Annotated in this window: 48 protein-coding genes, 1 pseudogene and 1 riboswitch (2 of these 50 cut by a window edge); of the genes and pseudogenes, 17 read left to right on the top strand and 32 right to left on the bottom strand. The window is 49.2% G+C overall.

Features of this window, described 5'->3' with window-relative positions:
• On the bottom strand, nt 1-165 hold the 5' end (the start) of the coding sequence (locus tag BZG75_RS03090) for an EAL domain-containing protein (protein ID WP_077460848.1). 2,409 nt of this gene lie to the left of the window's left edge; 165 of the gene's 2,574 nt are visible here — the first part of the coding sequence; it begins with the start codon at nt 163-165; the stop codon falls past the left edge of the window.
• Nucleotides 166-511: 346 nt separating this feature from the next.
• On the opposite strand from BZG75_RS03090, the gene BZG75_RS03095 reads away from it, so the two are divergent.
• From BZG75_RS03095 to cspE (BZG75_RS03115), 5 genes are all read left to right on the top strand, one after another.
• Nucleotides 512-1,528: a sugar-binding transcriptional regulator gene (locus BZG75_RS03095; protein ID WP_077460847.1), complete on the top strand. Its 1,017-nt coding sequence runs from the start codon at nt 512-514 to the stop codon at nt 1,526-1,528.
• 180 nt (nt 1,529-1,708) lie between these two features.
• On the top strand, nt 1,709-2,659 hold the full coding sequence (tal, locus tag BZG75_RS03100) for a transaldolase (protein ID WP_077460846.1): 951 nt from the start codon (nt 1,709-1,711) through the stop codon (nt 2,657-2,659).
• A 98-nt stretch (nt 2,660-2,757) separates the two neighbouring features.
• The gene (tkt, locus tag BZG75_RS03105; protein ID WP_077576141.1) at nt 2,758-4,752 is read left to right on the top strand and encodes a transketolase; all 1,995 of its coding nucleotides are present in this window, start codon (nt 2,758-2,760) and stop codon (nt 4,750-4,752) included.
• A gap of 278 nt (nt 4,753-5,030) precedes the next feature.
• Nucleotides 5,031-5,243 carry a transcription antiterminator/RNA stability regulator CspE gene (gene cspE, locus BZG75_RS03110; RefSeq protein WP_077460844.1) on the top strand — a complete coding sequence of 71 codons (213 nt, stop codon included), beginning with the start codon at nt 5,031-5,033 and terminating at the stop codon, nt 5,241-5,243.
• Between the two features lie 337 nt (nt 5,244-5,580).
• Nucleotides 5,581-5,793, top strand: a complete 213-nt coding sequence (cspE, locus tag BZG75_RS03115) for a transcription antiterminator/RNA stability regulator CspE (RefSeq protein WP_021023787.1) — start codon at nt 5,581-5,583, stop codon at nt 5,791-5,793.
• A gap of 226 nt (nt 5,794-6,019) precedes the next feature.
• Here the strand turns inward: cspE (BZG75_RS03115) and BZG75_RS03120 are convergent, their stop codons facing one another.
• From BZG75_RS03120 to BZG75_RS03145, 6 genes are read right to left on the bottom strand one after another with little or no spacing between them, the layout of a single operon-like run.
• Nucleotides 6,020-7,192, bottom strand: a complete 1,173-nt coding sequence (locus BZG75_RS03120; RefSeq protein ID WP_077576143.1) for a tetratricopeptide repeat protein — start codon at nt 7,190-7,192, stop codon at nt 6,020-6,022.
• Nucleotides 7,192-7,818 (bottom strand): energy transducer TonB, encoded by a 627-nt coding sequence (locus BZG75_RS03125; protein WP_077576144.1) that lies wholly within the window; start codon nt 7,816-7,818, stop codon nt 7,192-7,194. Before BZG75_RS03125 ends, BZG75_RS03120 begins: the two co-directional genes overlap by 1 nt.
• A complete protein-coding gene (locus BZG75_RS03130) occupies nt 7,815-8,222 on the bottom strand; it encodes an ExbD/TolR family protein (protein ID WP_021023790.1) in 408 nt (135 codons plus the stop codon). Before BZG75_RS03130 ends, BZG75_RS03125 begins: the two co-directional genes overlap by 4 nt.
• Nucleotides 8,222-8,770 (bottom strand): MotA/TolQ/ExbB proton channel family protein, encoded by a 549-nt coding sequence (locus BZG75_RS03135; protein WP_021023791.1) that lies wholly within the window; start codon nt 8,768-8,770, stop codon nt 8,222-8,224. The genes BZG75_RS03130 and BZG75_RS03135 overlap by 1 nt, the downstream gene beginning before the upstream one ends.
• A complete protein-coding gene (locus BZG75_RS03140; protein ID WP_077576145.1) occupies nt 8,767-10,116 on the bottom strand; it encodes a MotA/TolQ/ExbB proton channel family protein in 1,350 nt (449 codons plus the stop codon). Before BZG75_RS03140 ends, BZG75_RS03135 begins: the two co-directional genes overlap by 4 nt.
• Nucleotides 10,113-10,889, bottom strand: coding sequence for a DUF3450 domain-containing protein (locus BZG75_RS03145; RefSeq protein WP_108742876.1), 777 nt, complete (start codon nt 10,887-10,889; stop codon nt 10,113-10,115). Before BZG75_RS03145 ends, BZG75_RS03140 begins: the two co-directional genes overlap by 4 nt.
• A gap of 224 nt (nt 10,890-11,113) precedes the next feature.
• Between BZG75_RS03145 and BZG75_RS03150 the strand changes: the two genes are divergently transcribed.
• Nucleotides 11,114-11,380, top strand: a complete 267-nt coding sequence (locus BZG75_RS03150) for a type II toxin-antitoxin system TacA family antitoxin (RefSeq protein ID WP_077576147.1) — start codon at nt 11,114-11,116, stop codon at nt 11,378-11,380.
• Nucleotides 11,371-11,877: a GNAT family N-acetyltransferase gene (locus BZG75_RS03155; protein WP_021023795.1), complete on the top strand. Its 507-nt coding sequence runs from the start codon at nt 11,371-11,373 to the stop codon at nt 11,875-11,877. Before BZG75_RS03150 ends, BZG75_RS03155 begins: the two co-directional genes overlap by 10 nt.
• A gap of 135 nt (nt 11,878-12,012) precedes the next feature.
• On the opposite strand, the gene BZG75_RS03160 is transcribed toward BZG75_RS03155, so the two are convergent.
• The 4 genes from BZG75_RS03160 to BZG75_RS03175 all read right to left on the bottom strand — a co-directional run bounded on the left by BZG75_RS03160 (nt 12,013) and on the right by BZG75_RS03175 (nt 13,643).
• The gene (locus BZG75_RS03160; RefSeq protein ID WP_199878837.1) at nt 12,013-12,438 is read right to left on the bottom strand and encodes a hypothetical protein; all 426 of its coding nucleotides are present in this window, start codon (nt 12,436-12,438) and stop codon (nt 12,013-12,015) included.
• A gap of 53 nt (nt 12,439-12,491) precedes the next feature.
• Complete coding sequence (locus BZG75_RS15365; protein WP_199878838.1) at nt 12,492-12,707, bottom strand: MarR family transcriptional regulator; 216 nt, start codon at nt 12,705-12,707, stop codon at nt 12,492-12,494.
• 109 nt (nt 12,708-12,816) lie between these two features.
• Nucleotides 12,817-13,086, bottom strand: coding sequence for a winged helix-turn-helix transcriptional regulator (locus BZG75_RS03170; protein WP_077460838.1), 270 nt, complete (start codon nt 13,084-13,086; stop codon nt 12,817-12,819).
• A gap of 26 nt (nt 13,087-13,112) precedes the next feature.
• Nucleotides 13,113-13,643, bottom strand: a complete 531-nt coding sequence (locus tag BZG75_RS03175) for an REP-associated tyrosine transposase (protein ID WP_077460837.1) — start codon at nt 13,641-13,643, stop codon at nt 13,113-13,115.
• A gap of 279 nt (nt 13,644-13,922) precedes the next feature.
• Between BZG75_RS03175 and BZG75_RS03180 the strand changes: the two genes are divergently transcribed.
• Nucleotides 13,923-14,888 (top strand): hypothetical protein, encoded by a 966-nt coding sequence (locus BZG75_RS03180; RefSeq protein WP_241824061.1) that lies wholly within the window; start codon nt 13,923-13,925, stop codon nt 14,886-14,888.
• A 682-nt stretch (nt 14,889-15,570) separates the two neighbouring features.
• On the opposite strand, the pseudogene BZG75_RS03190 reads toward BZG75_RS03180, so the two are convergent.
• The 8 genes and pseudogenes from BZG75_RS03190 to BZG75_RS15610 all read right to left on the bottom strand — a co-directional run bounded on the left by BZG75_RS03190 (nt 15,571) and on the right by BZG75_RS15610 (nt 26,866).
• A pseudogene (locus BZG75_RS03190) lies at nt 15,571-16,775 on the bottom strand (IS256 family transposase).
• Between the two features lie 151 nt (nt 16,776-16,926).
• Nucleotides 16,927-17,715, bottom strand: a complete 789-nt coding sequence (locus BZG75_RS03195) for a M48 family metallopeptidase (RefSeq protein ID WP_077460835.1) — start codon at nt 17,713-17,715, stop codon at nt 16,927-16,929.
• On the bottom strand, nt 17,715-20,996 hold the full coding sequence (locus tag BZG75_RS03200; protein ID WP_077460834.1) for a type I restriction endonuclease subunit R: 3,282 nt from the start codon (nt 20,994-20,996) through the stop codon (nt 17,715-17,717). The genes BZG75_RS03195 and BZG75_RS03200 overlap by 1 nt, the downstream gene beginning before the upstream one ends.
• On the bottom strand, nt 20,993-22,186 hold the full coding sequence (locus tag BZG75_RS03205; protein WP_077460833.1) for a restriction endonuclease subunit S: 1,194 nt from the start codon (nt 22,184-22,186) through the stop codon (nt 20,993-20,995). Before BZG75_RS03205 ends, BZG75_RS03200 begins: the two co-directional genes overlap by 4 nt.
• Nucleotides 22,176-23,690: a type I restriction-modification system subunit M gene (locus BZG75_RS03210; RefSeq protein WP_077460832.1), complete on the bottom strand. Its 1,515-nt coding sequence runs from the start codon at nt 23,688-23,690 to the stop codon at nt 22,176-22,178. The genes BZG75_RS03205 and BZG75_RS03210 overlap by 11 nt, the downstream gene beginning before the upstream one ends.
• Before the next feature lies 1 nt (nt 23,691).
• Nucleotides 23,692-24,315, bottom strand: coding sequence for a restriction endonuclease subunit S (locus BZG75_RS03215; RefSeq protein ID WP_077460831.1), 624 nt, complete (start codon nt 24,313-24,315; stop codon nt 23,692-23,694).
• 467 nt (nt 24,316-24,782) lie between these two features.
• On the bottom strand, nt 24,783-25,685 hold the full coding sequence (locus BZG75_RS03220; RefSeq protein ID WP_077460830.1) for a homocysteine S-methyltransferase family protein: 903 nt from the start codon (nt 25,683-25,685) through the stop codon (nt 24,783-24,785).
• 80 nt (nt 25,686-25,765) lie between these two features.
• Nucleotides 25,766-26,866, bottom strand: a complete 1,101-nt coding sequence (locus BZG75_RS15610) for a methyl-accepting chemotaxis protein (RefSeq protein ID WP_077460829.1) — start codon at nt 26,864-26,866, stop codon at nt 25,766-25,768.
• Nucleotides 26,867-27,040: 174 nt separating this feature from the next.
• Between BZG75_RS15610 and BZG75_RS03230 the strand changes: the two genes are divergently transcribed.
• Nucleotides 27,041-28,066, top strand: coding sequence for an ion channel (locus tag BZG75_RS03230; RefSeq protein ID WP_077460828.1), 1,026 nt, complete (start codon nt 27,041-27,043; stop codon nt 28,064-28,066).
• A 23-nt stretch (nt 28,067-28,089) separates the two neighbouring features.
• Here BZG75_RS03230 and thiD read toward each other — a convergent pair whose 3' ends face one another.
• The 5 genes from thiD to BZG75_RS03255 all read right to left on the bottom strand — a co-directional run bounded on the left by thiD (nt 28,090) and on the right by BZG75_RS03255 (nt 34,015).
• Entirely contained in the window at nt 28,090-28,959 is an 870-nt protein-coding gene (gene thiD / locus BZG75_RS03235) for a bifunctional hydroxymethylpyrimidine kinase/phosphomethylpyrimidine kinase (protein ID WP_077460827.1), read from the bottom strand.
• A 62-nt stretch (nt 28,960-29,021) separates the two neighbouring features.
• A riboswitch (TPP riboswitch) is annotated at nt 29,022-29,122 on the bottom strand.
• A gap of 54 nt (nt 29,123-29,176) precedes the next feature.
• Nucleotides 29,177-31,006: a putative bifunctional diguanylate cyclase/phosphodiesterase gene (locus BZG75_RS03240; RefSeq protein ID WP_077460826.1), complete on the bottom strand. Its 1,830-nt coding sequence runs from the start codon at nt 31,004-31,006 to the stop codon at nt 29,177-29,179.
• Nucleotides 31,003-32,874 carry a sensor histidine kinase gene (locus BZG75_RS03245; protein WP_198532311.1) on the bottom strand — a complete coding sequence of 624 codons (1,872 nt, stop codon included), beginning with the start codon at nt 32,872-32,874 and terminating at the stop codon, nt 31,003-31,005. The genes BZG75_RS03240 and BZG75_RS03245 overlap by 4 nt, the downstream gene beginning before the upstream one ends.
• Before the next feature lie 76 nt (nt 32,875-32,950).
• Nucleotides 32,951-33,214: a DUF3081 domain-containing protein gene (locus BZG75_RS03250; protein ID WP_025674936.1), complete on the bottom strand. Its 264-nt coding sequence runs from the start codon at nt 33,212-33,214 to the stop codon at nt 32,951-32,953.
• 18 nt (nt 33,215-33,232) lie between these two features.
• Entirely contained in the window at nt 33,233-34,015 is a 783-nt protein-coding gene (locus BZG75_RS03255; protein WP_077460824.1) for an HAD-IA family hydrolase, read from the bottom strand.
• 416 nt (nt 34,016-34,431) lie between these two features.
• On the opposite strand from BZG75_RS03255, the gene BZG75_RS03260 reads away from it, so the two are divergent.
• Nucleotides 34,432-36,738 carry a bifunctional diguanylate cyclase/phosphodiesterase gene (locus tag BZG75_RS03260; RefSeq protein ID WP_198532310.1) on the top strand — a complete coding sequence of 769 codons (2,307 nt, stop codon included), beginning with the start codon at nt 34,432-34,434 and terminating at the stop codon, nt 36,736-36,738.
• On the opposite strand, the gene BZG75_RS03265 is transcribed toward BZG75_RS03260, so the two are convergent.
• The 3 genes from BZG75_RS03265 to BZG75_RS03275 all read right to left on the bottom strand — a co-directional run bounded on the left by BZG75_RS03265 (nt 36,712) and on the right by BZG75_RS03275 (nt 40,691).
• Nucleotides 36,712-37,338, bottom strand: a complete 627-nt coding sequence (locus BZG75_RS03265) for a GNAT family N-acetyltransferase (RefSeq protein WP_077460822.1) — start codon at nt 37,336-37,338, stop codon at nt 36,712-36,714. The genes BZG75_RS03260 and BZG75_RS03265 overlap by 27 nt on opposite strands.
• Before the next feature lie 167 nt (nt 37,339-37,505).
• Nucleotides 37,506-38,384 (bottom strand): DMT family transporter, encoded by an 879-nt coding sequence (locus BZG75_RS03270; protein WP_077460821.1) that lies wholly within the window; start codon nt 38,382-38,384, stop codon nt 37,506-37,508.
• 327 nt (nt 38,385-38,711) lie between these two features.
• The gene (locus BZG75_RS03275) at nt 38,712-40,691 is read right to left on the bottom strand and encodes a replication initiator protein RctB domain-containing protein (protein ID WP_021024047.1); all 1,980 of its coding nucleotides are present in this window, start codon (nt 40,689-40,691) and stop codon (nt 38,712-38,714) included.
• A gap of 1,360 nt (nt 40,692-42,051) precedes the next feature.
• Between BZG75_RS03275 and BZG75_RS03280 the strand changes: the two genes are divergently transcribed.
• From BZG75_RS03280 to BZG75_RS03295, 4 genes are all read left to right on the top strand, one after another.
• Nucleotides 42,052-43,260 carry a ParA family protein gene (locus tag BZG75_RS03280; protein WP_077460967.1) on the top strand — a complete coding sequence of 403 codons (1,209 nt, stop codon included), beginning with the start codon at nt 42,052-42,054 and terminating at the stop codon, nt 43,258-43,260.
• 9 nt (nt 43,261-43,269) lie between these two features.
• Nucleotides 43,270-44,241 (top strand): ParB/RepB/Spo0J family partition protein, encoded by a 972-nt coding sequence (locus tag BZG75_RS03285; protein WP_077460820.1) that lies wholly within the window; start codon nt 43,270-43,272, stop codon nt 44,239-44,241.
• A 102-nt stretch (nt 44,242-44,343) separates the two neighbouring features.
• A complete protein-coding gene (locus BZG75_RS03290) occupies nt 44,344-46,383 on the top strand; it encodes a GNAT family N-acetyltransferase (RefSeq protein ID WP_077460819.1) in 2,040 nt (679 codons plus the stop codon).
• Nucleotides 46,384-46,923: 540 nt separating this feature from the next.
• Nucleotides 46,924-48,588: a DUF342 domain-containing protein gene (locus BZG75_RS03295; protein WP_077576148.1), complete on the top strand. Its 1,665-nt coding sequence runs from the start codon at nt 46,924-46,926 to the stop codon at nt 48,586-48,588.
• A 166-nt stretch (nt 48,589-48,754) separates the two neighbouring features.
• Here the strand turns inward: BZG75_RS03295 and BZG75_RS03300 are convergent, their stop codons facing one another.
• Together BZG75_RS03300 and BZG75_RS03305 are read right to left on the bottom strand one after the other, a co-directional pair.
• Nucleotides 48,755-50,686, bottom strand: a complete 1,932-nt coding sequence (locus tag BZG75_RS03300) for a bifunctional diguanylate cyclase/phosphodiesterase (protein WP_077576150.1) — start codon at nt 50,684-50,686, stop codon at nt 48,755-48,757.
• Nucleotides 50,687-50,692: 6 nt separating this feature from the next.
• Nucleotides 50,693-51,358 carry a transglutaminase-like cysteine peptidase gene (locus BZG75_RS03305; RefSeq protein ID WP_077460816.1) on the bottom strand — a complete coding sequence of 222 codons (666 nt, stop codon included), beginning with the start codon at nt 51,356-51,358 and terminating at the stop codon, nt 50,693-50,695.
• A gap of 388 nt (nt 51,359-51,746) precedes the next feature.
• On the opposite strand from BZG75_RS03305, the gene pdxH reads away from it, so the two are divergent.
• Complete coding sequence (pdxH, locus tag BZG75_RS03310; RefSeq protein WP_077576151.1) at nt 51,747-52,385, top strand: pyridoxamine 5'-phosphate oxidase; 639 nt, start codon at nt 51,747-51,749, stop codon at nt 52,383-52,385.
• A gap of 59 nt (nt 52,386-52,444) precedes the next feature.
• On the opposite strand, the gene BZG75_RS03315 is transcribed toward pdxH, so the two are convergent.
• From BZG75_RS03315 to BZG75_RS03325, 3 genes are all read right to left on the bottom strand, one after another.
• Nucleotides 52,445-53,161 (bottom strand): helix-turn-helix transcriptional regulator, encoded by a 717-nt coding sequence (locus BZG75_RS03315; RefSeq protein ID WP_077460814.1) that lies wholly within the window; start codon nt 53,159-53,161, stop codon nt 52,445-52,447.
• Nucleotides 53,162-53,659: 498 nt separating this feature from the next.
• Nucleotides 53,660-55,513: an SUMF1/EgtB/PvdO family nonheme iron enzyme gene (locus BZG75_RS03320; RefSeq protein WP_077576152.1), complete on the bottom strand. Its 1,854-nt coding sequence runs from the start codon at nt 55,511-55,513 to the stop codon at nt 53,660-53,662.
• A 164-nt stretch (nt 55,514-55,677) separates the two neighbouring features.
• Nucleotides 55,678-55,863: a hypothetical protein gene (locus BZG75_RS03325; RefSeq protein WP_077576154.1), complete on the bottom strand. Its 186-nt coding sequence runs from the start codon at nt 55,861-55,863 to the stop codon at nt 55,678-55,680.
• Nucleotides 55,864-56,169: 306 nt separating this feature from the next.
• Between BZG75_RS03325 and BZG75_RS03330 the strand changes: the two genes are divergently transcribed.
• Nucleotides 56,170-56,943, top strand: a complete 774-nt coding sequence (locus BZG75_RS03330) for an AraC family transcriptional regulator (protein WP_021024058.1) — start codon at nt 56,170-56,172, stop codon at nt 56,941-56,943.
• Nucleotides 56,944-57,184: 241 nt separating this feature from the next.
• A protein-coding gene (putA, locus tag BZG75_RS03335) for a bifunctional proline dehydrogenase/L-glutamate gamma-semialdehyde dehydrogenase PutA (protein WP_077576155.1) crosses the window boundary here: on the top strand, nt 57,185-57,671 show its 5' end (the start). The gene runs 2,636 nt beyond the window's last position; 487 of the gene's 3,123 nt are visible here — the first part of the coding sequence; it begins with the start codon at nt 57,185-57,187; its stop codon lies beyond the right edge, outside the window.

Below are 57,671 nucleotides of genomic sequence, written 5' to 3' on the forward strand. Positions count from 1 at the left end.
GTTCGTCTCGTCAACAAAGTAACTATAGTTTACGTCAAGAAGAGGCTGCTCTTCGGTCGTACCCTCACTGAGATCAGCAATCCACACCCCGAACGTACTCAAGGCGAGTAATGCGAGCAATGTCGCCCCCCAGATCAGGGGTTGTCGTGATTGTAGTGCGTGCATCAAGCCACACTCCCTTAGCCAAAGACAAGCTCGTCATCATGCTATTTTTCTACGTAGCCGCGAGTCTCTTCTACACAGCCGCTAGTAGTTTTGTTTGAACGAGCACTAATAAACTTAGATAGCAATGGCTACTTTTTCAAACAGAGCACACCACGCATTCTCGTTTGCTCGCGATTTCAACGATATTCTCGTCAATCGATAACCGAGCACCGTAACAGCTTATGAACATTGGTATCGCGACAGAACATTTGTTCGTTTTGTATAACAGGCGTATACTGGTAAGCATTGCATTCATCGTGCCTTTAAACGCAACCTAAGGTACCGTTCAGTCGCGAGACCATCGAGCATGAGCATATCAACGCCCCCTGATCACTATCACGAAGACACCGACTTATTAACTGAAATCGCCATTTTGTACTATCAACAAAGCGCGACTCAGGAAGAAATTGCTCGCAAATATAAAATCAGTCGCCCCAAAGTAAGCCGTCTTTTACGTAAAGCGCGTGAAGAAGGTATTGTAGAAATCACGGTCAAATTCCATCCCGTACACAGTGCCCAGCTCGAACAGCGATTGATGGCCAGGTTTAACCTTAAACGCGCCTTAATTTCACTCGACCAACCGAGCGCCGAAGAACAACGTACACAAGTCGCGACCTTGGTATCCTCTTATCTTGACGGTAACCTTAACGATGGCATGGTGGTTGCGGTGGGCCAAGGTCAAAATGTCGCAGCGGTCGCCGATCACCCGGGTGTTGTCTCGCATCGTCAAGCCCGGTTTGTTTGCGCAATAGGCGGCACACACCGCAGCGGTGACGCGTTTAATGCCGATCATATCTGTCGACGATTAGCCAAAAAGTTTGGGGGGAGCAGTGAAACCCTATACGCCCCAGCGTATGTGGATAATGAGTCGATTCAACAGGTGTTCGTGTCCCATCCGAATATCAGTGAAACCTTGAACCAGGCCAGAAAAGCAGAGTTTGCACTGGTCGGCATTGGCGATATGGATGAGAATAGTCATATGGTCAAATTGGGTTGCTTTACCGCACGCGAGTTTGTTGAAGCACGGGTGAATCATGGTATTGTCGGAGACATCGGCGGTTTTGATTTCTTCCGACTTGACGGACAACCCACGGATAACCTGATGCGTGGTCGTGTGGTTGGACTGGCGATGCCAGATTTGGCACGTATTCCGAGTGTTATTGCCATGGCGAGCGAGAGCCGCAAAGCCTTATCGATACTCGGTGCGCTGAGAACGGGCGTTATCGATGTACTCGCGACCAGTGCAAGCTGCGCAATGGCCCTGCTGAATATGTCGGAGCCTGCACCTGATGAAAGCGTGTTCACATTTCAACAGGATGAGTAAATTCGTGACAAAAGAGTGAGACGTAACTCTCTTTATATCGCAATACAATTGACAAGTGGCGTAAAAAACTCAAAGATCGTCACATCATTTGCTCAGACGCGTTGCATCTGTTCATATTCAGATCAAGCGTTAGCACGTAACTCGGCGTCTGGGCCTACCACGTAAAGAAGGTGAGTGAAGATGAGCAACAAACTGGACCAACTCCGAGCCCTAACCACCGTTGTCGCAGACACAGGCGATATCGAAGCGATTAAAAAGTACCAACCGCAAGACGCAACCACCAACCCTTCGCTGATCCTGAAAGCCGCGCAAATCAAAGAGTATGCGCCATTGATTGATGAAGCGATTGCGTATGCGAAATCACACAGCAGTGATGCCGACCAACAAATCGCCGATACCTGTGACCGCCTCGCAGTGAACATCGGTAAAGAAATTCTTAATGTCATTCCTGGTCGCATCTCCACAGAAGTCGATGCCCGTTTATCCTATGACACCGACGCAAGCGTTGCTAAAGCACGTAAGCTGATCAGCATGTACAACGAAGCGGGGATCAGCAACGATCGTATCCTGATCAAACTGGCTTCAACCTGGGAAGGCATTCGTGCCGCTGAAATCCTGGAAAAAGAAGGGATCAATTGTAACCTGACGCTATTATTCTCGTTCGCACAAGCACGTGCCTGCGCAGAAGCCGGCGCTTACCTGATTTCACCGTTTGTTGGCCGTATTATGGATTGGTACAAAGCCAAAGAAGGCCGTGATTTTGAGCCTGCAGAAGACCCAGGCGTGAAGTCCGTTACCACCATTTATAACTACTACAAAGCACACGGCTACGACACCGTTGTGATGGGCGCAAGCTTCCGCAATGCCGGTGAGATCCTAGAATTAGCCGGCTGTGACCGCCTCACGATCAGCCCACAATTGTTGCAAGAGCTAAGCGATGCTGAAGGCGATATTCCTGTGAAGCTAAAAGACACAGGCGCCACCGAGCAACGCCCAGCAGCAATGACCCATGCGGAATTCTTGTGGGAACACAACCAAGATCCGATGGCCATCGAAAAACTTGCTGAAGGCATCCGAAACTTCGCGGTCGATCAAGGTAAACTTGAAGACATGATTCGCGAACAACTGTGATCCAACCCAAAGCGTGATTTAACACAATAAAAGCGGTTTAGGCCGCTTTTATGATATCGTTTTCTCTTATTTCACCTGTTCAACCTGTAGGTAAACACATGGAACGCAAAATGTTAGCCAACGCCATCCGCGCCCTTGCGATGGACGGTGTTCAAAAAGCCAAATCTGGTCACCCAGGCGCCCCAATGGGCATGGCCGATATCGCCGAAGTATTGTGGCGTGACCACATGAATCATAACCCGCAAAACCCAGATTGGGCTAACCGTGATCGCTTTGTGCTCTCAAACGGCCACGGCTCAATGTTGATCTATTCATTGTTGCACCTGACTGGCTACGATCTTGCTATCGACGATCTGAAGCAGTTCCGTCAATTGCACTCGAATACCCCAGGCCACCCTGAATATGGCTATGCACCGGGTATTGAAACCACCACTGGCCCACTCGGCCAAGGGATTACCAACGCCGTCGGTATGGCCGTTGCTGAAAAAGCACTGGCAGCACAATTTAACCGTGACGGTCACAACATCGTCGATCACCACACCTACGCATTCTTGGGTGATGGCTGCTTGATGGAAGGCATCTCTCACGAATCGTGCTCACTGGCGGGCACGCTAGGTCTCGGTAAATTGATCGCATTCTGGGATGACAACGGCATCTCAATCGACGGTCACGTTGAGGGTTGGTTCTCTGACGACACCGCTAAGCGTTTTGAATCTTACGGTTGGCATGTGATCCCCGCTGTCGATGGCCACGATGCGGATGCGATTCAAGCTGCATTGAGCGCTGCGAAAGCCGAAACCGGCAAACCGACGCTGATCTGCACCAAAACCACCATCGGTTATGGCTCGCCAAATAAATCAGGCAGCCACGATTGTCACGGCGCGCCGCTGGGTGATGACGAAGTACAAGCCGCACGTGAATTCCTAGGTTGGGAACACGCGCCTTTCGAGATCCCACAAGACATCTATGCACAGTGGGACGCCAAAGAAGCCGGCGCAGCTAAAGAAGCAGCTTGGAACGAGCAGTTTGCCGCATATCAAGCACAATACCCTGAGCTTGCCGCCGAGTTTACCCGTCGTATGAACGGTGAACTGCCAAGCAACTGGGACAGCGAAACTCAAAAACTGATTGCGGATCTGCAAGCCAATCCAGCTAAGATCGCATCACGTAAAGCGTCGCAAAACGTCTTAGAAGCGTTCGGCAAACTGCTACCAGAACTGCTCGGTGGCTCAGCCGACTTGGCACCGTCTAACTTGACCATGTGGTCAGGCTCGAAAGCGATCACCGCAGACGACGCGAGCGGCAACTACCTGCACTATGGTGTGCGCGAGTTCGGGATGACCGCCATCATCAACGGTATTGCCCTGCACGGCGGGTTTGTTCCTTACGGGGCGACCTTCCTGATTTTCATGGAGTATGCACGTAATGCCATGCGCATGGCGGCACTGATGAAAACGCAGAACATTCAGGTTTACACCCACGACTCAATTGGCTTGGGTGAAGATGGCCCAACTCACCAGCCGGTCGAGCAAATGGCTAACCTGCGCCAAACGCCGAACATGAGCACCTGGCGCCCTTGTGACCAAGTCGAATCGGCAGTAGCGTGGAAAGCCGCGGTAGAGCGTAAAGACGGCCCAAGTGCGCTGATCTTCTCGCGTCAAGGCCTGGCTCAGCAAGAGCGCGACGAGACCCAACTGGCGAACGTTGCCAAAGGCGGTTATATCCTCAAAGACTGTGCAGGCAAACCTGACCTGATCTTTATTGCGACTGGCTCTGAAGTAGAGCTGGCTGTTGAATCAGCTGCTCAGCTAGGCGAAGCAGGCAAACAAGTCCGTGTGGTCTCTATGCCAAGCACTGACTTATTCGATAAGCAAGATGCCGCTTATCGCGAGTCGGTATTGCCATCAGACGTCACCGCTCGTATTGCCATTGAAGCGGGTATTGCTGACTACTGGTACAAGTACGTTGGCCTAGACGGTCGCGTCGTCGGGATGACCACCTTCGGTGAATCCGCGCCCGCTGACGAGCTGTTCAAAATGTTCGGCTTCACGGTTGAAAACGTGGTTAACACTGCAGAAGAGCTGCTGTCTTAACAGCACACTGATTGCACGTTAACCCTGCTAAGGCCAGTCAACGATGACTGGCCTTTTTTTGTCCAAATGAACATCATCGCTTTACAAGTGAACAGATTGCTGTACGGTGGTCACAGCTCTGGAACACGGAGCGTCAATGATTCATCAAGTAAAAGGCAACATAAGCTGCACTATTATCTGTATTATAGAGTTTCTAACGTTACCCGCTTTCGCTTCTAGACATGTCATCGACTCCGTTCAAAGCTATCCTAATTTTTGTAATTTAAGAGAGAATGATTATGTCTAATCAAGCAACTGGTATCGTCAAATGGTTTAACGAAGAAAAAGGGTTTGGTTTTATCACCCGCGAAAATGGCGAAAAGGACGTGTTTGTCCACTTCCGCGCTATCGTTGGTGACGGTTTTAAAACCCTGACTGAAGGTCAACAAGTTAACTTCACCGTTGAACAAGGCCAAAAAGGCCCACAGGCCTCTGAAGTTTCTGTCGCATAAGAAATCAGACCTGATTGATAAGGGGCGCTTAGGCGTCCTTTTTTTCATCTCAATTTGGCTATCCTACCGAATCACAAGCAAAAATTGCTTTGTTTTCCCCGCAAACATAGAGCACCTGAAAATTAAATATCATAAAGGCTTTACATGTGGGTGGATTGCTGTATTGTGGTGTCAGCTCTGGAACACGGAGCGTCAATGATTCATCAAGTAAAAGTCAACATAAGCTGCGCTATTATCAATATTATAGAGTTTCTAACGTTACCTACTTTCGCTTCTAGACATGTCATCGACTCCGTTCAAAGCTATCCTATTTTTAGTAATTTAAGAGAGAATGATTATGTCTAATCAAGCAACTGGTATCGTAAAGTGGTTTAACGAAGAGAAAGGTTTCGGTTTCATTACTCGTGACAACGGTGAAAAGGACGTGTTTGTACACTTCCGTGCTATCGTTGGTGACGGTTTCAAAACCCTAACTGAAGGCCAACGTGTGAACTTCACCGTTGAGCAAGGCCAAAAAGGCCCACAGGCGTCTGACGTTTCTGTAGCATAAGAAACCGAGTCTGATTGATAAAGGGCGCCTAGGCGTCCTTTTTTTGTGTCTATGATTCGGGAATAGCCCGTATATCGACACAAAACCAAAAAGCCCCAGCCATTTGGCATACTGCCTGGCTGGGGCTTTTTGTTAGTTAGCGTTGTTTTTTCACTTGGTATTATAATCGCCTCGCATCATTATCGCTTCACCCGTGAACGCTTGGCAGCTTAGCTTTGCTGCATTTTTAGCTCTTCTGCATTTGTTGACGCTTTTTCAAAAAGGTCAGCCAGCTTTCTACTGCATCATCCGGCGCAATCTGTTTGGCAAGACGCGCTTGTTTCAGTGCCTGATCATACTGCTTCAGCTTGTAGTGAGCTTGGACTTTTGCCAACGCAATATCTTTGTCCGAAGCGCCTTTATCAGCATGCTCAAGCGAAGTAAGTGCTTGCTGATACTCGCCTTGTTGGATCTGCATTAACGCGAGTTGCCAGTGGTATTGGCTATCTTTTTTCACCGCCTGTTTCCATGCCCCGATCGCTTGTGGCCATTCCCGAGCCTGCTGCCAAAGGCTTGCCTGTTGCGCCAGCGTTTGCGCATCTTGCTCTGAGGCGGGTAAACGTTTTAGCCATTGCGCCGCACGCTCTGGTACGCCCTCATTGGCATAGAGCTGGGCAACCGTACGCTGTTCGCTTGGCTCAAGGGTAATGCCTTGGCGCTGCGCCAGTAAGTAAGTGCTAATTGCCTCTTTTGGCTGTTGCAATCGCACATAGTTTCCGGCCAGTTGCCGCCACCACTGCTTATTGTCAGGCTCACGCTTAATCAACGCTTTCAGCGTCGGTGTGGCACCACGCCATTGCTCAAGCTGAAGCTGAGCCCCTAATTTAAGTGATAAGGCCGATACACTGGCAGTGCTTGTGACCACATCTTGATAATCGGGATACGCCTTTAATACCTGGCTCCACTGTTCACGCTGATAATGTGCCTGCATAATGCGCAGCCACACATCTTCACTTTGATCCGCCTTTTCTTTGGGGATCGCGCGAGCCAACGGGTAGTAATATTGCAGCGCCGACGCATACTGGCCATCGATCAGCAATAAATCGGCTAACATGCGCTTGGTTTGCCACGCTTGTGCATCTTGCAGCTGCTCACTGTCCACCGCACGCTGAATATGCACAATGGCTTGGTCATTATTGCCATATTGCCAATAAAACACCCCTAATGAGCGATCCACAAACGCTTTGTCATACGCCCGACTGACACTCAAATTATCGAGCAGCGCAATGGCTTCACCCAGTTTTGCATCTTGCTCAAGGGTTTGTGCTTTTTCAATCGCGCGTGCCACCGATGGCGAAAGCTGCGCGGCAGCAGGCACCGACATCAATAGCAACGCGCCAATAAATAGTCTTTTCCACATCAGCGTAAATTAAACTCCAATTTGACCTGTTGCCCGGGTTGCGCCACCGCATTACCGTCGACCACTCTCGGCTCGTATTTCCACTTCCGTAGGGCACGTAATGCCTCACGTTCAAACACACGCGGTGGATTGGCATCAACCACTGTTAAATCTTGCGGGCGACCCGATGGAGCAATGGTAAAACGCACCACCACATAGCCTTCTAAGTTTCGGCGCATCGCACGCGGCGGGTAATTGGGCTCCACCCGGAACAATGGCATCGCTTGTTGGTTATTGGGGCCGGTATTCAGATTTAGCTCACCCAATGAAGGCGCTTGTACCATCACCCCTTGGATCCCACTTTGCAGATCCAAATTAGGCATATCAGGCTGTGGTGATGAGGTAGACTGCGATTGCGTCACCGGCGTGGGTGTGTCAGGCACTTCGGGCGGTTTAGGCCGCTCTGGCACAGTCCGCTGGCGACGCTGCACCTTGGTATCCGGCTCTTGCATAAAAATATCGATGCGCGTTGACGACGATGTTTCCTGCGGACGTTGACTGCTATGGCCTACCATCAATGCCATCAACATAAAAAGCCCTAAAGTAAACACCAACGCCACCGGCATTGAAATCAACCATCGCTTCATTGCGGTGACTCCGTTGCCAACGCAATACTACCAATACCCGCCCCTTTTGCCGCATCCATCACCTTGACGACCGTGCCATTATACGCCAGTTCATCAGCCTGAATCACCAAAGACGCATCCGGTTTATCCAGCAATAAGTGCTCTAGCGTGGCTTCAACACGCTCAACATCCACGAGACGTTTATCGATATAGATCTCGTTAGAGGCCGTCACCGCAATAAATATACCGGCCTCTTTCTGGCTGGTGGCGTGACTCGCTTCTGGACGGTTCACTTCAACGCCTGACTCGCGCACAAATGAGCTGGTGACAATAAAAAAGATCAACATGATGAACACAATGTCCAACATGGAGGTTAAATCAACTTGCGCTTCTTCGCGCTGTTTTTGGGCTCGAATCAATCGCATTACTGACTCCGAAGCGCCTGCTCGAGCGCAATTTCGCGGCGCTGACAGGCTTTAACTAAACGAGCATGGGCAAACATCCCAGCTAAGGCCGCCACCATTCCCGCCATGGTGGGTAAGGTTGCCATGGAGATCCCTGATGCCATCAAACGTGGGTCGCTAGTGCCTTGACTTGCCATCACATCAAACACAGAGATCATACCGGTCACCGTGCCAAGCAATCCGAGCATCGGACAAATCGCCACCAAGGCTTTAATAAATCCTAAATAGCGCCCCAACTCTTGCTGGGCTTGAAACAAGACCCCTTGACGAATGGCTCGGGCATACCAAGAGCGCTGATCGGCGCGCGCCTGCCAAGCACGCACCCATGCATCACGCTGTGCGGGAAAGCGAGAGAACAAATACAACAGCCGTTCAATCACCAGCAACCAACACACAAACACGACCGCCCCGAGCCACCACAACACCGGGCCACCTTCCGCCATAAAGTGGCGCAAGGTGTTCCCCAAGTCTTGCTGATTCAGCTGTGAGAATAACTCGACGTCTATCATGCCGTTGGTCCGATTGCCGCCTGATTGTCTGTGGTTTCCGCTTGCTCGGCGACTAAACTAATGCTTTGTTTTTCGAGCATGCCGCGAATATGGTCCGCCTGCCCGCTGAGAATATTATGCGCCAACAGCAAGGGAATCGCCGCAATCAGACCCAATACCGTGGTCACCAGGGCCATTGAGATCCCATCGGCCATGACTTTCGGATCACCATTACCAAACTGGGTGATCACCTGGAAGGTTTCGATCATCCCTGTCACCGTCCCCAACAGGCCTAGCATAGGGGCAAGCGCCGCCAAGAGTTTGAGCATCGACAGGCCTTTTTCACAGCCGTGCTGCTCATCGACCACCGCTTCAAGTAAGCGTAACTCGAGCGATTCGACATCACGGTGGGGCGCATCGTGATAAACCTTAAGCACACGGCCAAGAGGGTTATCTTCGGGGATGTCTGGGTGCTTCAATTGGCGATGCATTTTGGCATGAATCGACAGCAACACTGCCCCGCGGTATAGCGCAATGAGCAAGCCGACGGCCAACAAGGTGGCAATCACTTTGGCAACAAAGCCGCCTTGTGCGAAGCGATCGCCCAGGCTCGGCGCGTTTTCTAGCTGGCCGAGCAACGTGCCACGGGCCGGATCAATCAGTACCGTCTCACCCACTGAAGACACCGCTTGCTCAAGGGTTGACGTGGTTAACGTATTGTCCGGTTGGGCGCGATACGGCACGGCGACTTGGCGATCGGTTTGCCAATTTAGGTAACCTTGATCATTCACTAAGCCGACGTTGCCCACACGCACCACCGCTTGCTCCGATGCCACACCTTGCGCATTTACCACCGGTAACGACACGGTTTGCAGCTCACCGCTGGTTTGCATTTGGGTCAGCATCCCTTGCCATAGGGCATTGAGCTGCTTGAGTGATGGCAATGTATCGGCCGCGACAATATCCGAGACGGTTTGATTAAATGCCGGCTGAGTGATCGCCACATAGCTAGAAACGCCATCGGTTTGAATAGTTTTACTCGCTTGGCGCACCACGCCAAATAGCTCACCTAAACTGCCCGACTCTAAGCGAAGTTTGTCTTCCAACGACGCCAATTGCTGCTCGTTGTCACTAAAAGTATCACTGAGTTTTTCGGTTTCCGTCTCCAGCGCATTCCGGGTTGCCTTGAGCTGATCACGCTTTTGGCGCAGCTCACGTTCCGTCATCGCAAATTGTGCTTCACGCGCTTGGTTGTGCTCACGTGCCTGCTGCTGAGCTTGCTCAGTTTGTCCGACCAAATCATCAGCGTGAGTCAAAGGGGCAACCGCGACCAAACAGGCGGCGGCAATCAGGGTTTTCCAGCTCATGATTTCACCCCTTGGTTGGCACTTAATGGCAAAGATAACAACGACGGGGCCACTTGTTTTTGTGCCACCGCAAAGGCCTTATCCACCGCTTCACCGGCGCTAGCATCTAGCTCGACCCAGGTTTCATCACGGGTGCTCCACACCCAATGCTGCTGACCATCGAGGCGACGCGCCACCAGCGACACACGGCCCAGATGCAAGACATCCACTTGATGCTCGCGACCGTTAAGCACAATGGTATCTTGGTAGGCATCGAGTTTGCTGCCGTAATCACGCTCTATCTGATATGCCTCAAGAATACGACGGAATTTTTCTGAGTCCGCCACATCGGCGCGGCCCATCATCGCCTTCAGTTTTTCAACACGTGCTTGGCGTTGATCGGCTTTGAGCGGAATGTCGTTAGCAAGCCACTGCTCAAGCCCGCCGAGCATGCGATACATCAACGGCACAATGCCTTGACGCGTCTCTTTGATCTCGGTGATTTGATCGCGCAGGCTTTGTGCTTCTGCCTGTTGGTTGCTGACTAAGTTTTGTAAGTGATCGCGGTAGATTTCGAGGTTACTGATTTGCGCCTGGATTTGTTCAATTTCTTGGCGCATGGCTAAACTGCTGTCCGCGCGGCGGTTAATACGAGATTGCGACTGAGCCGCTTCTTGGGTGGTGTTACCCTCGATGGCTTGCGCCTGTTCGAGCTGATCCGCACTGGCAACGGGCGTCAGGGCCAAACAAGCGGCCACTCCCCAAGCAAGGCGAAAAGAAGACGATTTTATCATGGTGATATCTGCAAACATGCTTAATGACAGGGCTTTCGCCCCAAACAAAAGTGAGAATAGTTTCTATTTGCGTGTAATGTACCGAGTTTGGCGGAAAAGATCTAGCCTAGCAGTAAAGGAGCTCGGAGAATATTGCGGCTTATCCGTAAATGACAACGTATATCTATTGACTATATACAAAAACCATTTAGAGTGTATATTAAATAGATACACAGGATGGTGTTATGGCTACAAAAACAGCGCCAATCAACATGCGGGTACAGCCATCGGTAAGAGACATTATCGATGCTGCGGCAAGTTTGAAAAAAGTCGATAGAACCGTATTCATTCAGCAAGCAGCGCTTAATGAAGCGCAGAGCATACTGGCCGAACAACGGGATTTTGTCCTTGAAGCAAAGGCGTTTGAAGCTTTCGACAACGAACTTCGTGCAGAGCCGCGAGCGCTTGAAGGCGTGAAGGATCTGTTCAATAGGAAAGCGCCTTGGGAATAAGTGCCCCCACACTACTGACTGATGAGCACCAGATTAATGCCTTTCAATGTGGTATTGAAGCACTCGATACATGGTTAAGAAAACAGGCGTTAAAGAGCCAAAAGCGCGGAACCGCGAGAGTGTATGTTGCCAATGACACAGCAGCCCACCAAGTGATTGGGTACTATGCCATTGCCATGGGTTCAGTATCGAGAGAGCACGCATTTAGCTCACTACGGAGAAATAGCCCTGACCCGATTCCTATGGTGATTTTAGCAAGGCTTGGGGTGGATAACGCCTATCAAGGTCAAGGCATTGCAGCCGGTCTTTTAAAAGATTGTATCATTCGCTCAATACAAGCAATGAACGCTGTTGGTGGCGCGGGCATTTTAGTTCATGCCATTGATACCAGTGCGCAAACGTTCTACAAAAAATTTGGCTTCAAAGAGTCAACGTTTGACCCTTTAGTACTCATGGCACGCATCTGTGATATCGAAAAATCATTGTCCATAGACTGAGGTGATGACTCGCTGCCATGATTCAAACTCCTTATGCATTGTCACGCCAGAGAGTAGGAACGAGTGATCAATACGCTGTTTTTCCCGAGGTGTTTTCTCTCGTTCCCACGCTCCTGCGTGGGAATGCCTACCTTGCTACCACTCACGACAAACCGCCAGTAACCCCGACGCTCCCATGTAATCTCTGGCACTCGAATAACGCCAGTGAGCTGCTTCATCGACATAGCCCCGCTTCACCGGATTTTGATGAATGTAGTCGATTTTCTGCCACATCATGGCGTCGCTTTGTATCAGTTCAGGATGCACACCCTCCTGCCAAAACTGATAAGCGCGGTCACCTTTGTGGGCTTTTTTATAAAACGCCAATTGATCCAAAATTTGCTTAACGTTGCGCTCAGCAAGGTATTGAATCAGATTTCTCGCCGTCCATGATTTAAGTCGAGCAAGATATTGACAGTGACCGGGCGCGTGAATACCGAGAACCAGTGCAGCACAGTCAAGGTGACGAAGTGCGGTAAGTGAGGCTCGGTGATTTTGTAGCGGCTTCTCCCCATGATTCACACTCTATATGCATTCCCACGCCGGAGCGTGGGAACGAGGTATCCTTTAGTTTGTTATCTAACACCTGCCAATACCCCCCCCTTCTTGGGGCCATGGAAAGCGAGTCGCTTTTGTTGTTTCAACTTAGCCACGGCGCGTTCAATGGTACTTGGCGATTTGCCTAAGTAGGCAGCAATCTCGGCTAAGGTTAAGGTTGGCTGATTGGCTAACAAGCTCAAAACTTGATCTGGAGTTTTTACCCGCGTTTCTACCTGCTTTTCTACCCGCACTTTTAACTCGTTCCCACGCTCCTGCGTGGGAATGCATACCAAAGTTATCCTCTAACAATCAGATTTTCCCCCAACGCCTTTAAATTTATCAACAAACGCAGCAATTGTGTCACGATTGAACCTCCCAATGGCCGGCTTTATCAGAGCCGACCCGTTTAATCCTTTGCGCTTGCTGTAACTTGGCCAACGCGCGACCAATGGTGCGAATGTCTTTGCCGATCCGCTCGGCCAGCTGCGGCCGCGTGAGCGTTTTATCGGCCGCTAGCAGGGCGATGATGGCCTCCGGCGTTTTCAATCCTTGAATATCCTCCGCATCAATATTATTTACAGGGGCGTTTACAGAGGCATTTACAGGGACGTTTTGTGTTCTCGTTCCCACGCTCCCGCGTGGGAATGCCTACCTCGCTACCACTCACGACAAACCGCCAGCAGCCCCGTCGTGCCCATGTAATCTCTGGCACTCGAATAACGCCAGTGAGCCGCTTCATCAACATAGCCCCGCTTCACCGGATTTTGATGAATGTAGTCGATTTTCTGCCACATCATGGCGTCGCTTTGTATCAGTTCAGGATGCACACCCTCCTGCCAAAACTGATAAGCGCGGTCACCTTTGTGGGCTTTTTTATAAAACGCCAATTGATCCAGAATTTGTTTAACGTTGCGCTCAGCAAGGTATTGAATCAGATTTCTCGCTGTCCATGATTTAAGTCGAGCAATATCATGATCCAATGCCTTACTTTGCAACACTAAATGACAGTGGTTTTCTAACACCACCCAAGCGTATACCTTTAGACCGTCCTTGTTTAAAAAACGCAACGAGTCGAGCAAGATATTGACGGTGTCCGGGCGCGTGAATACCGGGATCCAGTGCAGCACGGTCAAGGTGACGAAGTGCGGTAAGTGAGGCTCGGTGATTTTATAGCGGCTTCTCCCCATGATTCACACTCCATATGCATTACCACGCCGGAGCGTGGGAACGAGGTACGACTTCTACCCATTATTCACACTCCGTATACACTCCCACACCGGAGCGTGGGAACGAGCGAAACAAATTGTTGTAGTACGTTCCGGCCTGCGGCCTCCACCGGACGCTCCTGTCGGAGCGTCGCTAAACAAAAGCGTTATATTCTAGTCACACTATGAGCATATATGTGTACCAATAATGAGAGTGTGTGCATATAATGCGGGCATTGATGTTATTTGGAACTTTTTGCCATGGTTAAGACTTACGAGCATGAAATGCATTCTCTTGCTCCTTATTCGTTTCGCTGTTATAACAAAGATCTTGAGGGTAAAAGAGAGCAAAGGTACTCAACCTTAGATCGCATTGGGCAGTACGACTTGTTTGAGATCCTAAAGGTATTTATTCGGAATAACTCAGGTTCATACCAAATCAAAGATGATACTCGTCAAGTTTACCAATTTAGTGATTTTACCATTAACGAGAATACCCGGGAAATCTACGGCTGGTTCAACGTAGGTTACTATGGTATTAAAACAGATATCATTGATATTGAAACCGGTAAGGTTGATTTCGAGAAAGCTCAAAATAATGCTGAGATATTCAAGCATTACGTGCATTTTTACATCCCCGTGGGTGTAAATGAGGCGATGGCTTTTTTGCACTCTTACAGAGGCAATGGCATTAAAACTCTTTTCTACGTTCTTTTCTCTACCTACTTCAAAAACATAACCAATCTAACTCTTCAAATGAATCCTCTTGCGTATGATAAGGCGATTCATGCGTGGTTAGATGCACCTGCGAAAGAGGTCAAGTTAACGAGATTTGTTGGTTTAAAAGATGCAGCAGACCAAATACGAAAACTAGGTCACAATGAACAAGAGTTAATTATTAAACCTCCTCGCAAAGGTACCTTAGGAAAACTTAGAGATTACATGACACGAGGTAACGATAGGTTACAAGCAGTGGAAGTGCTTTCTGAGTTTGGTTCTCAAGTAAAGACAGTGGTAGAGCTAAACGGAAAAAAGAGAACATTTTGTGTCGGCAATCGCTCTACCAACACAGTTTGTGAAATTGAAATAGATGAGACAGTGGTTCTTGATAATGGCGTTCCTCTACTTGAGTCTATGACTTGGTGGGTTAGACAAATCTCAAGAGAATACGCTCAAACAATGTACCCCGGTATGAATTTAGAGGTTCCATATGAGCTCGAAAATTAATGTTTGCAACATAATTTTTGGTCACTTAAACACATTAAAAGATGCATCATCAAGTAAGGTTAGTCTTGTTGATGTATTCACTTTCTTTATTGTGCCACTCTTGTTTGGAATTTTGGTTTTTTTATCAGGCTTTAAGCTTAACGATAACCTGATATCACTATTGGTTAACTTTGGTGCGATATTTACGGCACTGCTCTTAAGTGTCTTAGTTTTGGTTTATGACCAAAGTTCAAAGTTGTCTGAGAGAAATGAAAGAAACAAAGTTCCTTTCTACACGGTCAAGAAGTCATTACTGGACCAGCTTTATTATAATATTTGTTACTCTATTGTATTGGCATTGGCACTTATACTTATGTGCTTTCTAGAGTCCATCACTAGAGGGAAATTATTAGATTTAGCATGTATTGGTGTGCCCAAGCTAGATATTAACATGTACATTTTTACGCCGATCGTAGTTTTTATATCAGTCCACCTGATATTGACAATAGTTATGATTGTAAAGCGTATGCATGTATTACTCACCACTGAGTAACGAATATAACAAATAAGAATAAGTGTCGCGCAGCCGAAACTTTATTTGGGTGTTGAACAAGCCCGTTGCTTTATTAAGTAAATAGCTCGAATACGGATAGGTAGGCGCTGCGTCTGGCGAGGGTGTTCAATATTCTGTGTCAGCCAATTTTCATAGGTCTATGTGATCATCCAGTCGGCCTTCGAAGTGAATGGTCAGCTGCGATAGCGTCAGGCTCCAGTTCTGCACCGGATGCGACCAACGCTCAGACGCCTTTAACATACCTGCGTAGAGTAGCTTGAGCAAGCTGTTCTCATTGGCAAAACCGCCTTTGGTTTTGGTCAGTTTGCGGAACTGGCGGTGCACGGCCTCAACGGCGTTCGTCGTATAAATGGCGGTACGCACGTATTCCGGATATTTGAAGTAAGTAGAGAGTGTGAACCATTTATTGCGCCAGGACTTAATAACGATGGGGTATTTGTCACCCCACTTAGCTTCTAAGTCATCCAGCGCGCTCTCTGCGGCGGATAATGTGACTGCCTTGTACACACACTTCAAATCGGCCATGAAGGCTTTTTGGTGCTTACTGGCCACGTATTTCATTGAGTGGCGAATTTGATGAATAATGCAGTGATGTACTTCCGTCTTCGGATAGATACTTTCAATCGCTTCAGGGAAGCCCTTAAGACCATCAACGCACGCAATAAGGATATCTTTTACACCACGGTTGTGCAGGTCGGTCAGCACGCTGAGCCAGTGATGGGCACCTTCAGACTCTGACAGGTAAAGGCCCAGCAGCTCTTTTTTACCCTCAACGTTGAGGCCGAGAATGGTGTACACCGCTTTAGTGATAAAGCGCCCGTTCTCTTTGATTTTATAGTGAATGACATCGAGCCAGACAATCGGATAGACCGCTTCTAATTGCCGCTCACGCCAAGCCTGAAGCTCAGGCAATAGCTTATCAGTCACGGCATTGATGGTACCGTTGGACACATGAATACCGTACAACTCTTCGATATGCATGCGGATATCTTGGTAACTGGTACCCAGCGAAAACAGCGCAAGGATTTTACGCTCCAACTCATCGGTTAAATGCGTTTGATGCTTTTTCACTAATTGCGGCTCGAACGAGCCTGCTCGGTCCGTGGTGTACTGAGTTCAAAGCCGCCAGCCGGGCTCTTAACGGACTTTGATGTAGAGCCGTTTTTACGGTTAGGCTGCTTTTCATCAGCGAGGTGTTCATCAAGCTCAGCTTGCATGGCTGCTTCAGTGAGCTGCTTGATGAGGGAGGTTAAGATACCGTCTTTGCCGGTGAGGTCTTTACCTTCACGCAAAGCTTGCAAGGCGGTATCCATATCGAATGTTGGTTTGGTCATGTGTCATTCCTTTTTGATACAGTCTAACGAAATGACACAGAATTCTGAACACTACCCACGGTTCACTAATGCCTGATTGCATTGCTTCCAGTTACTGATTTTATACTTGGCTTTGATGATCTGCTCGCCGCTAGCGTGATGAGTTCAATGATTATCTGAATTCAGGCAACGCAGTTTCCGAAAGTAAAATCTCCGCTTTTCCATCCAGAGCTTCTTTTATTGTCCGCCACTCCGGCATAAACCGATCCAGCAGGTTGTAAAACCGCTGGCTGTGGTTGTGTTCCACCAGATGACACAGCTCGTGCAGAATCACGTAGTCGATGGCCCGGATTGGGGCCTTGACCAGGTGCGGGTTCAGTAGCACTGCGCCCTCGGGTGAACAACTGCCCCACTGAGTCTGCATCTCCATGATGCGCCAGGGCGGCAGAGTTTGTGTCCAGGGCAGAGTGTCGACCATGAGTTTAAGCCGTCGCTCGAACACGTCCCGGGCCTTGTCTCGGTACCACTGGCTTACCACTTTCTGCGTCCGCTCTGGACTGACGTTCTTTCCTTGCACGCGCAACTGCCCGCCTAAGAGCTTGCAGGTCACTTTCTGCTGATTGGGGTCGTTGATCACCTTCAGCACGTATCGCCGGCCTAAGTACAGCATGCTCTCCCCGCTCACCCATTGTCGGGGTTGAACGTAGCGGGTGCGCTCCTCGATGTCATCCAGGTGTTTGAGTATCCACCGTGCCCGGCGCTGGACGGCAGACTTGATCTCCGGCAGCTGAACCGACTCAGGGGCGTCCACCTGCACCATGCCATTCGGATGCACATGCACCCTTATGGTGGCTTTCTTGTGATCAGGCACATAGCACAGGCGGTACCGGAACTCCCGGTCACCGTACCGGGACACGTACTCCAGTGGCTGCTCGTCCTGATGTGACTCTACGGAGGCCATCAACGGGCGACTCCATTACGCAGAATCTGCACCACCTCATCGAGCATCACTTTGGCTTTATCCAGCCCGATGAGGCCGAACAGCTTTGGCAAGAGCGTTTTGCGAACGTCCTGCTCAATACCGACCGGATTCAGAGAGTTCTCGGCCACGGCGCGGTTAACCACTTGATCGATCTCGAAAGCCTCTTGAATCAGCTGTTCGCCCTTTTCGGCTTCCAGTGCAGAGAAGTCCTCGCCCACTACCAGCTTGAAGGCCCCATAGTAGGCCTGAGCGTGCTTGTTACCCTCGAACCGGTCAGTGGGCAAATCGGGTACGTCCCGCTCTTCCACCATAGCTTCCAGATCACGGAACAATTTGAACTGCGCCTTGTAGTCAAACATGGATTCGGCTTTTTCGATGGCTTCTTTCAGCAGCGCTGAAAACACCTTTTTGGCATAGGGGTCGTCGCCAAGCTTTTCTTCGATGGTTTTTTTGGTACGAGTTTTGATTTTATCGGTTTCGTTTCGAGCCTTATCGTCTGACCAATAGTCTGGGCGGGTTTCGCTAATCGATTCAATCACCACTGCGTCTTCGCTTCTATCAACATCAACGCCCGTCACGTACCGGTCAATCAGATCCCGAATCTGGCCCTCGTAAGCGGAGTAATCGACAGTTTCCTGAGCATCCATACGCACGGTTTTCCGCAGCTCGGCGAACCACTTCAGATCCGCTTTGTATCGGCGAATATCCGCCTCAGAGAACGCCTTATCCTCAAAGAAGCCCTGGGTGGAGAGAGCGGTCTTCAAGCACATACCAAACTCGGTCAACGCTTCGTAGAAGTCTTCCCGCAACGCTTGCCGGCTATCCATCTCCACGCCGTCCTCATCCGTCTCGTACTTGGGCATGAACACTTGGCGGTAGGACTCTTGATCCAGCCGGTTATCAATGTGGCTGAAGAAGCGCCAGAGTCGGTCATGCAGTGCTGGCAGCTTTTTATATTCGGTATCTACGTTAGCGTACAGGCCCTCGATATCCTCGATGGCAAAGCCGCCCTGAGTCTGGTGCTCATAGTCCTGGTAGTCGCGGATCGCGGTATCCAGCTCTTTGAGGATGCCCCGGTAATCAATCAGGTAGCCAAAACGTTTTTGAGGATGCAGGCGGTTCACCCGGGCAATGGCCTGGATAAGATTGTGTCCCTTTAACTGCTTATCAATATAGAGCACCGCATTACGGGGCTCGTCGAAGCCGGTCAGCAGCTTGTCCACCACGATTAGGATGTCCGGTGGCCCATCGGTACCGAAATGCTCGATGATGGTCCTCTCGTAGTCCTCAGGATCGCCCGTGACGTTTTTCTTCCACCATTCCTGCACCAGCGGCAGGCTGGTCTCATCGACCTCAGTGTGGCCCTCCCGGGTGTCCGGGGCAGAAATCACGATGGCACTGGTCACCCGGCCCAGATCATCTAGCGCTTTCTTGTAGCGGATCGCGCTGAGCTTGCTGTCCGTCGCCAGTTGGCCCTTCAGCTCCAGTCCGGCCTTTTTAAAGTTCTCGCTGAAATGCACGCTGATGTCGAAGGCATTGAGCTTGATACGGTCTTCGGCAGTATAGATCTGGCCCTGCTTGGCGTACTTGCGTTTGAGGTCGGCTTTCTGGTTGTCCGACAAGGACGCTGTGACTTTCTCGAACCAGGTATCAACGGCTTCCTGGTTCACGTTTAACAGCGGCTTGCGCTCTTCATACAACAGCGGGGTAATCGTCCCATCTTCTACGGCCCGCTTCATGGTGTAGGCGTGGATAATGGCGCCGAACTTTTCGGCAGTTTCGCTTTTTTCCTTGTCCAAAAGCGGGGTGCCGGTAAAGGCAATGAACGACGCATTGGGCAAGGCCAGGCGCATGCGCTGGTGGTTCTCACCGCCCTGGCTCCGGTGCCCCTCATCGACGATGACGATGATGTTTTCGGAGGGGTTGTAGCACTCCGGCTGTTTAGCGGCTGAGGCGAACTTGTTGATGATGGTGAAGATGATCCGGTCGTTGCCCTGGCCGATGCGCTTGGCCAGATCTTTACCGGAGCGGGTCTTGGCGAGTGAATCGCCACTCTTCTTGCCGGCGATATCGCCACCAAAGGCCCCGCCGGTCAGAAAAGTCTTGGACAGCTGTTTCTCCAGATCCACTCGGTCGGTGACCACGACGATCCGGCAGTTCTTCAATGCGTCGCTGAGCAGCAAGGCGCGGCATAGATAGACCATGGTGAAGGACTTGCCGGAACCAGTGGTGTGCCAAAGCACACCGCCTTTACGCTCACCCGAGGGCTTAAAGTCAGAGATACGTTCCAGCAGGGCCTTGATACCAAAAGCCTGTGGGTACCGGGCCGCGATTTTGCCAATCTTCTGGTCGAACAGGATGAACAGCCGCAGAAACTCCAGAAAGCGGTACCGGTCAAGCAGGCCCACTAACAGCCGATCCTGCTCGGTGGGCATCATCGGCTTCGACCAGAGGGCTTCAAAGTAATCGCGGATCTTACCGGGTTTGTCCTGAAACAGGGCGTCCTTGTCCGACGCAGACAGCGGCTGATTCGTGATGCTCTGAACGTACCGGTCGTCGAACTCCTCATCCTGCCACTTCGACCAGAACTTCATCGGCGTATGCGTGGTGCCATACCGGCCATCGTTGCGACTAATCGCAAACAACAGCTGAGCGAAGGCGTACAGGTAGGGGATCTCATCGTTTTTCTGGTTACGGATGTTCTGGCTGATCCCTTCTTCCACCATGTCCTTATTAGGGTTGCCGGAGGCCGCCTTCTTGGCCTCGATCACCGCCAGAGGAATGCCGTTAACAAACGTCACCACATCCGGCCGGCGGGTGTGGGTGCCCTGGGCGGACAACACTTCCATCTCCTCGGTGACATGGAACTGGTTGTTGTCTAGGTTCTCCCAATCGATGAGATGGATCGTGGGCGTGGCCTTCTTGCCGTCGACAAACTCGGTCACGGTAATGCCGAGCGTTAGCATGTCGTAAACGGACTGGTTGGCCGCCATCAGACCCTGCGCCATGGACGGCGTGGTGATCTCACGCATCACCTGATCCACGGCCTGTTCAGATAACGGGTACGATTCACCTTTGAACTCGAATCGACGCTGGCGCAACACCTGCTCCAATACTGGCTTCAACACCACATCCCGCTGGCTGCCCCGTAGGGCCTGACACTTGGTGGCCGGCAAAAACGTCCAGCCAAGGTTAATCAATGTAGCCAAGGCCGGGATGTGGCTGGAATACTGCTCATTCCCTTGAGGGGTGGTGTTCATGCGGCCTCCGTTTCCACGTTCACCCGACGTTTGCCGGTGAGGAGTTGTTGCATCAGGGCTTTTTTTTCGTTTTGTAGCAGTTCAAGCTTGGTTTTGATCGCATCAATGTCACGAGATGCTAGATCTAGCACCTCGGCAATAGCTCTTTGTTCATCAAAAGATGGAGTGGGTAGCTTTACTTTTAAAAAAGCTTTTGGGTTGAGACGCTTTGAGCCAGTTCCTGTCATCTTTTTTTCGAGATCAGTGTAAAACCACTCTTGTGAGCAGAAATATAGGAACCAGTGACTATCAACTCCTTCGTTGAAATCAAAAGCCGGTAGATCTTGAGATGTCTCGAACTTATCAAACTTCTCTGGAATAAGACCGAACGCAGCTTTATGAATGTTTTGCTTCCCATAGATGAATTGGCCTGCAAATCGAACATAATGAGCTGTTGAACCCTTGGCTTCGGTTCCTCGGACTTCTCGTTGTTCAATGCCTTTCAAATTGAGCCGTACCGTCAGTCGTTTGCTTGGGTCATTAGAGTCTGACTGGATACGGCTCTCTATCAAGAATTTTCCAATCTCCTGGTAGCTCCACTCCCCTTCAAACCCCGGCAACCGCTTCTTCCCAGTCAGCAACTGCTGCATCAAGCCTTTTTTCCGCTGTTGGCTGTTCTCAAGCAGGCGCTCGGTGGCGGTGATGGCCTGATCCCAGGTGGAGAGGATCTGGGCGATCTTTTTTTGTTCGGGGAGAGGAGGGAGATTAATTGGATATGCTTTAACCAAGCTAGTATCGAGTCTTCCTGTTCCGTGCCCGGCTGTGCTGACAAGCTGCCGAATTTGATGTTTTTGTGCAACTAGCAGAAATGAAAGGAATAGGCCGTCAACATGGTCTTTGGGTACTAGGGCCTTAATATCTTGATTGAATGCCAGCTCTCTACTGGCGTAGCCGACTGGAAAATCCTTTAACAGGGTCATCCCTCGGACGAGAATCAGCGATGACCCCTGAGGAGCTTTTTTTGCAACGGCAAAGCCTTCGGTGGTGAGCGTATCGATGCTCTTTCGAAGGTAATGTGATTTAAGGTCTTTACCCGAAATCCATGGCTCAGAGCCGCCCCAGTAACCCATAGTTTGTTTGCTGGGTGTGCCCCCAGAAGAAAATGTTGCAACATCGCCAATTTGTCTGGCTTTCCACCCATCAGGCACCATAACCCAACTCCTTCAGATAGCCGTCCATCTGCTCGTTCAACTTCGCAATCTCAGCTTCAATCTCCTTCCGCTCCGCTTGCACGGCCATCAGGTCGATCTCTTCCTCTTCCTCGAAGGTGTCCACGTAGCGGGGGATGTTAAGGTTGAAGTCGTTCTCCTGGATTTCTTCCAGACTGGCCACGTAGGAATACTTGTCTCGGGTGTCGCGCTGTTTATAGGTGTCGACCACCTTGGCGATGTTCTCATCGGACAACTGATTCTGGTTCTTGCCGGCCTGGAACTCGCGACTGGCGTCGATGAACAGCACCTTGTTGTCGGTTTTGTCCCTACGGAACACCAGTACGGCCGCCGGGATGCCGGTGCCGTAGAACAGTTTCTCGGGCAGGCCGATCACGGCATCCAGAAGGTTCTCCTCGATCAGCTTCTTCCGGATCTTTCCTTCCGCTGAGCCTCGGAACAGGACGCCGTGAGGCACAACAACTGCCATGCGGCCGGTCTTTGGTTTCAGCGTCTCGATCATGTGCAGGATGAACGCATAGTCGCCCTTGGACTTAGGCGGCACACCGCGACGGAAGCGGGCATACGGGTCGCCGTCAGCGCCTTCATAGCCCCACTTCTCCAGTGAGAACGGGGGGTTGGCCACCACCACTTCAAAATGCTTTAGACCGCCGTTCTCGTCCAGTAGGAGCGGGTTACGAATGGTGTCGCCCCATTCGAGCTTATGGTTGTCGATACCGTGTAGAAACATATTCATTTTGGCCAGGGCCCAGGTGCTGCCAATGGCCTCCTGACCAAACAGGGCAAACTTCTTGGAGCCGTCTTCCTTGCGAATCTGGTTGGCGCACTTGAGCAACAGGGAGGCTGAGCCGCACGCCGGATCGCAGATCTCGTCGCCGGCCTGGGGATCAACGATCTCGGCCATCAGCTCGGACACTTCCGGCGGGGTATAGAACTCGCCGGCTTTCTTGCCGGAGGTGGCTGCGAAATTCTTGATCAGGTATTCGTAGGCGTTACCAATCACATCTAGCTTCCCGATCCGACTCGGACGCAGGTTCAGTTCCGGCCGAAGGAAGTCTTCGAGGATGTAGCGCAGGAGCTCGTTCTTTTGCTTTTCGTCGCCCAGCTTCGTCGAGTTGAAAGAGATGTCCTGGAACACATCTGCCAGCTTGACGATGTTGGCTTCTTCAATGGCGTGCAACGCCTTGTCGATCCGCTCACCGTTGCCCGGCTCATGGCGCTTGTCGTGGAGGTCGTAGAAGCTCGACCCCCGGGGCAGAACGAAGCGCTCGTTCTTCATCAGCTCTTCGATCAGCTCCGGCGTATCGCCGTATTCAGCCACATAGTTGTCGTAGTGATCCTGCCAAACGTCCGATAGATACTTCACGAACAACATGGTTAGCACGTAGTCCTTGTAAATGCTGGGGTCTACCGTGCCCCGGAAGGTGTCACAGGCGTTCCAGACCGCTTTGTTGATCTGTTCCTGCTTTACTGCGTCGTTGCTCATATCAATTTCCTGTGGAGTGATCCGGATGAAGAATATGGTGTCCGACAGCATCAAGCATGCGCCGTCGGTTTTCCATTAACTGACTCAAAAGTTTTTGCTCACTGGTGGCAGCATCGGATAGCTTGACCATCAGCTTCTGTTGTTCAATGGATGGTATGACGATGGGTAAGTCACCCAGTTGTGATTTGGTAATGCTGGGTGCCGCCGAGCCTTGGGAGCAAGAGGCAAAGTACCGCTGGGCATCTACATGGTTGAGCTGCCAGGCCAGAAACTCGGGCAAGAGCCGCGCCACCTCCGGTTTTAGGCGTATGTGATAAAAGTTTGGCGTGCACACTGTATTGCTAGGAACGTCGGCTATCACTGCCGCATGGTTACGAGTGCCTTTAGCCATGAATATCAGGTCGCTGGGGCAAAGATAATTGGGGGGCTTTCGGCCCGGCAGCTTGACCCGGTCGAGGGCTTTTCCGTCTTTGTCACTCAAGCGCTCGCCGAGAACAATGTGCCGGAACTGCACCACGTAAGCGTCCCCGTTGCTATCGATGGGGAGCTTTCCCCGGAACGGGTAGCCAGGCTGGATAGTCGCCAAGCTGCGCAGAGGGCGTTTTTGTTTGGGCTGCTCGCTCATGCAGTATGCTCAATGATGCAATAATATTGGAGTATCGTAATTCAACATGCATCATTAGGCAAGATGTATGGTTTTTTAAAACGGCTCACGCTTCGCTTTTTCGCTTTTTCAACTAATCACACTCCCCTGTTCACCCCTGCAGACAACTACCCTGCTCACCAGCCATCTGAGTTGAACCAGCTCTTAGAGCACGCGGCAGAAGCGTGGGAACGAGTGGTGAATTGGCTACAGTATGCATTCCCACGCCGGAGCGTGGGAACGAGTGGTGCATTAGCTACGGTATGCATTCCCTCGCAGGAGCGTGGGAACGAGTGGTGAATTGGCTACAGTATGCATTCCCACGCCGGAGCGTGGGAACGAGTGGTGCATTAGCTACGGTATGCATTCCCTCGCAGGAGCGTGGGAACGAGTGGTACACCGGCTACAGTATGCATTCCCACGCCGGCGCGTGGGAACGCGTTAAAGCCTTAACCCCTCAACTGCGAAAACTTGATGATCTCGTGGGACTGTTCAAGGGTTTGCGCGAGGTGTTGGATATGGGCGGGGGTGATTTCACAGCAGCCGCCGACCACCAGGGCGCCGTCGGCAATCCATTGTTGTACACGTTCGGTGTGGACTAAGGGTGAAAGATCTTCACGCGCTTCTAGGGCATCGGCTTTGCTGCCTTTGGCCATGTCTTCTACCGATTTAAAGGCGTTGGCATAGCCACCGACAATGTTAGCTTGGGTCGCCATTTGCGGCATGGCGGTGGTCAGCACGGCAGGATCGCAACAGTTTAGCATCACCGCGGTTGGGGCATACTCGGCCACGGCGTGCATCGCTTGTTCAAGTGACTCGCCCGAGCGCAAGGTGCCTGCTGCCTCTAACCGAAACGCGACGCCATAGGGTTTGCCTTGCTCTTGGGCCGCAGCACAGGCCGCGCGCGCTTCGAGGGTGTTGGTCATGGTTTCGATTAAAAACACATCTACATGAGGCTGCAAGCGGGCAATATGCAAAAACTCGGCTTTCATGTCATTAAAGCTGCGTTGCGGCTGGCCGAGGTAGCTGCCCACCAGCGGTGGCAAACAACCGGCAATATCGACATCGGCGCCTGTCTCATCCACGGCTTGCTGTAGCGCTTCGAAGGCTTTTTGATAAATGGTGTTGATTTTATCGCTCAACCCCGCTTTGGCCAGACGTGTGGGTGTCGCAGGATAGGTATTTAGGGTATGTGTTTTCGCGCCGGCACGGATAAAATCTTTGTGCACGTCTTTGACAATATTGGCATGTTTTAACATCACCGCGACCGACCAAAGCTTAGAGCTCACATCGGGGCCACGTTGATAAATTTCTTGCCCTAGGCCACCATCGAGTAGTGCAATCGACGTCATGGTTACTTCAGCCTCCTTCGGCCATCTTTCCTTGGTTTGACTTGAGATTACCATGAGCTCGTCGATTTAACACCCCGTTGTTACGCCACCTCTTCACTCCCTTCTATTGCGAGATGTTCAAGCTTATCGATCACCGTCATGCTGGCGTTTTCCATCTCTTTTAATGCGGTGACCATTTGATCCGGTTGTTGAGCATGAAACGCCGCCACCGCAGCCTTGGCATGGGTGTGCACTTGCTCGTGAGGCGCGGAAATGGCTTTAAACGTTTGCAACTGCCCAAAATATTGCTGCCCTTCACCATGGTTATACCACTGGCCGAGTCGGCATTGGGTGTGATCGGTGACATCGTCCGCCATCATGCTGTCTTCGCCCAATACCACGCGGTATATCGCAAATTTAAAGCTGATATGGTCAAGTTTTGCCAGTTCACAAAAGGCGCGCAGTGCAGAGGCTTTAATGGTGGTGCGGCTGTGCTGTGCTTGCTCACTTTGGGTGGCCATGGCATCGGCAACCTGTTGGCCTTGTTCGCTGTATTGAATGGCTTCAGTGGCAAGGGTATCGGTGAGCGTGCACGCATGGCTGCTGCCCGCACGAATTTTTTCCACCAGCTGGGTAATATCTTGGGTGGCAGTGGACGTGCGCTCGGCAAGGTTGCGTACTTCATCGGCAACCACCGCAAACCCTCGGCCCTGCTCACCGGCGCGTGCCGCTTCAATGGCTGCGTTTAACGCCAGCAGGTTGGTTTGATCGGCGACATCACGAATCAAATTGACAATGCCACTCACCTCTTGGGCGTGTTGATCGAGCGAGCGAATCGCTTCCGACGATTGCTGACATTGCGAAGATAACGACTGTACATGACGCGCAAGGTCATTGACTTGCTCGGCGCATGATGCCGCTTGATGGCTCACTTCGGTCACACGCTCTTTTTCACCGTTAATGGTGTCCGCCAAGGTGGCCAGAGAGGATTGGGTGGCGTTGATCGAATCACCAAAGTGGCATAAGTTGGCGTCGATCGCTTTGCCGGTTTGGCGTTTTTTCGCGACGGTATCCAGCTCTGCCTGCAATGCGCCTTTCTCTGCATTCAGCGCGTCGATGGTATGATTAATTTGCTCAATTTTTTGCTGCAGAGCAACCTGCATTTGCTGCTCTTGTTCAAGTTGACGCCGAGATATAAACACGCTGACTCCTAATGATGTAATTAAGCTTTTTATAATATTTTAACGCTTTAAATTGGCTTTGTAGGATTATCCAAGCAAAGTGTGATCGCATTGACGCCAAGCGCCTGATTTACACTGTAAACCTGACGCAAATCACTTCATACTGCGATCACTGAAGTGAATGAGCGAAAATTTATGACCTTTTGGTTGCTTTTTAAACGTTGGATTATCAGTCGCTTCGCCCATTTGAACGGGCGTATGCTCGGCTTGGTGGTACTCGCCTATGGCGTGATTGGCTGGCTACTTTTATATGGGGCGGGCGAGACCGCGATGACCCAGTCGCTGAGCCGCTATGTGTATTACTTGATTGTGACGGCCTCGACCGTTGGCTACGGCGATTATTCCCCCGTTACTGAGTGGGGGCAATGGATCACGTCTTTTTGGATTATTCCCGGCGGCTTAGGGTTGTTTGCGGTGGTGATTGGGCATGTCACCGGATCACTGGTGGATTATTGGCGACGCGGGTTACAAGGAAAACGGAGTATTAGTGTGAAAAATCATCTTCTTATCTTAGGCTGGAACGGACAACGTACGATACAGCTAATTCGTTTATTGCAAAGCGGAGTACACGGTGAGCGCCCGATTGTGCTTTGTGCACGCGCAGAAATCGAAAACCCACTGCCTGGTGAGGTGGAATTTGTGCGCGTGGCAAGTTTTACCGATGCTGAAGGCATTGCCCGCGCCAAGGTCGAGCATGCCTCGAGTATTATTATTGATAACCCAGAAGATGATATTACTTTGTCAGCGGCTCTGTTCTGCGCACATAAAAATCCGTCAGCGCATTTATTGGCTTATTTTCAAGATGATGCGATAAGCCAAATCCTCAAACAGCACTACCCGCATGCGGAATGTGTGCCGTCGGTGTCGGTCGAAATGCTAGCAAAAGCGGCGGTGGATCCCGGTTCAAGTCAGTTGCATCATGAGCTTTTGAGCACGTCACAAGGGATGACGCAATACTGTGCTCGTTATCCGAGTAACGCAACAGAAATCGATACCGGCGATCTCTTTGGTCAGCTCAAGCAAGAATATGACGCCACCTTAATTGGGATCGACCAAGGCCAAGGTATTATCTTAAACCCGCCAATGGGGACAAAAGTATTGCCGGGCGACCGTCTTTTTTATATCGCCGCCCAGCGCTTGCCGCATTGGTCCGCCGCGTAAGCACGCTATTTAATCAAAGTGCATTATTCAACGAGAGCATGCGATTCAACCAACGCATGCTTGGATAAATAAACACTCTCATCAGCGGGGTAGGCGAAAAAATGATGTACCGGCCCTGCCCCTCTTCCAACGGTTAACTGTTGGCTATGCGCTAAGGCGTCAGTGAGATAACGCTTAGCCGCTCGCCCGGCGTCAATGGGTGTCAGTCCCTGCGCATAAAACGAGGCAATCGCCGCGGACAGTGAACAGCCTGTGCCATGGGTGTTAGGCGTTTCAATGCGGCGTGCACTCAGGGTTTGACACGTATCTCGGCTAATCCACACATCCAGACTCTCTGGCGCATGATGCAAATGCCCACCTTTTAGCATCACATACGGACATCCGAGCTTGCGCAGTGCCGGCACTAAGGCGTACATCTCCTCGGTGGTTGTCGGAACAGGACGCCCGGTTAAACGCGCGGCTTCTGGCAAGTTGGGGGTTAAAATGGTCGCGCGCGGGATCAACGTATTGATCAGTGCATCCATGGCGTCATCATCTAATAACGGATCGCCGCTGGTGGCGATCATGACCGGATCGAGCACGACCGGTAAGTGCGGGGAGCGCGCGAGCACAGCGGCTACTTCGCGAATAATCGCTTGGTTGGCGAGCATGCCGATTTTCACGGCACGTACCGGCATGTCGTATAACACAGCGTTCAGTTGCGCGCGAACAAACGCTGGGTCGACCGGCGAGACGGCCTCAACGCCACAGGTATTTTGTGCAGTTAAGGCGGTGATCGCCGAGCAGGCATAGCCGCCCGTGGCTGAAATCGCTTTAATATCGGCTTGAATACCAGCCCCCCCACCGCTGTCTGAGCCGGCGATGGTGAGAATAACAGGTGGTGATTGGTTCATATTGGCCCCTTAATCATGAGGGGCGGAAGGAGACAAAACCACGCACGATGGCGCGACCTTGTGTGCTGAGCACGTCAGTTCCCTCCGCCAGTGCTAACTGGATCAGGTTCTACGGGTCCTGCTTTCGCAGTCTCAGCAATTGCTTGCTCCCCGACTAACACGGTCAGAATATAAACCTTAGTGATAAAGCGCAAGTATGAGGGTGCTAATTGCGCGTTTAGGCTATCTCATTATTATTGCTGGTTGCATTGCTATTAATGGTTGCATTGCTATTGATCGTCGCATTGCTATTGATCGTCGCGTTGTTATTAATGGTCGCGTTGCCTTGGTTGGCGGTTTTAAGCAGTTGTTCAAATCCCTCTTGGATTAGGGGCCGTGCGTATAAAAAGCCCTGCACTTGGTCGCAGCCAATGGTTTGTAGCACATACTGCTGGTCCTCTTTTTCGACGCCCTCGGCGACCACACCATGACCAAAGCCATGGGCCAAATCAATCACGCTACCCACCAAATGCTTATCACTGGCGTTGGTAGCCAAGTCTTGGATAAAGCTGCGATCAAGTTTGACCCAATCGACCGGTAACTGTTTAAGGTAACTGAGCGAGCTGTAGCCGGTGCCAAAGTCATCGAGGGCAATATGCATGCCTGCATCTCGCAATTGTTGTAGCTCTTTCAGTGCCACCGACATGTGCTGGATCAGTGCTGATTCTGTCACCTCTAATTGAATCAGATGCAAAGGGACATCAACTGCCTGGCACCGAGCTAAGACGCTGTCAGCAAAGCCGGGGCGAAACTGCTGGGCAGAAACATTGACTGACAGGTGAAAGCTATCGTTGATCAGTTTATTTTTTCGCCAACATTCAACCGCGGCTAAGGCCATCACCAGTACGTGGTCGCCCAGTTGGATCATGTCTGCGCTGCGTTCGGCGATGGGGATAAATTCCGCCGGACTGATGGCCCCAAGGGTCGGATGCTGCCAACGCAACAGCGCTTCCGCGCCTATCATCAAACCGCCGTCTAATCGCCATTTGGGTTGATACACCAGTGATAATTGTCCGCTTTGCAGTGCTGGCCCTAATTCGGTGCGAATCAAATGCGCGCGCTGAGCTTGGCTGTCAAGCTCAGGCTGATATTCGCCGATAAGTTGGTCATCCGTCGGAATCGCTAAAATGGCTTGACGAAACAGTTGCGCCACATCTTGTGTCTCAAGCTCCGTGCGGCTGATACCAATGTGGCAACGTAAAAACATTAAACGCCCATCGAGCGTGTGATGTCCGCTGATCAACCGATTGATGCGCGCGGCTTTTTCTACGGCATGGTTATCGTGTTCTTCAATCAGCATCACCAGTCGTGTGCTATCCCAAACGCCAATGCGATGTGGGCGCGCCACTGTACTATTGGCTAGCAGATTGGCCACTTGTTTGTATAGTGCCTCTGTCATTAAATGACCTTGGTGTTTGGTCACCGCTTCCATGCCATCTAAGGCAATCATCATCACAGTCACCGGCCCTTTGCTCAGCTGGCGCTCAGCGGCATCTAATAATGCGCGACGATTTGGTAGCCCGGTTAACGGATGGGTCAAAGAAAGCGCGCGTAAAGCCGCCGTTTGTTTGTTAACCAGCATTTGCAGCCGTGCCGCTTGATCGCGCTCTTTACGGGTTTTCAATTGCAGATACAAAAGGTTTTGAATCCGTTGCAACACCTCATCGTGATCAAAGGGTTTGCTGATGTAATCAATCGCGCCACGGCATAACGCTTGGTTACGCAAATTCAGGTCATTATCTGCGGTGAGTACCATCACGGGCGGGCAATGCTCATCTAAAGCGTCATTAAGATCATCCAGCACCAGTAAGCCAGAGCGCTGCGGCATCCGCATATCGAGTAAAATCAGGTCGGGAACGGGGGAGAGAGCATCGGTAACAAGGCGAGGATCGGTGAGCCCATTCAGCTGTTGATAACCGGCTTGCTTGAGCATGGTAGACAGTAAGTGAATGTTTTCCGGTCGATCATCAATGATCAGTATATGTGCTTGTGACGGATCCTTTGTCATAGCCTCTCCTCTAATAATAATTGTATGGCCTCAGCCAAGTCCGCTGACGAGAGCGGCAGCGATAAACGTCGTAATGTCGGTTTGTTATGTGGTTCGTCGCATGGGTTGTCAGTCAGAACAATGAGTGGGTTGTCGCCAAATTGTGCTTGTATTTGTTCGGGCGTTGCCGCAACGCTATCAGCCGCCATAATGACTAACGATGGCGGAGACGCGAGCGCAACAGCCTCAGCCAGTGACAACCCATGCGCATGATAGAGTGTCAACATTGGCCAATCTTCAAAGCAATCGGTCATCAGGCGCTGGCGGGCACTGTTATTATCAATATAGAGCACGCGATGCGGCTGGCTCACGCGGAGACACGTACAACCTTGATCGTCAGGTCGCGTCGACGCTCGGTAAGGGAACGTTACTGCAAAACAACTGCCCTTGCCTGGCTGGCTTTTTACTGACATCTCGCCTTGCATTTGCACAACCAATTGATGGCTCACCGCTAACCCCACACCTGCCCCTTCAATCTGTGATTGTTCGGCGGCCAAGCGGTTAAAAGGCTCAAAAAGATGGTTTAACCGATTTTCAGCAATACCGATCCCGGTATCTGATACAGAGATCGTCAAGGTTGACGATGGATGACTGGCTTCAACCCATACTCGCCCCTGAGGATGGTTATATTTAATCGCGTTGCTGAGTAAATTGATCAACACTTGTTTGAAACGGGTTGGATCCACATACAGATCGCCACTCAGATCCGCCGGTAGGCACTCATCTAACTCAACGTGCTGTTGCTGTGCGAGCGGGAGTAGTGTTCGAACGGCATCACTGACAAGGGCGCGAACCGGATACCAGGTGACATTGACCACCGTTTTTCCTGCCTCAAGTTTGGCAAGATCCAGCACATCATTAATTAAGGTGAGTAAGTGGCGACCACTTTGGTGAATTTGATCGACATATTGCCGTTGCGTCTCCGTCAAGCGAGGAGAAGAGGATCGTTGTAGTAGTTGCGCATAACCGAGCACACTGTTTAAAGGCGTGCGCAGCTCATGACTCATGGCAGAGAGAAAATCACTTTTGGCTTGATTGGCGCGTTCTGCCTCGTGCTTCGCTTGCAGCAATGGTGTGGCATCATAGCCAACAGTCACGATGGCGTAAGGCTCTCCCTCTACGTGGCGAATAAGCGTTTTAGCGAGCTTAAAAGTCCGACCATCTCTTAATGTCACATCGACATGAACGGGTTCACCATCGAGCGTCAGTTGGTGATCAAGCGCATTGAGGGTTTCGTGCATTCCCTCAGGCAAGGCACCATGAATTGCTTCAGCAAGCTGTTCAACATGCTCGACATTTAATGCTTGTAGGCAGGCGTAATTTGCAAGCGAATATCGTCCGCCCAGCTCTCGGACAAAAACAGGATTGGCGATCGCATTAATAATGGTTTTGAGTTGATTGCGTTCGTGTTTAATACGCGTCTGAGCCTGAGTCAGCGCGCGCATATCAGACATAATGCCAATAAACTCTCGCCGGTCTTCAACCCACACTTCACTGACCGCAAGATGAATGGGGACCACATGCCCCGCTTGATGCCGTGCCTCAACCCGCCGGCCGGTACCGATAATGGCTGCCTGGCCTGTTGTTATATATTGCCGTAAATAATGGTCATGCTTCCCTTGGTGCTCCGACGGCATTAAACAATCAACATTCTTTCCGATTAGCTGTTGCGGGTGATAACCCAATAATCGGTGGGTGAACGGGTTCGCATCTAAAATAATGCCGCGTTCATCAATCACCAAGATCGCGGCTGCCGCGCTGTTGACTAACGCTTGATAATGGGCTTGAGTCCCGCGTGTTCGGTTTGTGGTGATTGGTTCGCTGTCCATGCTCCCTGCCTTTGACCTATAAAAAACGCCCCATTGTGGGGCGTGTGACGGTCCGGCATGCATTGCCTATCCGTCGCTATCTTTTATAGTTTTTGACTAGCGCATCGACCTTTTTCAGGAACTGCTCTTTAAGGTTCTCATGCTCGTAGTCGAGATGATACGTATTGTGAAACCCCACACGTAACTGTACCCCATTTCCTGCTAAATAAATGGTATAGCCGTCATAATCTGAGAAAGCGTCAATGCCATCTAAGCGGTGTCCATCTTCTATTTTCTCACCAAACTCCGTGACTATCTCAAACGCGCGAAGCAGATGGGTCGGATCGAGTTCGTTTTTCACGCTTCCCTCCTGGCTATATTATCGAAATTGTGCGCCCCCTTTAGGTCGCATTGCACGACCACGCAGTGAGCCTGCTAATACCGGTGGGGCGGTGACACCCTGTCCCGGTACACCCAAACGATTGGGCCTTGCAATGATATTGGGCAAACTGGCCAATGTATCAAGGGTAGTGTCCGGACAGGCCTTTTGGATCCCTGTACCGTAATTATAGCCATAGTTAACACAAATCACTGGCGAGCCAGCGGCGCGAGCCGCATGCACATCGCTGACCGAATCCCCCACCACCAGCAGTTCCAAGGGTGAAACGCCAAGTATGGCGGCCGCTTCGTAAATACCGTCCGGATCCGGCTTGCCAACAGACATTGCATCGGCACCCAATATCCGGGTGAAAAAATGCCCAACGCCAAGTGCTCGCAGTAAGCTGTTAGCATGCGCCGTTTGCATATCTGTGGTGCACACCATCGGGATGTGGCGCTGCGATAAGGTTTCAAGGCACGCAAGCACGCCCGGGTACAGTCGAGTTTTTGGCGGTTTACTGCCTAGGTATGAGGACAAAAAGAGCGCGCGCGCTTGGTTTAGCACGCGGGTCGATACGCGCCCGTCGATGTGTCGAGTTAACACGCGGTGGATCAATAAATCCGCCCCATCACCAATCCAATCTTTTATTGCATGAGGATCTTCATCAGGCAAGCTTAAGCCACGTAACATACCGCTAACCGCCTCATACAGATCGTCAAAAGGGTCTGCGAGTGTGCCGTCTAAGTCAAAGCATACCGCAGAGACGCTCTCTAACTTAACCATAAAAACCCCTTTTTATTCATAATTTTAATAAAATTAAAAAAGATAGAACTGGTTCATAAATCGAATCCAATGACGTTTCAACGTTAGCAGAGAAGCTAGCGTCGACCTATCAAAATACGACGGATAATATTTGGGATCATGGAAAAGAAAATGGATAAATGACCGGTAAAGTACAAACTTCAGTGTTGAATCAAGCCACTAACATCGTGGTGATCAAAGTCACACTTTTAGATCTTGATTGGCGATGATACCGACGTTAAACCTGTATAAAAAACCGTCATATTTTTGACTTTTTATTTAAGGGTGTGGTGTATTATTACCTGATGGCTTTCACAAAAGTGACATACGTTTGCGTCGTGATTGTCATAATCGCGCCGTATCGTGTGGCACTCAGTAGTGACAGTCGATGTATTTTTATGCGATATCTGCCTAAGCAGCCTTTGTGGCGCTATCTCCTTGTGTTAGCCGTGGCAAGCGTCGCTAGCTGGTCAGTTTACACACTAGAAAATCAACGCCAGCAGAGTCGTTTCTCAGCCGAGGTTGAAAAATACCGTTATTCATTAGGTCAATCTTTTTCACAGCTCTATGAACTTCAGTTGTCAGCACAATTGTATTTGCAGCAAGAAAATGGGCCAACACGCGAAAAATTCCACGCTTTCATCGATAATCACACCCAAAAGCAATCTGGACTCAACAGCGTCATGTGGCTCCCTCGAGTTAATCGCGCTGAGTTAGCACAATTTGCGGCCCAACAAGATCAGTATCATCCTTTCCCTCCTTTAAACGAGCAGGTCTGTCGGTGGGTCATGCGTAGCGATACGTTTCCCGCTTTGTATGTGTCACCACAAGCCGCTGAAGAGGGCTATTTAGGCTGGCGAGCAGATTCTCAGTGTGACAATACCCAAACCATGGAGCGGGCATATTTTAATCGTCACCCTGAGGCGCGGCTTTTTCATGACGAGCAAGGCCACGGCATACGGTGGTTTGCACCAATTACTGAACGGGATGGAAAGCTACTCGGTTTTCTTTCTACCACCCTATATTTTGATAGATTTTTACCCGCGTTGTGGCAAAGCAAGACGCCTGGGCCTAGTGTCGGCATGGTCGCTCAGGAGGCATTTGGTCATCAATCTGTCTTTAGTACGCATTCATCAAGCACGCTCAATCAATGGTACAACAGCCATTCGTCGGCAATATCGATTCCTATTGCCGGTAGTGAGGAGGGATTACTCGTCACCTTTACCGATATTAGGGAGTTACACACGGATCTGATTTATGCCGGTGTGGTTGGTGTACTTGTTTTATCTCTCGGGCTATCGATTCTTGCTAGTTTTTGGTCCTATGCCAATCGCCTTTTACTGGCAAAACAGATAGTGAGTCAACAAACGCAACAGTTAACCCATCAAGCCCATCATGATAGCTTGACTGGACTTGCTAATCGCACTGCACTGGATAAAGCACTAAAGAGAGCCGTACATTCAATCAGTGCGGAACCTTCAGATAGCATCACATTATTATTTATTGATCTGGACAATTTTAAAGTCGTCAACGACTCACTCGGTCATGTAACTGGCGACACCTTACTCAAAAAGTTGGGGAAACGGCTTCAGAAAGCAGTAACAGACGATCGTGTTTATCGGTTTGGTGGTGATGAGTTTGTTGTACTGCTCCACGCTGATAGCTCCTTGGCCTTGGCGCAAACCAAAGCTAAGCAACTGGTTCAAACGCTAAGTACCCCCTATTACATCGAAAATCATGTGATAAATATATCTGCCAGTATCGGTATCGCTTCAGTCGGCCAATCAAATAAATCGGTGACTGATATTATCCAACAAGCCGATATTGCTATGTATCACGCAAAACAAACCCGTGAACGCGTGGCTATTTTTCAACCGGCGATGCTCGCAAAGGTCCAACAACGCTTTATTTTGGAGCAAGACTTAAAGAAAGGGCTCGAACATCATCAATTTCATCTTGTATACCAACCCATTTTTGATAGCCATAGCGAACAATTGAGTCATGCAGAAGCACTACTGCGATGGGAGCATCCCACGCTGGGCACAATATCACCGGCGGAGTTTATTCCAATAGCCGAAGAAACGGGTTATATCAATGAATTAGGTCAATGGGTATTGGAGCAAGTCGCTGAGGTGTTAGAGAATTGGCACTTGCGCTTACCTCCCGGGCAAAGCCCATCGATTACTGTGAATGTCTCGGCCAAACAGTGTCAATCTCCGACTTTTGCAGACGATATTGCCGCGTTAATTGCCGCCCATCGCTTTGATCCACATTGCCTTGGGCTCGAGATGACCGAGACTGCAGTGCTTGAACATTCTGACAACGTGCAGCGTAATTTGAAACGTATTCATGCACTTGGGATTTCGTTATATCTCGATGACTTCGGCACCGGCTATTCATCACTTTCTTTGCTAAGACAATATCCGTTTAATGTCATCAAAATGGATCGCAGTTTTATTATGGGCATTGACCAACCCCATGGAAAAGCGGCGCCTTTATGTCGAGGAATGATTGCGATGGCTCACGCGGTGGGACTGACTGTTGTCGCAGAAGGAGTAGAAACCAAACAGCAACTCTGTTGGCTACGCGAGCATCAATGCGACTACCTCCAAGGCTATGTGTTATCCCGCCCTATTGAACGCCAGGCAATTGAAACTTGGATTTCGCCCAATCTAAATTCATGTATTCGGCTGGTACGCAACTGATGCGGCCGATTGGAGAGAGGCTGTTTGGGCTGCCGTTTTTTGTTGCGCGACGGAGACCTGGCTTTGCAGCCATTCTTCACGTAAGACGCCATAGCGCAGTGAATCGTAATATTCACCTTGATAGTAGCGGACAGCACGTAAACGCCCTTCTTCGCGCATGCCTAGCGCTCTGGCGCACCGCATCATGCCAATATTCCCGGACCAGGTCGTTAGGCCTATGCGATTCACCGCGTGGCGGGCAAACAGTTGGTCTATCCATAGTGTCAGCGCTTGCCGCCCTGTTCCTTTTCCCCAACATGCGGGATCAAAGATGGTGATCCCCACTTCAAGCCATCGCGTGCGCTTGTCTTCCCAATAATAAGTGACGTAACCGACGGGCTTGTTATCAACGCAGATAACTTGAGCGGTATCTCCTGCAAGAAAACGCCGGAAAAGGCCAAACCGAAACGACCAATAGGATACCGGCTCAATAGGACTGTAAGGCGCGTCGTATTGCTTCCACGCACGGGAATGGTAGATATTATGCCAAAAATAGCGCGCTTCTTGACGCTGTGCTGCGCGAATACTCACCGCAGCGTGATGGGATAAGTCGACGTCCATGTAGGCTTATTGCTCTCCTGCTCCTTGTTACCATACGATCGGCGACGGCTCTGACACGTCAGAGCGACGCATGGTGGGGGTTACCCATAAAGGCATCCAGTTTAACTCAATTAACCACCACATTGGCTACCTCCGTCTCACTTTCTTTTTGAAAGTGTAGACGCTTATCAGCGTTGACGGACAGTTTGGCGCGTCGATTGCTGAGACAGCCCAACGCCCAATAAGACAAATCCTCCCCCGATAATATGATATGGCGTTAAGACTTCCCCTAGCCAGATGACGGCGATTATTGCCGTCATCACCGGTAATAGATTCATATACATTGCGGTGCGACTGGCCCCATTGAGCGCGATCGCCTGTAGCCAGATTGCCGGTGCCAGCACCGATGCGCCTAAGGCGGCAAATCCCACTAATGGGTAGGCTTCAGTCGCAATGTTTTGGCTGGGTGCTGCCAAAAGCACGGGGATCAGCATGATTACCGCGAATAAGGCCTGCACATAAACGGAGACCCAATTAGAAATCGCCATCGACCATCGTTTCAATAACACACAATACAGTGCATACGACGAGGCACAAATTAACATGAGCCCATCGCCAATGGTTGCCCCACTGGTCAACAACGTTAGTGGTTTTCCCATTGTCAGCATATAAATCAGCCCAGAGATAGATAACCCTGCACCGACAATGGCTCGCACTGTAAGTGGCTGAGACAGTAGTTGAATGCTCATAAAGAGACTGAGCATTGGGACCAAAGACATGATCAATGCCATATTCGTCGCTGTGGTGGTTTGCGCAGCAAAATAGGCGACAGACTGGTTTGTGACCATGCCAAGTAAGGCGAGTAAGGCAAGCCGCGGCGCGTAGGTTATCACCGCACGCCGCTGACGCCATAGGGTAGGTAGGCAAAAGGGAGTGAGCACCAAGATGGCAAAGAACCAACGGTAAAAGGCCATCGCACCAGGTGCAATGACCGCCACTGACATTTTGTTTACGATGGTATTCACCGACCAAATAAAAACCGCGGCAAATGGCAACAGAACCGGCATAACTGCCTCATTGAAACGCGAATCGCGTGTAATTAAAACAGGCAGTTTACAGTGTAAATAGAAGAATGAAACCAAGTCGATAGAAACAGTTAGGGGGGGGACTATGATAGGCGACCATGTCGAATGGGTTGTGCAAGCAATACAAGGTACAACTACGCGAAAAAACAATCGGAAAAAAAGCGGGCAAGGGCCCGCTCGGCAAGCATTTAGCCAAACGATGTCATGAAGACATCAAATAGGACAAAGGTATCTATCGGGAGCTATATTAACGCCAATCCGTGAATGCATGTCAGTTATGCGTCAAGCCTGTGCAAAATAACGGGGTTGTTAGCCACTCATTGCAATGTCATCTAACGCTCTAAGCACTTGCCCATCCAGGTGGCCGTCAAACACGCGTTGACACACTTTACGGCGCACCGCTAACCCTGAGATTAATTTCTCAATAGATAGGTGACGTTCCTGCTGTTGCTGATTAAAAAATTCAATCGTACGGCTGAGTGTTTCATAAGGCACCACTTGATCACCTACGCGTAACCAATCAAGCTTTTCTAGATAACCTTGACACTCTTCAGTGATCACTGAAGACGGATGCCCTGTCATTGCTGAGAGCGCGGTGATACTGCGTTGTAACGCCTCTTCTGAGGTATATTTAGAGAGAACGATGGTCAGCTCGTCAGCATTGATCTCAACCAGATGCTTGCGTTGCTTAACACGGCGCCCCAAACGGCCGCTGGTTTTCTCTTTGCGTTGGATAGGCTCAAACTCGCCATCGATGATCCCGGACAGTTGATCAAGGTCTTGGCTGGGTAAGATCTCGTTGCGCAATGGGTTTGGCATGGTTGGCGCTAGCGAGCGTTTACCTTCGTTATACATTTTAGCGCGGGAGTAACGGATCACTTCATCGACATTACATTTAATATCCATCCGGTAATCCGGATATTTTTTTTCATCGTCTTCGCGTGTCAGCGTTAGGTGATATCCCCAGAGGTTTACCGCAAAAATCGATTCAGTGACTTTGCCTTCTGCCAGTTTTCGAAGCTCTCTAATCAAATCACTCGAAAAACGTCGCCATTCAATGTTACGCGCCATTTTTTGGTTTAACTCGCTCAGTAGCATCGAATCTTCCAAACGACGTGACATACGGCTTCTGAAGAGCGAATAGAGCTGGAATACCAGTGTATGCTGACGCAAAATTTCAGGCGGGAACAAGAAGAAGTAATCACGCGTCATCAATTCTTCAAAAAACGACGGCTCCCACACCAGGATATACAGATTGGGTTTAATTTTAACTTCCCCATCTTCACCTTCTTTTGGTGCTTCCTCTGATGCGGTAATGGTCCGAGCTAAAAAGCGGAAGCGATCACTTTTAAACCCTTCAGGCATGTTTTCACTCAGCCAACGGCCGGTCAATTCGTGGAGTTGAAAATCCGTAAACTCGATTCTATCGATGCTTTCTCGGATTGCATCACGTGCCGGTCCACTGTCTTTTTTACCCCGTAGTTGCAAAATATCAGTGATGTAAATGGGGGTTTTATTGCCAATCGATTGGGTTTGTAGCTCGTAATTCGGTAAGTGGTGATCATGGTATTGCACGGTTAACGTAAATAATGCGAATAACGTCATCAGATCATCCACCGTCATGATCGACTTGGCTGATCGTGTCTCAATAATGGCTTTGGTCCCGCTGATCGCAACCATTGATTTTTGATAGGCTTTTTTTGTCCGTGGCGGCGCCAAAGCTTGATCAATGATCCCCGCCCAGCTTGTTGGAGAAACCAAAATCTGATCTTTTTCGCCAGGCATCATTGGGGGCGTTCCCAGTCCGTGCTCGCTCAGAAGTTGGCGGTTTACTTGCGTTTGTGCCAGCGCTTTAGAGCGTTTTTGTTTGACTTCATCTCGGCTTTTTTCTGTCATCAATCCCGCACTGCCAAGTGATGAAATGAGACGGCTTGGATTGACAAAGCGGTGGAGCATCGTTTTACCTGCCAGCCCTTCTTCAAAACGAACCGGCTGCTGAAGAAAAAGGCCTAATTGCACCGCCGCACGTAATCGTTGCTGAATGGCAGCACGTGTTAATTGACCGTCGGTGGCGTCAACAAGTTCTGTGGTAGAGACATAGCCATCTTGAGATGAAAACCCGCGCACTGAAATCAAATTGAGCAGTTCTAAGATGCTTTTGGTCACCCCTTTAAAATGCTCATATTGCGCAAGCCAGTCGACCAGTTGTCCATGCACTTCGAAGAGATGCCCGTCTTTGTGGGAACGAGGTGCTTTTATTAATATTTTTTCCGGTTTACTGGCACTCATGTCAGTTAAGATCCTTCATAGCAGGCGTACTCAAAGCGCATTATTCTTTAATGTTGAGGTGACGAAAGCCGTAAATCGATCACACTTCCAGGGAAATCCTAATAAAAATAGACCCAAAAAGAAAGATCTTTTTTATTGCATCTTTTAACTGATCTTTATGATTATTCTGATCTAATTTGATGATCTGATCTTATGATCCGGGCGATGAAAAATCTATAGGTGACTGATTTATAGGGATTATAAAATAAACCTTCTCGAAAGCATGATCAACAAAGCATTGGAGGCATGATCAACATACTTCACCAACGATGATCAAGTGAGGCCTGAACCAATGATCATCAGCGTATCGCATCAATGATCAAACAGTTACTGCATCAATGATCAAGTGTATTCCACACGTTATCCACAACCTCGGAATGCTTTTATTTGTTTGGATGGTGTTATCAGAGCCAAACAGCCGTGTTTTCATCATGGAACAATGATCAAGTGATGCGAATTTTGCTCAATCAGACGGAATGCTGCCTATGTTGTGAGCAATGTGGCGAGAAAGTCGTGTCTCGCCTGCTCAAGTTGAAATGACATTAACAGTATAATCGCCATCAGTCAGCATGTGTCCGGATGCGGAACAATGATCATGTATGATGATCTTGTTGTTCAAGAGTCAGCCCATTTCTCATCAGTCGTACGATCGGAAAAGAAAATCGCGACGGATCGTCCTGGATCCCTTGGTACGCCTGACATTGTCCGTAAATTAGCGGTTTGGATATATCGTTCCGGTTAAGATACTGGCACTATTCAATCAGAAATATAACTTGATCATCGTTCCCAGGCTTATTGAGACATTGCGGTTGAATTTGCTGGTGATTTCATCGCAATACGTACTTGATCATGCTTCCTATCTACTCATGTTATCAACGAAAGCATGATCAAGGCTATTGAATCCATCGCTTTATTTTCCTTGATCATGCTTTCGGGAAATAGGATCAAATGGCATTAATGTTCATCGCACATCGCCAAAATGTGTAATAGAGGGTCGATCCTACTGATGATATCGATGAAAAATGGTCAGTTTAATGTTGAAATATCGACAACCGTAAATTAGCCAACCAAATACAAGCTTCCGTATTTATTCGCCATTTACATTGTAAATAAGTGACACTGTGACATTTTAAATCTTACTATGATTGGCTCTGATAATATTGGTTGAGTTTGACATCAATGGTGGTGATATTCAGCCCCACCCTATAATTACAATTGTGAGCAGGATCTGTATTTGATTGGCATTTGTTCACCTTTTTATTGTCTTGGATGGATTATGCTGTACAATCGACAATTATTTCTCGTGATGGCGAAAAAGAATATGGATAGGGAAAAGACGATTGAGAACCTCCGCAATATCGCGGCGCAGACAAAACAAGTGCAGTCTGATCGTGTGGAGATTGTCATGGAAGAGCGACACGATCAGCTCTTTCCGCCCATGTCGAAAGCGTTAATGGAAACACGTTCAGGGCTTACGCGGCGCAAGCTTGATGAAGCGATCTCTCGCATGGAGCAAGACGGGCATCAATTTACCAAAAATAATGCCAATCATTACTCCATTACCCTGGATGAAGCGCATCAAATTATGGACGCCGCGAATGTTCCGACGTTTCATGAACGTAAAGGCAAGACGCACAAACCTTGGGTTGTGAACATTCAAAACCAAAAAGGGGGCACCGGCAAGTCTATGAGTGCGGTGCACTTAGCGGCTTGTATGGCGCTGAATCTTGAGAAACGTTATCGCATTTGCTTGATTGACTTAGATCCGCAAGGCTCGCTGCGATTATTCCTTAACCCACAAATCAGTTTGACGGAACAAGAAGGGATTTATTCTGCCGTTGATGTGATGTTGGACAATACGCCCCAGGCTGCTGACAAAGATTTCATGATGCGTAATGTCTTGCTGCCGACACAATATCCTAATTTGAAAACCATGGCTGCCTTTCCTGAAGACGCCATGTTTAATGCGGAGGCATGGCAAGCGTTAGCAACCAGCCAGTCGCTGAATGTGGTGGAGTTATTGCAAGAGAAGGTGATTGATCCAATCAGTGATGAGTTCGACATCATTATGATTGATACGGGACCTCATATCGATCCACTGGTTTGGAATGCGATGTATGCGTCTAACTCTTTAGTGATCCCCTGCGCCGCGAAGCGACTGGATTGGGCATCGACGGTGAACTTTTTCCAACATCTTCCCCAAGTGTATGAGATGTTTCCGGAAGACTGGCACGGATTAGAATTTGTGCGTTTAATGCCAACCATGTTTGAAGATGATAATAAAAAACAGATTTCTGTCTTAACTGAAATGAATTATCTTTTAGGTGAGCAGGTCATGATGGCGACGATTCCTCGAAGTCGCGCTTTTGAGACCTGTGCCGATACGTACAGCACGGTATTTGATTTGACGTCACAAGATTTTGAGGGCGGTAAAAAAACGTTATCAACGGCGCAAGATGCGGTGCATCGAGTCGGACTCGAACTCGAACGTGTGCTGCATAGCTACTGGTCTCAGCTCAATCAGGAGTAAAAAAGAAAAATGGCAATTAAAACCTCTGATTTAAATGCGCGCTTGTTTGCAAAGGCGGATAAACGCCGAGCAACAACATCACAAGAAGCGCAGAGCGCGGCGAGCGAGAGAGCGGCAGTGATCGAGTTAGCTGTGGCGGGTGAGCGTACCGTCGAGTTTGAACTTGTTAAAGTCCCAGCGTTAACGATCCGAGATAAAACAACAGTATTTGATAAAAATGCGCGTGAGCAGTCGTTTCTTAACGAATTGGCATTATCAGATATTCTGACCACCTTAAAAGAGCACGGACAACAATACCCGGCTGTTGGGCGGTGGCTTGATGACGGTCGTATCGAGGTCCTCGATGGCAGCAGGCGCCGTATGTCTTGTATTATTGCAGAGCAGGACTTTCTGGTATACGTCGCAAAAGGGATCAGCACGCGTCATGCTAAGTTTTTGTCGGATGTCGCGAATGCGCACAAACCTTTATCCTTGTATGAACGCGGTAAAGAAATGCAAGCCATGTTAGACAGCGGTGACGTCAGTGATCAAAAGGCACTGGCGAGCGCATGTCAGTGTAGTGAAGCATTAGTCAGTGGTGCATTAAAGGCAGCTGCCCTGCCCTTGCCACTTTTGCAAGCTTATCCCAGTGTCTCTGAATTGGGGCGCCCGACTATCGTCAAACTCCACCGTTTGTATTTTAGCCTTGATAGCCAATCGCAAGCGCAGTTGGTGGCCATGCTAGGTGAGACACCGTTATGGCAACAAGTTGATGCCCAAGGCGTGACACGCATTACGCGAGAAGTGACCCAGCGAATTGAGCAATATAAAGATGAGCTTGTGGCGCCGCAGCCGAGTGAAAAAGAACAAGCTCAAACCTTGTTAGAAGGACGCGCGTCTTATCGTCGTAAAGGCAATAATTTGAGTATCAATTTGAAAAAAGTGAGTGATCAAGATGCTGAGCAGATCTTGGCGCTGATAAAGGAACACTTTAACGGTTAACGCGTTCAAATCGAATAAAAAACGGCACGCCTTTGCGTGTCGTTTTTTTTTGCATGGTATCATCTTCTTTATCTGCTAAATCGACAAAACGGAACGCGTCCTATGGGGACATCAACGACCTCATCAACTCTGCAACAGTTTTTTGCAGATTTAATTCATTCCGCCACATTGCGTGCTCATCGACAATTGGTGTGTATCGATTATCCTCTCGATTTTATCGTGGCAGCCTTTGACGAGGCAGCTACCCCGCTGGTTATCGGTCATGCTGATGAAGGATTAAGTTGGCGTCAAGCGCGTCAAAAGCTGGGGCAAGAGTGCGGGCATATCGTGGTTGAGGTGGGCGCCGATTTTAATGCCGAAGCGTTTTGCGCTATTGCAGGCTGCTGTCGGGCGGGATCATTAATTCTTTTACGACTAGCGGCGCCAAAGGAGGCATTGCCGCCTTCTGTGCGGCGTTTAGTCAAACAGCTAGAGCTTAATGAATCGGTCGCCTTCTTTCTACGTCATCAGGTGCGCAGGCCCGCGGAGGTGTTGCCTTTGCCTGGCCAACATGAGGTGAGACAAGAGAATGCGATTGAGGCGGTCAAGAAAGTGGCCACGGGTCACCGGCGTCGTCCCTTGTTGTTAACGGCCGATCGTGGTCGTGGAAAATCGGCAGCGTTGGGAATCGCAGTGGCACAGTTAGTCATGAACAAACCACGAAAAATTTTGGTCAGCGCACCGACGCCCGCGCATGCCGCAACCTTATTTAGTCATATTAAGTCAAGTTTGGGTATGAATACCCAAGGTCAGGTAATTGATTATCAAGGCAGCGATATCCGCTATATTGCCCCCGATACCTTGTTACAAGAAACGCCGTTGGCGGACCTTCTTTTGATTGATGAAGCGGCGGCAATCCCATTGCCGATGTTGAGCCAATGCTTACATCAATATAGTCGCGTGGCCATTGCAACCACAGAGCATGGTTATGAAGGAACCGGACGTGCTTTTACGATAAGGCTGAAACAATTACTGGATGCAGAGCAACCACAATGGCGACCATTGAGACTAACTGCGCCAATGCGATGGGCGGATAACGATCCGGTTGAACGTGCGCTAAATGCATTATTCTTGCTCGATGTCGATCCGCCTGAGTTGCTGATCAGTGACGACCAAAGCCAACCCGTTAAGTTGGATAATATCGTCGTTCAGCGTTTATCTCCCGCACAGCTATTGAGTGATGAAGCCTTACTGCGTTCTTTATTTGCTTTGTTGCTGGCTGCGCATTATCAAACGTCGCCGAATGATTTAGCACGGTTACTTGATGACGATTCAATCATTGTTTGGGTGGGAAGCGTCGCGGGCGAGTTGGTCTCTGCGTGTGTGATCAATGAGGAATGCCGTCTTAGTGCCGACTTGAGCCGGGCGGTAGTTGCGGGGCAACGTCGCCTTAAAGGCCATCTTCTCAGCCAGTCGCTCGCTGCCCATCTCGGCGATCCAGCGATTTTGCACCAGAGCCTTTGGCGAGTTGAACGAATCGCGGTAGCCGAATCTTACCGATATCAAGGGTTAGGTCAGCAGCTTATTACTGCTGTGGCTCAGGAGGCAAGCAAGCTTGAGATGTCGTGTCTCGGGGTGAGTTTTGGTGCGACGGCTCGTCTTAGTCGATTCTGGTTGAAGCAGGGGTTTGAACCAATAAAACTTGGCTTGAAGCGCGATCAAGCCAGTGGTTGTTATTCTTTACAAATGGTAAAGCCAATCAAACGGCTAGCGTGGTTGCAAGACGGTGTCGCCTTGTTTCGTCATAGCTTACCAATTCAATGGATGACAACTCATCAGGCCATGGAGGTTGATATTGTTGGCGCTATGATGTGCTTCTTATCTGATAAGCCACTGGCAGGCTGTATAGACCAACAGATTAAAGGATTTATTGCCGGGGGCGTTGGCGTTGATGCGTCATTGGCAAGCCTACAAATGTGGTTACGTCAGCACGTTAAAGCCTTACCTTCGCATCCAGACGATAATGCGCTCTATGTATTGATCAGTCGGATTATTCTTGGCCATTCGTGGTCTACGGTATGTGCGCGGTACGGACTGACGGGTAAAAAACAAGCTGAAGCGATGATCCGTGACTATGTTATGCGCCATGACGTCAGTGAGTGAGTCAGGCCGTTTTGATAGAGCTATTGGTTCAATTTACAGTGTAAAGATAAGGAAGTGTCAAACGTATCAATTTACACTGTAAATTCACATAAGGCTGTTAATAGAAACATACCTGTTAATGCCAACATAGCTTTCACTACAAATACCACGCTCCACGTAAATACCACATTCCATGTAAATGCAGTGCTCCATGTAAATGCCGCGCTAAATGCAAACATAGCCGCCAATGAAACGAGGCTCGGATGAGATTTACAGTGTAAATCGTCCATCATAGAAACTGAGAAACTTACTAAGTAGTGATCAAATAAATCCTATCGTGCTCACGTTTTTACTAGAGATCCTGCTCCCAAAATGACTAAACCTGTATAATTTATTACAAATGAGACATTTGCCCTCAGCGATCTACGACGTAGGCTAACCTAATCGTTGTTAAGGTTGTGGTGAGGCGTGGCGTTTCGTTTTATGACGAGACGAAAACAATGTCATACGGTTGGATCATCATATCGATAAAGCCGTAAGGCGTTTTTGGCAGGGAGCGACATGCTAGACGATATCCTCCGAGTTTCTCAGGATGGGCAACGTGTGTATTTATCGGCCGGTAATACTCAGCACACGAGTGATCAACCGATAGAGAAAAAACAAATTAAGGATTGGTTGGTGCATCACCAGGCCGACGCCTTCTTTTGTTTCGACGATACGATAGAGTCGGCTTTAACCAAGCTGAATACGTCCAACGATGATAGCGAGTCAGAAGACTTTATTATCGCCGAGCGACGCGATGCCACAATAGAAGCCCGTATCGCAGATGATAAGATGACGGCCTATCTTATCGTTAATGGGGCGTGTGGTGGGCGAGGTCTTAAAGGTGATGATATTCTGTCGACACTGCGTGAAGCAAATATTGTTCGTGGTATCAAAAAACCAACCTTACAAAAACTGTTGTCTGCTTCTGGACGATTAAAACCCGGTGAATATCTGGATGTGCCCGTAGCCTTTGGCCGACAGCCAGTGGCAGGAGAAGATGCGCACATTGTCTACTTAATAGAAGACCCCGCCGATCGCGTCCGTCGTCCAAGAGAGCGAGAAGATGGGACGGTAGACATGCGCGACCTCGGTGAAATGGTCATGGTGAAGCAAGGTCAACCTCTCGCAAAACTCGTGCCCGAAACGGCAGGCTATGAAGGCTTTACCGTAACCGGTTCAGTGCTCTCAACGTCATCAGGTAAACCGATGACATTAGCGGCCCACGAGGGCAGCGCATTCAGTAATAAAGATCCTAATATTCTTATTGCGACCATGGCAGGTATCCCGCGTTTGCAAAATGACGGCGTTGCAGTTGACGATGCGCTGAGTTTAGATGTTGTCGATGTAGGCACCGGTCATGTCAATTTTGAAGGCAGCGTCGTCATTAAAGGCGATGTTGAAGTCGGCATGAAAGTGACAGCGTCGGGGACGGTGACGGTCGGCGGTGTGGTTGAGTCTGCCACGATTACCGCGGGAGCTGATATTATTGTTCAGAACGGTATTATTGGTCGACAAGTTGCTGCGGACTCAGACATCAACTGCATCTTAGTGGCTGATGGCAACATAGTGGCGAAATTTGCTCAATACGCGACCTTGTGCGCAAACAAAAACGTCGAGCTGACTTTGCATGCGATGCATTGTAATACGCAAGTGGGGCAGTCGCTTACGATAAGTGACACCACTAAGCGTAAAGGTACACTGGCAGGTGGGAAACATGAAGTCGGTGAAAAGCTTCAGGCGGTCATTGTGGGGGCCAGTGCGGGGGCACATACCTATATCCATTGTTTTCCGAGGTTACCTCTTCTCAAGCGGCAAATGGTTGAACTGAATAAAGATTGGGAAGATAAAACGGCGCAACTCGATAAAGTAAAAGCGGCGGAAGCGAAGCTAGAAGCGTTACCACCCGCCAAACGTGATGCAGCGATGGTCGAGCGCATTACCTCAACAAGAGATAATTTATTTGAAGCGCTTGATGAAATTGAGAAGGCGATAGAGGAGACGGATGAGACGATTGTATCCTTATATCGGGTTGCCACGATTACAGCGACTAAATCATTACTCACTCGTGTACACTGCACCATTGGTGAAGAAAAGCACACAGTCAACTCTGAGCATGGCCCTTCGGTTTTGTTTTATGATAATGCAGCGATAGAGCTGAAACCCTACCAGCAAAATAGCTAGCGTTGATTTGCAGTGTAAACGTAATTTACAGTGTAAACCTAACGACGGTGTAACCCTAATTTACAGTGTAAATGTTTTATCTTCGGCGATGTATCGTTGCACAAAAAAATCGCGTTACTGAGGTAACGCGATTTTTGATTTGAACGCTTCGCAAGCGCCTAATCCTTTAGTTCTCTGTGTCCGTATTACTGAAGATATACCCTTGGAAGCCATTAACGAACAGTTCAGAAAGATGAGCGAGCTGCGCTTCTGTCTCAACCCGTGTGGCAATGGTCGTGATATTTAGATTGTGCGCTGTACGACAAATGGAGGCCAGGACATTGTCTTGCGCATCGTCCTCAATATGGCTTGTATACGCGAAATCAATTTTAACGTAATCGGGCTTAAAGCGTTGCAGATAGTCAAGCGATTGAAAATTACGGCCGTAATTATCGACCCCGAATTGGAAGCCGGCTTGGCGAATTTGATCAGTGAGCAGACCCGTATGATCGGCATAGCGAACAAATGCTCCCTCTGGAATTTCAAAAAGTAGTTGGCCGGCAAGTCTACGGTGTTGATCCAAGATTGTCCCCAGCCAGCGAATAAAGGATGCGTTGGTTATACTACTCAAGGTCAAGTTCACGGCGAGAGGACCAACACTTGGATCTTGGTCTAGTGTTTTAAGCACATGTGAAACGACGTGTTTATCTAGAATCTCGCCCATTTGAAGTTGTTCTACCGCCCCTAAGAAATGACCGGCGCCATAATAGTTGCCATCTTTTTCAATTGCTGAGAACACTTCCTGATGGAGGCGGTTGGACTGACTGTCAGTGGCTGACTGATATTTGAACACAAAGAGTTCTTTCGCGACGGCCTCATGAAGCAGTGCTTTCCATTGCTGTTTGCCCATCGCCGCATCACCAATAGAATGGTCGATTAAGGTCAAAGGGTGCTCAGGCGTATTTCGTGCCTGTGAGAGTGCGTTGTCAGCTTGTGACAGCAATACACTGGCCTTTTGGTTGCCGCCGCCATTGACCGCTACCCCGACAGCAACCTTGGGTTGTATCAGCTCTGATAGATCCGCTTGCATGTCGACGACTATGGCAATGACGCGTTCGCCTAATACAAGCAAATCCTCAGAATCGGTGTTGGGTGCCAATACGACAAACTCGTCTTTGCTCAACCTTGCCGCTGTCATGTTATCGTCGCTGATAATGGTGGTTGTTAAGTGGTTGGCGAACTGCTCTACGACAAGATCGCCGGCTTCAAACCCCTGGTTTTCATAGGCGTCGCTGATAAGGTCTACTTTGATGAGCGCCATTCCACCAATGCCAGACTCTGTTAACCAAGAATTAAGTTGAGCGACATAAAAGCTACGGTTTCCAAGGCCTGATACTGGGTCACGATAAGCGGCTTTTCGCAGGCGGTCTGCCTCTTTTGCTTGTTGTTCAAAATAACGCTTAAGTTGGTCTGTCATGACATTGATCGCATTAACGACCGTTTTGAGATCGGTCGTTGGTGGCAGAGGAATGGGATCGCCAAATTTGTTTTTTGCAATCTCGCCTGCTTTTGCGGTAATACGCGCAAGCGGTCTTAGGGAACGTTGCAGTTGCCAGCCGATTATTAATGAAGCAATAACAAAGATGATTGCCATGATTGTGCCGAGTTGAACAAAGGACTTCCATAGTTGTTTATAGGCGTAGCCAGGATGGGCTACGACTTCTACTTCAGCAAGTTGCATCCAGCCGCTGGTGATGGTTTGCTTTTCAGTGATGACGGGGAAAATATCTAGATTGATAAACCACTGCGGCACACCTTGGATTTGGACAGGATATTCTCGCGTAATCTCACTGTTATCAGATAACAAGGTAAGATTAACTTCGCGATAGAATCCTCCATCAAAAAACGCGTTTATCACTGATTCGGCTGCCACCTTATCATCCGATTCAAGGTAGGGTGCGAGCGCTAGCCCCATTGAGTTCACGGTATTGTTGACATCAGAGGTTTGTTGACTGAGTAAAAAATTCCGCGTGGTGTTGAGTTCTATACCGAAGACGCCCAGCACTATGCAGAAGAAAATCACCAGCATCCACGTAAATATTTGATTGAATAACGTCATCGGTGTCTACCTATCGTATTGTCTAATCGGTTTTTGCATTTCTAGCGACTCGACACGAGTGCGCAAATCATTCCAAAGGCCAAGCCTTGAGGCGTTGCCCGCTAGTTCACCTTGTCCACGCTCTTTCATTAACCATAATCGGCTACCATTAAAACTATAGATAGGTAACAGATCGCGGCGTAATGACGCGCGTTTAATCTCTGGGTCTAAGTTGTCTAATAGCACCGGCTCGGAAGAAGGGGTTGGGTAATAAGCGACGACCATATGGAATTGGTCAAGGCGGATGGCTTTGACGTAAACAAGCCGCAACTTTTTATCATCGATTCCTAATTCTCGTAGCGAAAAATACTTAGCGATACTAAAATCTTCACAATCGCCAGCAGCAGCACCAAGAAATTCAAGCGGCGTTGCCCAGTAGTCTTTTTGGCCCCACAAGTCGATATCATCAACAAAATACAGTTGGTTGAAAAAATCATTGACGCGGTCGAGCTTATCGAGCTCTGATACATCTTGACTATTTTCGACCATATTCCGCCATGCTGTAACGCGTTTACCTGCACGATCACCGTAAAAGTTAGCGACTTTATCGACCCAGCGTGCTTCCTTTGTCGTCAGTCCAACCGTCCCAAATGAGATAAACAGGATCAGGACAATGATGTGCCATCGCTTCATTACTGATTGTCTCTCTCTTCTAAGGACTTAGTGACATCGCTTGATGCGTCGTTATGTCCAAACATAGTTTAATTTGACCAAGGTCTACTCAGTTTGCCATACCTTAAACATGAGTCATAGCAGTGCAAGATGGCTTTCTAAAAACGCAACTTACTGATATCAAAATAATGTCGAAAATACTGCACCTTGACGGCCTTTTCCTCGTATCAGTGTGAGTACTTTCTAGTCTAGATGAGCGAGTCACTTTTCACCGTATTGCTAGGAATAGGGTGACTTTGGTTAAACCATAAAAAGTCGCCTGGTAGGCGCCATGTATAGCTGAAAATCAACTTGTTAATCAGCGTTTTCCTGCGCAAAATAGTGGAAAGTAAATGAATGGGAGAGAGCAATGGATTTGTCCGATATTCGACGAGAATATACAAAAAGGGGATTGCGTCGCGACGATTTGCCGAGTACGCCAATGGATCTGTTTGAGCACTGGCTGCAGCAAGCGATTGATACTCAGGTGCCCGATCCGACCGCGATGACGATTGCGACTGTTGATGAGCATGGGCAGCCTTTTCAACGCATCGTGTTATTGAAAGATTTTAACCAGGATGGCTTTGTATTTTATACCAATCTAGGCAGTCGCAAAGCGCTACACCTCAAGGAAAATAGCCAAATTAGTTTGCATTTTCCCTGGCACTTTATCGAGCGGCAAGTCCACATTATGGGTGAAGCCGTGCCTTTGAGTAAAAAAGACGTTTTTAAATATTTTACGTCTCGTCCAAAGGAGAGCCAAATTGCGGCGTGGGCGAGTAAGCAGAGTGAACGATTGTCTGCGCGATCGGCGCTAGAGGGAAAATTTTTAGAGCTGAAAAAGCAGTTTGAGAAAGGTGAAGTGCCGGTCCCCACTTTTTGGGGCGGTTATCGTGTGATACCTAAGAGCATTGAGTTTTGGCAAGGCGGTGCGCATCGTTTGCATGATCGATTCTTGTATCAACGACAAAAAGATGAAAGCTGGGACATTGAGCGCTTAGCACCGTAAACCTGTGGAAGAGGCCAATATAGCGATATATTGGCCTCTTTGTTTGTCGTTTTGTGTTATTAATCTCGAAGCACGATAGAGAGCTGTTGGGTTAACAGGCTTTCTGGTATTGCAGATCCAAACCCTTGCGCGAGTGCGCGTTCAAGTAGCGCCGCTTTGGAGTCAGCCTCGAACTTCTCGCGTAAGTGCGCAAAGTGGTTTTCGATGGTTTTGACGGAAACGGATAAGGTGTTTGCAATGCTCTGCGGCTTTTTGCCGTGTAAATGAAGGAATAGAACTTCCTGCTCACGCGCAGTGAGATGGATATGTGATTGGTGGTGATGATGATCCGTTTGCGCTTCTTCCGGATGTGTCACCGCATGACATATCCAGTGACCCACTTCTAAAATAGCGGTATCACTCAGCTCTTGGCCACAAAACATCACACCGCACACTTCACCCTTGTCATTATACCAAGGCGTTTTTGTAAATAAGTGCGCGTACCAGCGGCCGTTCGCGTAAGGATGAATGTCGAGTACACGAAGACGCTTACCCGTTTCCATCACGTAATGATCCTGTGCCTGAAATTGACGCGCAAACCGTGTGGTAGGGCTAGGCATATCGTAGTCAGTTTTACCGATACAGTCTTGTGGCTGTTCGAGGCCGATGAGCCGGCAATATTCAGTGTTGGCATAAACAAACACTGAATGCGTGTCTTTACAGCCCCAACAACCGGGGAGCTGCTCAAGCATAGACAAAGCTGGAGGCACGGGGGAAGGAGAGAGCGGGTGATTCATATAGCTTACCGACGCGTTATTATTGTTTTGAGAGTAACGATTCTGGGTCGATAGTGAAAAGTCGACAAGCTATTGGAGCATAAAAAAAAGCCGGCATAAAGCCGGCAAAGACAAGATTTCCCCGAAGGGAGTTATCCTGTACGACGTGTAGAAGAGGTTGTCTAGATAATTCACTCATACCATGAGGGTAGTTGATATAAGCTCTTTATCTGACTGCACCTAACAGTGTTAGGAACTGCAAACGCGTCTATCGGGACAAATTGCGTTTACAGACCTTACTATATCTAGAAGATTAGACGTTGGGTAGGGGGGGTTTGACCTATTGACACAGGATAAAGCAACTTAATATCAAGATTGTTATGCTGCAAGATGGCAGAGCCGGTAATAGGCGAGTTAACTTTGGGTGGGTAAACGTAGTAAGCGTAAGTAAGAAACGTCCGATATAAAAAACGCCGCTTTTTTAGCGGCGTTTGTTTTATATGTGGGTGAATGCTTAATTTAGCGAGTTTTAATGTGTCTGATAACTCGAAAACCAAGGTAATTAGCACTGGTGTTTTCACCCAACTCTAGACGCTCAGAGGCACGTGAACGCTGAGGAGAGAAGTTCCAAGCGCCACCACGTGCAAGCGGCGTGTCGCTGCCAACCCACTCCCAGACGTTACCCGCGGTGTCATAAACACCGAATGGATTAGGCGGAAAGCTTTTCACGGGGGAGGTACGATCGTTAGACCAGACTGTGCCGCTCCAACCGGTATTCGCATTTCCTACGCCAATGTCATTGCCCCACCAATAGTCACTTTCTGTGCCGCCGCGTGCCGCGACTTCCCATTCAACGTCGTTAGGAAGTGCATAATGTTGCCCAGTTTGCTGGCTGAGCCAATCAATATAGGCGTTGGCGTCGTCTTGGTTAACACACACAACGGGCGAATCAGCCGCTTGATCAAAGCCTGGCTGACGCCAATCTGATTCTAAACTTTGACTGATTTCACCGTTTACCAGCGTATTACAGCCATTGCCTTGTTCCGCGGCAGTGACATACCCAGACGCAGTGACAAAGGCATCAAACTGCTCGACGGTGACAGGTGTGGCGCCTATCGCGAATGATTGCTGAATTGCCACCTTTTCGCGCGCATCAGGGCCCACTTTGTACTCACCGGCGCCAATGACGACCATTTGCGGTGCTTCCAGGTTTTTTGCAACGGGATCAGTAAACTTTTTGCCTGGACTGGGCGGCTGGTTTGGCTGCTCTCTAAGCTTGGCCCATACAACTTGATCTTTACCTAGATAAATTTCTCGATCATAGGGAATAAAGCCGGGTTTGGTCACCGTCAGATCGTGATTACCAACCGGTAACATCAGCTCGACGGGTGTACTGCCATAAGTCACATCGTTGATGGTTACGTTGTCATCATAACGGTTAGAGCGGACAGTCACGTTTACCCAACGTTTTGCCTGCTGCTTACGCTGTGCTTGTTTCTGTGCTTGTGTCGTCTCAACACAGTATCTGTCTTCCAAATCAAGCAAACGGCATGAGGCTGTCTTATCCGGACGACTCACCAGCTCTGCTTTTATCCGAGTAGTGTAATCCGTGCCGCCGGTAAAGCCCGCGTCCATGATCTCGCTGTTGGTCACGTGAATATTGAACGCCACGTTATCAATATTTTGTTTCACAGCGTCTGATTCGGTAACAAAGTTGGTTACCTGACCACGGAACTCTCGAATGGCTTTCTGCATGGTCAAGGTCTTGCCTTGATTTGCACAGGAAGACAGTGTCATGTTTGGCGAACAAGTCAGGCTATGGACAACCTCGATGGTGTCTTTCTGCGTTAGCTCTTTGCGCAGACGCTCTGCACGGGCTTCGCGCATCGCTTCATGCAAGTTTTCTAACGTCGTTGCCAGCAATGCTTGCTTACGCTCGAGTTTTGCCAGATGTTTTTTCTGCTCAATAATCGCGGTTTCGTTGGCAGCCTGTTCGCGCTGCTGATCATTCACCTTCTGCCATGTTTGTTGGTAGGCCTGCTGATACGGGCTAATATCTGTGCTCGGATCGGCGATTAAATCCTGAAATTTTGCATCGAGCTCTGCTTTTGCATTGCTGCGTTTGCGCTTCAGGTTGCTCAGCTCATCTTCTAACGTCGCGCGCTTAACCAGAAGGTCATCCAACTTCGCCTGCTGCAGAGCCAGTTCATCGTTTCGAGACTCCAGTGAATCTTCTTTATCACGGAGCTTCTCTACCAACTCACTGACCGGATCGAGATTATCAGCGGAAGACGCGTTTTCAGCGAACGCCAACTCGGTTAGCAGTAGGGGAGGGAGCGCTAAGCATAACGCTTTTAAATATTTCGTTGTCATAGTTCCCTTGCTTACGCATGTCGCAATAATAATACCTATGTCCAAAAAGTAGACTATCACGGAAACCCGTGTTGCCACGCAAACCGTGTTAATTATTTGACGGCAGTCAGCATTCTGCGACGTGATCGGTGCAACTGTGCTCATGGTTTTAGGTTTATGGAAGATTACCTTAAGCGGTCCCATGCTTCAAATAAGATTGCATGATGACGGATTAAATCGGAAGAATGATCAAGGGGTTGATCGCCCGCGATCGCACCGAAACGATGATCAAGAGAGGCTTGTCCCCATCGAACCTTGACTAACGCATTGATATTAAATTGTTTAGTTAGATTTCTATCGTCTTTTTTCATCTTGTTAGTCTTGCCTTTTCGATGATCAATCGTAAAAACATGAGGGATCCTTCGCATTTTCAAGGTCAAAATGACATTCGCCGTAAAAAATGCGGTACTTGATCATAGTTCCGTAAAATTGCCATGATGGAAACCACATCATGTGTGATTGGTCGTTTTAGCTATTAGTTGGCCGAGAACAATGGTTAGCCGAGAACAATGGTTAGCTGAGAACAGAGAAGCATTCGCGAATGGGGAGAAAGCGTGCCAGAATAAAGAAGGGTTAACAGACGATGAGCCAAAGATCGTGAATAAGGGAGGAGCATAATGGCTGCATCACCGAAGGTTTCAGAAGTCATTGCCTTACCCAGACAGCCACGGCACCACAGTCATGACTACAAACAAGTGGTCATTGGGCTGCAGGGACAAACGGAGTTTGATGTTGGTGGACGAGGAAGTCTTATTGGTCCAGGACAGGGCTGTTTGGTCGCGGAATCTCAAGAACATGCTTTTACTGGCGTGGGACGAAACGAAATTTTAGTGATTAACCTTCCTTCGCAAGAATGGTCAGAGCAAGCGTTAATGCATGAAAATATTGCGCGCTTATTTGCTCGTGAGCCTTATTTTCAATTGGATACTCACGCACAAATACTGATCAAAGCATTATCGGCAGAAATGATTGCTAATCCCTCCGATCCTTTGCTCAGTCGTGCCTGTGCCGATACGTTAATGTGTGTGTTGCACCGTCACTTCCGGGATCATGTCTCTCCTCGTCGCGATGGCCATCGATTAAATATGGATATTATCGATCGCTATATTCATCAGCATATCAGCCGTAAGATCACAGTTGCGCAATTAGCGGGCAGTGTTTTCTTGGCAGAAAGCCAGTTTCATCAATTATTTAAACAACAAGTCGGGACCACTCCGCATCAATATGTACTGGATAAACGCTTTGCAATGGCAAAGCAGCTTATCAAAGACAGTGATCTAACCATGGCTCAAATTGCAGACAGTTGTGGTTTTTCTAGTCAAAGTGGATTTACTAATGCGTTTTCGCGCTATTTTGGTTTGTCGCCCGCCAGGTTTAAATGCACACCTTAAGCCAAAGATTATCGCAATTTACCCAGCATAACGTTGCACCACATCGACTCAGCTGCCGATCATTTGTTACGCCTCTATAGCGATCGGCGACTTTATTTGTTAATCATCGGAGGATTTTGCAATAATGCCGGTGTTTTTTGTAAGACCTTACTGATAGACCACGCATAGAATCGATCGCAGAGTAACAATGACGTAACATTTTCCTGCCCGAGTTTGGGAGGACGTGAGTGAGGATACCGCTATGTTTAAAGCCATCGATGCTATGCAGCCCTCGTTTATCGAGCGCCCATTAGCGAAGATTTGGTCTGAAATCTCTCCGCTTTATTGTGTTGACGAAAGTGAGTGGCTGAAAGAACTCATTCCGCTTGCGCAAGCTTCAGAAAATGAGCGAGAGCAAACACGTCGTCAAGCGACTCAGTTAATTGAGCGGGTACGTGCTGATAAAAAAGCCGTACAAATGATTGATGCGCTGTTGTTGGAATACAGTTTAGACACACGGGAAGGCATTCTGTTGATGTGTCTTGCCGAAGCTCTGATGCGGGTCCCCGACGCGCATACTGCTGATGCGCTTATTCGTGACAAACTCAGTGTTGCTGACTGGAAAGCACATTTGCGCCACTCTGATTCCTTGTTTGTCAACGCTTCCACCTGGGGGTTAATGCTAACAGGTAAAGTGGTGACCTTAGATGAGAGCACCGAAGGCAAACCGGCGTCAGTGATCAATCGCC

Source organism: Salinivibrio sp. AR640, from assembly GCF_001995405.1.
Classification (GTDB): Bacteria; Pseudomonadota; Gammaproteobacteria; order Enterobacterales; family Vibrionaceae; genus Salinivibrio; species Salinivibrio costicola.

Excerpts from the sequence above, each read along its gene's own strand:
- BZG75_RS03270 (WP_077460821.1), bottom strand. The coding sequence starts at position 38,384 with ATGCCGGTTCTGTTGCCATTTGCCGCGGTTTTTATTTGGTCGGTGAAT.
- BZG75_RS03175 (WP_077460837.1), bottom strand. The coding sequence starts at position 13,643 with ATGGGGAGAAGCCGCTATAAAATCACCGAGCCTCACTTACCGCACTTC.
- BZG75_RS03260 (WP_198532310.1), top strand. The coding sequence starts at position 34,432 with ATGCGATATCTGCCTAAGCAGCCTTTGTGGCGCTATCTCCTTGTGTTA.
- BZG75_RS03315 (WP_077460814.1), bottom strand. The coding sequence starts at position 53,161 with ATGAATCACCCGCTCTCTCCTTCCCCCGTGCCTCCAGCTTTGTCTATG.
- BZG75_RS03125 (WP_077576144.1), bottom strand. The coding sequence starts at position 7,818 with ATGAAGCGATGGTTGATTTCAATGCCGGTGGCGTTGGTGTTTACTTTA.
- BZG75_RS03210 (WP_077460832.1), bottom strand. The coding sequence starts at position 23,690 with ATGAGCAACGACGCAGTAAAGCAGGAACAGATCAACAAAGCGGTCTGG.
- BZG75_RS03200 (WP_077460834.1), bottom strand. The coding sequence starts at position 20,996 with ATGAACACCACCCCTCAAGGGAATGAGCAGTATTCCAGCCACATCCCG.
- cspE (WP_077460844.1), top strand. The coding sequence starts at position 5,031 with ATGTCTAATCAAGCAACTGGTATCGTCAAATGGTTTAACGAAGAAAAA.
- BZG75_RS03290 (WP_077460819.1), top strand. The coding sequence starts at position 44,344 with ATGGGGACATCAACGACCTCATCAACTCTGCAACAGTTTTTTGCAGAT.
- BZG75_RS03285 (WP_077460820.1), top strand. The coding sequence starts at position 43,270 with ATGGCAATTAAAACCTCTGATTTAAATGCGCGCTTGTTTGCAAAGGCG.
- BZG75_RS03275 (WP_021024047.1), bottom strand. The coding sequence starts at position 40,691 with ATGAGTGCCAGTAAACCGGAAAAAATATTAATAAAAGCACCTCGTTCC.
- BZG75_RS03130 (WP_021023790.1), bottom strand. The coding sequence starts at position 8,222 with ATGCGATTGATTCGAGCCCAAAAACAGCGCGAAGAAGCGCAAGTTGAT.
- BZG75_RS03240 (WP_077460826.1), bottom strand. The coding sequence starts at position 31,006 with ATGACAAAGGATCCGTCACAAGCACATATACTGATCATTGATGATCGA.
- BZG75_RS03095 (WP_077460847.1), top strand. The coding sequence starts at position 512 with ATGAGCATATCAACGCCCCCTGATCACTATCACGAAGACACCGACTTA.
- BZG75_RS03135 (WP_021023791.1), bottom strand. The coding sequence starts at position 8,770 with ATGATAGACGTCGAGTTATTCTCACAGCTGAATCAGCAAGACTTGGGG.
- BZG75_RS03300 (WP_077576150.1), bottom strand. The coding sequence starts at position 50,686 with ATGACGTTATTCAATCAAATATTTACGTGGATGCTGGTGATTTTCTTC.
- BZG75_RS03255 (WP_077460824.1), bottom strand. The coding sequence starts at position 34,015 with ATGGTTAAGTTAGAGAGCGTCTCTGCGGTATGCTTTGACTTAGACGGC.
- BZG75_RS03215 (WP_077460831.1), bottom strand. The coding sequence starts at position 24,315 with ATGAGCGAGCAGCCCAAACAAAAACGCCCTCTGCGCAGCTTGGCGACT.
- tal (WP_077460846.1), top strand. The coding sequence starts at position 1,709 with ATGAGCAACAAACTGGACCAACTCCGAGCCCTAACCACCGTTGTCGCA.
- BZG75_RS03140 (WP_077576145.1), bottom strand. The coding sequence starts at position 10,116 with ATGAGCTGGAAAACCCTGATTGCCGCCGCCTGTTTGGTCGCGGTTGCC.
- BZG75_RS03195 (WP_077460835.1), bottom strand. The coding sequence starts at position 17,715 with ATGGCCTCCGTAGAGTCACATCAGGACGAGCAGCCACTGGAGTACGTG.
- thiD (WP_077460827.1), bottom strand. The coding sequence starts at position 28,959 with ATGAACCAATCACCACCTGTTATTCTCACCATCGCCGGCTCAGACAGC.
- BZG75_RS03330 (WP_021024058.1), top strand. The coding sequence starts at position 56,170 with ATGGCTGCATCACCGAAGGTTTCAGAAGTCATTGCCTTACCCAGACAG.
- BZG75_RS03150 (WP_077576147.1), top strand. The coding sequence starts at position 11,114 with ATGGCTACAAAAACAGCGCCAATCAACATGCGGGTACAGCCATCGGTA.
- BZG75_RS03265 (WP_077460822.1), bottom strand. The coding sequence starts at position 37,338 with ATGGACGTCGACTTATCCCATCACGCTGCGGTGAGTATTCGCGCAGCA.
- BZG75_RS03325 (WP_077576154.1), bottom strand. The coding sequence starts at position 55,863 with ATGAAAAAAGACGATAGAAATCTAACTAAACAATTTAATATCAATGCG.
- BZG75_RS03180 (WP_241824061.1), top strand. The coding sequence starts at position 13,923 with ATGGTTAAGACTTACGAGCATGAAATGCATTCTCTTGCTCCTTATTCG.
- BZG75_RS03295 (WP_077576148.1), top strand. The coding sequence starts at position 46,924 with ATGCTAGACGATATCCTCCGAGTTTCTCAGGATGGGCAACGTGTGTAT.
- BZG75_RS03230 (WP_077460828.1), top strand. The coding sequence starts at position 27,041 with ATGACCTTTTGGTTGCTTTTTAAACGTTGGATTATCAGTCGCTTCGCC.
- cspE (WP_021023787.1), top strand. The coding sequence starts at position 5,581 with ATGTCTAATCAAGCAACTGGTATCGTAAAGTGGTTTAACGAAGAGAAA.
- pdxH (WP_077576151.1), top strand. The coding sequence starts at position 51,747 with ATGGATTTGTCCGATATTCGACGAGAATATACAAAAAGGGGATTGCGT.
- BZG75_RS03280 (WP_077460967.1), top strand. The coding sequence starts at position 42,052 with ATGGATAGGGAAAAGACGATTGAGAACCTCCGCAATATCGCGGCGCAG.
- BZG75_RS03205 (WP_077460833.1), bottom strand. The coding sequence starts at position 22,186 with ATGGTGCCTGATGGGTGGAAAGCCAGACAAATTGGCGATGTTGCAACA.
- tkt (WP_077576141.1), top strand. The coding sequence starts at position 2,758 with ATGGAACGCAAAATGTTAGCCAACGCCATCCGCGCCCTTGCGATGGAC.
- BZG75_RS03120 (WP_077576143.1), bottom strand. The coding sequence starts at position 7,192 with ATGTGGAAAAGACTATTTATTGGCGCGTTGCTATTGATGTCGGTGCCT.
- BZG75_RS03245 (WP_198532311.1), bottom strand. The coding sequence starts at position 32,874 with ATGGACAGCGAACCAATCACCACAAACCGAACACGCGGGACTCAAGCC.
- BZG75_RS03220 (WP_077460830.1), bottom strand. The coding sequence starts at position 25,685 with ATGACGTCGATTGCACTACTCGATGGTGGCCTAGGGCAAGAAATTTAT.
- BZG75_RS03320 (WP_077576152.1), bottom strand. The coding sequence starts at position 55,513 with ATGACAACGAAATATTTAAAAGCGTTATGCTTAGCGCTCCCTCCCCTA.
- BZG75_RS03145 (WP_108742876.1), bottom strand. The coding sequence starts at position 10,889 with ATGATAAAATCGTCTTCTTTTCGCCTTGCTTGGGGAGTGGCCGCTTGT.
- BZG75_RS03305 (WP_077460816.1), bottom strand. The coding sequence starts at position 51,358 with ATGAAGCGATGGCACATCATTGTCCTGATCCTGTTTATCTCATTTGGG.